Origin of the sequence: Shewanella sp. Shew256, from assembly GCF_002196695.1 — a bacterium.
Lineage (GTDB): Bacteria > Pseudomonadota > Gammaproteobacteria > Enterobacterales > Shewanellaceae > Shewanella > Shewanella mangrovisoli.
Genome location: NZ_NAJR01000021.1, coordinates 1 through 56,151 on the forward strand (window position 1 = coordinate 1; position 56,151 = coordinate 56,151).

A 56,151-nucleotide genomic window follows, 5' to 3' on the forward strand; every position below is an offset into this window, starting at 1 on the left:
GTAATAATTTTTTAAGGATCGCCTCTTTACGTTCTGGTGAATACCGAGCCATTTTGTTCTCTTTTGCCGCACCCTGTCTTTAAAAATAATGATTATTTAGGGGTGACAACAATCCTGACACAGGGGGGTAGCCTTAAGTTGCGTTAGTTCTTGTGAGTTTGCAGATGTGATAACTATTGCTTTTACCCGTGCGTTGCTGGGCACTAGCTGTGATTTATCGAACAGTGCTGATTTATAATAAACGTGCTTATTCCCCTGGTTTCTTTTCTCCAAAAATCCCACATTGACCAGCTTTGCACAAGCACGACGCACCAGCTGATCTATATCTTTTGGCGATACTGAAGAATTTGCCTCTATTATCAAGTTTTTTATCTGAGTAATAGTGAATTTTTCAAGCTCTACGGCAATGATAATACTAAACAAAATTTCATTTATACGGATTAATTTTATAGCCACGGTTTTTACCAATAGTTTTTAATTTCAATGCTTAACGAGCCACTCCATGACATTTTGTTACGCTTAAATCAACAGAGTCTTCATTGATAGGTAACTTGATATTACTTAGCTCAGATTAAATCTTGACAACAAGCCCTAAAAAGCTGTGGTAGAGGAATAAAGTCTCATACTAAGTAATAAAGATTCATACTGAGTATTAAAGTATCATACTAGAGTGGCGGCGCTCACATAGGTACGCTGCCATTTCTAAATCCCTTATGCCCCAAACCGATTTAACTATAAGCAACTTCATCTGCAAACAAGACTAGAGTTTGCAATACTTGAATTAATCTGAAAGGAAAACTGAACTGTTCTATGCCCTATAAAGTTGTGTGCTTCATAAAGCATAAAAACGTCATGCATAGGCTGGCGTTAGGATTTTATGGACGCACTCGCTTCGTATAAATGATAGCGGCGACATACTTAATTCTCGTGGTACTCATCTTGTTTTAGACGCTTGAGGATGCAACAGTCGCTAACATGGTGGTTATCGCAGGATACTAAGGATGAAAGTGAAGCCTCTAGCTTGGCCAGCTCCCGCTGAGTTTGGCGAATTCGTTCGAGTTGCTCCGCAATGATCTCATCGACTACTGCGCAAGAGTTGTGAAGATGCTGCTGGACTTCTACCAGACGACGAATGTCGCTCAGGGCAATATTCAACGCTCTGCAGCGGCGGATAAAAATGAGGGTATCCACATCCTGCGGGGCGTAGTACCGGTAACCATTGGCCATTCGCTTTGGGGGAGGCAACAATCCTTCATGCTCATAGAAACGGATCGTTTTTACAGGAACCTGTGAGGCGGATGCCAGTTCGCTGATTTTCATCTTGACCTTCCAGTAACTGTAAGCTTTAGCCTTGCATCATACCACTTACTAATTATTAAACGCTATAGGACATACCTATGCCTCACTTATCGCCCTTAGCCTTGCTGTTATTATCCTTGGTCGCCACTTCATCCTATGGCGCTCCGGTCAATGAAAAAGACAAACACGCCGCAGAGCTGGTCAGCCAGCATGAACATGAAGCCTCCCATGAACAAGATAGCCATGATGACAAACATACCGATGAACACGGTGACGATCATGACGAGGGAATGGAACGAATTTTGGTTCAGTCCACTCGTTTAGGACGGATAGTTGATGATCAGCCCATGAGGGTTGAAGTGGTCACTCACGAGGAAATCGAAGAAAAGGCGGCTATGCGGCCAGGAAACATTTCCATGATGTTAGCAGAAACGGGTGGGGTACGAGTGCAAACCACTTCACCCGCCCTCGGTAGCGCGAATGTGCGTTTGCAGGGAATGGATGGCCGCTACACTCAATTGCTGGCAGATGGTCTGCCGCTATACGGCAATCAAGCATCATCTCTCGGTTTACTGCAAATTCCGCCTACGGATCTGGGACAGGTAGAGGTTATAAAGGGCTCGGCTTCATCCCTCTATGGTGGCTCGGCTTTAGGCGGGGTTATTAATTTGGTCTCTAGACGACCGGGCGATGAATTTGCTGGCGAGGCACTCCTTAACCTGACCTCTAAAAATGGCCAAGATTTTACGGGTTACGCCGAATCTCCCCTCAGCGACAATCTCAAGGGATCTATTACAGCAGGTGCCCATTATCAAACTATCGAAGACATAGATGCCGATGGCTGGGCCGATCTGCCGGAATACGAACGTTACACCCTGAGACCAAGGCTATTTCATGAAGGTGACAATGGCGATAACCTCTATGTGACTGCTGGCTACATGACTGAAAATCGTCGTGGCGGAACGCTAAATGGGCACACAGTGGCCGATGGTAATCCCTTTGTCGAGACTCAGAACTCAGAGCGGATGGATGCTGGTCTTGTCTATCATAGACCCGTTGCTGATACCTTGACCTTTAGTACCCGCGCCTCCGCCATGGTGCAGGAACATTTCCACGGCTATGGGGTTGATAACGACAACGATAAGCACGGCAATTATTTGCTAGAGACCAGCCTGTCTGGCTATCGCGACAATCTAGATTGGGTGATTGGTGCGGCGTATCAATCAGATACGTTTGAATCGGACAACTATTCCGACTTTGACTATTCTTTCGATGTGCCGGGGCTTTTTGCAATGGTGGACTACAGCTTGATGGAGGATTTGATCGCCTCTGTCAGCGCCCGTATGGATCACCATAGTCAATATGGTACCGAGTTTAGCCCCCGATTCTCGCTCTTGTACCGTGCCGATGGTTTCACAGTACGCGGCTCCTATGGTCAAGGCTATTACGCACCAACCCCATTTGTGGAAGAAATCGAAGCCGCAGGCTTGTCGCGACTTGAGCCTCTTGGGGAGCTCAAGGCAGAAACGGCTCGAACGGCCTCAGTCGATTTTACCTACCGTTTCGATGATTTAGAAACTAGCCTTACCCTGTTTGGTTCGAATATCCGTAATGTGACCGAGCTTGAGGCTTTTTCCTTGGAAAACAATGATACCTTCGACAGAGTCCGTCTAGTCAATGCTGAGGGAGAAAGCCAGATCCGCGGTTCAGAAATGCTGCTACGCTACTACCTGGGCGATCTCAAGCTGACAGCAAGTTACCTTTATCTGGATGCAACCGAGCCGGCTCAAGGTCGAACGTCTCGCCGCGAGATTGCATTGACGCCCAAACACTCCGCAGGATTCGTGGCGATGTGGGAGCAACACGGTAACTTTCGCGCGGGGTTCGAAGCCTATTACACTGGCATTCAACGTTTAAATGACAACCCTTATCTGACCGAGTCTGAACCCTACTGGCATCTTGGCCTGATGGGTGAAATGACCTTTGGCCGCTACAGTTGGTTTATCAATCTGGAGAATCTGCTAGACATTAAACAAAGCGATACTCATCCGCTGCTGTTGCCCGAAAGAGCTCCCGCTGGGCAGTGGACAACTGATATCTGGTCGCGTAACGATGGATTTATTGCCAATGCAGGAGTCAGGATTAAATTCGGTTAAACTCTTATACCTAGATTTGCTCTCACGGATACCGAGCAAAATTAGGGATTAACTTTTAACTCGAAGCATGGGCTTTATTTCTAAAATATCTGTTATTGATTAATATTTTTTGCCATGGTGGCATGCAGTGAATCTGTTCCGACAGCGGCATTCGTGCCGCTAACGGTTAGAGTTGTAGCTACACCTATTTTATTAAAAAGTTTGTGCTCCATTGTTTGTATCGAGCTGACGCAGACGTGTTGGGTCCTGTTCCAATCGATTGACCAAATTTTAATAGTGTTTAATCAGAAATTGCGAATGATAGGTAAAAAATGAGCTCGTGAATCACTCTAGGGTAGAGTGATTTCTGGATCAATCTCACCCAGTCAGGTTCACGCATAAAATTCCGGCATTTTACGCTGGCTTCGGGCTAATACGCTATTGCCCCATTCTTCGTTAGCAAAATGACCTCTAGCTAACTCCAACATCAAAACATTGACCCAATTTTAGTAATACTACAGAGCTCTTGCCTTATCAGTTCTCCAACCGCAATTACGTTAACCAATAAGAAAATGTGGTGCGAGTATCAGTCTGAACGCTGTCAATCAAACTCAATAATGAGCTAGACGTGAGCGTAAAATAATGAGAAATATGAAACAATATTAAGTGATTAGCTTCAGCGGTATAAAAACCGCTACCGCAAAAAAGCAAATTCCTATAGCATCATTTATACCAATTGACATGGATGTGGCAATGGCCAAGTCCAACAAGCGATTTATGCCCTGCAAACAGCGCAGCGCATAAATACTAAGACGTTAGGCCTTTTGTATCCACATAGAATAAGGGAGGCATGTAATTGGGTAGTATTCAAAAAGCAATATCAAGAACAGCAACAGCACAAGTATTCAGAGAAATGGGTGGCAGCGAAAGTAAGCAGCTTGATGCAATCAATCAGTTTAAACAAATGTCTGATAGGCAGTTGGATATGGTTGGATTATATGCTGGTATTACAAAAGAACATTTACCTATCTATAGAAAAATGGTGAGAGGAGAAAAAAATGCATTTGTTGATGGGTTGAATGCATTTACTGATACCTTGCAACCCGGCGATATCATTCTTGTTCTAGGAACTGCGGGAACATCAAAGGCGTTATTAAAAGCTCAGAAGCGTGTGTATTCGAAAGCAAGGTCCAGTCATGTAATAGTATCTCAAATGGATTTTATTTGTGTTGATGCTGTGCCTAAAATTGGAGTTTCACCAAGAGTTATCCCAGATTTATTGAATGGTGTAGAGGCCGATTGGCAGGTTATTCGTTGTAAAGAAGTGACTGATAAACATCATCAAAATATAATGAAGACATGTGCATATTACCTCGAGCAACCTTACCTTATTTTTCCAAGTAAAAAACCAGCTAAAAAATATTCTTACTGCTCTGAGTTGGCCAGAAAAATCTACGTTGAATCAGGTGTGGAAAAATCCAGCATACCCCAAAATAGAATTATTAAGCCTTGCGATTTTGATCAACTCGCAGATGGCAGTCAGTGCTGGGAAGATGTTACCGCTAGTATTAAACCGTATATTGAATTTTGCGTTGCCCACGCTGATCTTTTAAGGTTTATAGCTAAAACGTATATCCAAGGTATCGATCTAAACCGTCAAAGGTTTAAAGAGCGCGCTGAGACGAAGAAGAATACTATTAAACGCATGAAAGCGGGAGAAATCTCGAAAGAAGAGGCTGATAGAATAATTAGTGCAATAAATACAACTGAGAGTTCGCTTAACTATAAGTTTTGGGATTATTCTCAAGCTAAGGCCTCACAAACAATTTAAGAGTGATTCCTCACGTTGAGTGTCGTGGTAGCGTGGCTCACACCTTAATTGGGCATTACCCATAGAAATTTTAATTCGAAACTTACTAATTCGAGCTAAAAGTTTAACTTAGAAATGTCCCAAAGTGAGCTTGTGAGTCAGTCTCTCACAGACAGATTCACGCATAAAGCCCAGAGATCTCGTGTTCGTTGTGTGCTGACATGCTTCTGAACGCCTAAGCTAGTTAGAAGTCAGATATGAGTCAAAATCTGACTATTTATGCAGTTCTGTATGCATAATCGAAGTCTATCGATAAAATCGAGCAATTCGCTTCGAAAACAGCTTAAATCTGCTCGAAAACACACGGTTTCTGCATGTTAAGATTTATTAACATGCAGAAATGGTCTTTTAGAGTGAAAACTAATTATGCTTGTTGTGTCAACGTTGTTTGTTGATCCCTTTAAGGTTCTGACTTAAAAGGTAAAATTTACTAAATAAAAATTAAGAAAGAAATCATAGATATAAGCAAATCATTTTTATTCAATCAGTTCGCCGAACAGTTCCCTGACTTTGGCTTTGGCATCGAACAGCGCAACGCGGCCTTGTTCGGTGATCTCATACACCCGCCGATCCCGTCGACCGGTGCGCTTATGCCGTGAAGTGAGATACCCCTTCTTTTCCAATCTGTGCAGCATGGGGTATAGCGTCCCGGCACTCAGCTCGTAACCGTGGTGGCGTAGCTCTTCGATGATGCCGAGGCCGAAGATGGGTTCTTCGGCTGCGTGATGCAGGATGTGCAAACGGATCAACCCGCCGTAAAGGTCTTTGTCTGTCACGCTAGGAACCTCACAGGGTCAAGCTCAACAACCAGCCCGCAATACCACTGCCAACCACGACCAGCCATGGCGGCAGCTTCCAGAACATCAGGGCAACAAGTGCCACAAGGGCCAAGCCGAAGTCTTGCGGCGCATGAATCGCGCTCGTCCATACTGGTTGATAGAGTGCGGCCAGCAGCAGGCCAACCACGGCCGCATTGATGCCCAACAACGCCGCTTGCGTACGGGTGTTGCGGCGCAGACGTTCCCAGAACGGCAACGCACCCACGACCAGCAGGAAGGACGGCGCAAAGATCGCCAGCATGCAGACCAACCCACCCAACCAGCCGGAGGGGGCCTGGTTCATCGAAGCACCGAGAAACGCCGCGAAGGTGAACAGAGGGCCTGGGACGGCCTGCGCGGCACCGTAGCCTGCCAGAAATGCGTCGTTGCTGACCCAGCCAGAAGGCACCACTTCGGCTTGCAACAGCGGTAGCACGACGTGCCCGCCACCAAAGACCAGTGATCCGGCCCGGTAAAAGGCATCCACCATCGACAACGTCTGATTCGGGAACATGGCTGTCAACAACGGCAACCCCGTCAGCAGCGCAAAGAACAGCGTCAGCCAGATCAAGCCAACACGACGCCGCATGGCAATCGGTAACGGATCGTGCGCTGCGCCCAGCTGAGGTTTGAACAGCAATAGGCCAATGACCGCTGCAACGGCGATAACTCCCACCTGACCCCAAGCGGACGGCACCAGAAGCACAAAGCAGGTTGCCGCCGCCATGACGGTGATGCGCGGTGCGTCAGGACAGAGATTGCGAGCCATCCCCCATACGGCTTGCGCGACCACCGCCGCGGCCACCACCTTCAATCCGTGCAGTACGCCTGACGGCATCGCATCCCCGTAGCTGGCAATGCCCAGCGCAAACAGGATCAGCGCAATCGCTGAAGGCAGCGTGAAACCCGCCCACGCAGCCAACGCCCCGGTATAGCCGGATCGGGACAGCCCAATTGCGATGCCTACCTGACTGCTGGCCGGCCCCGGCAGGAATTGGCAAAGGGCGACCAAATCCGCATAGCTGCGCTCGGTCAGCCACTGCCGCCGCGTCACAAACTCATCGCGAAAGTAGCCCAAATGGGCAATCGGGCCTCCGAAAGAGGTCAGGCCCAATCGGAGAAAGATCAGAAAAACAGCCCATGGGCTGTGGTCAGTCTTCGTGGTATCGGTCATGGTCGCATCTTGATTTCTGGTTTCGTTAGACGATAATAATCGAATTTCGATAACGAAACACGATAAAGAAAGGTACGCATCATGGAGCTCGTTCTGATCGGCCTTGCGGCCCTGCTGACATCTGGGCTGACCTTGTTCTCAGGCTTCGGCTTGGGAACAATCCTGATGCCAGTTTTCGCCCTGTTCTTCCCATTACCATTAGCCATAGCGGCGACTGCTGTGGTGCATTTCACCAACAATCTCTTCAAGTTCGGGCTGATGGCACGGCAAGCCGATTGGCCTGTCGTGGTGAAATTCAGCGTGCCTGCGGCTATCACGGCTATTCTTGGTGCGGCATCCCTGACGTTGTTCGACCGACTGCCAGCCTTGTGGCACTACAGCTTTGCTGACGCGGCTTTTGAGATCACTCCTGTGAAGGCGGTTATCGGCGGTTTGATCGTGCTATTTGCACTGCTGGAACTATCCCCGCGTTTTCAAGCACTGGCCTTTCCTCCACGCTGGCTTTCCGTTGGTGGGGCGCTCTCGGGCTTCTTCGGAGGACTCTCAGGTAATCAGGGGGCATTGCGCTCGGCGTTTCTGTTGAAAGCCGGTTTATCTAAGGATGCGTTCGTAGCTACGGGGGTTGTCTCGGCGGTGATCGTAGATGCCGTGCGCCTAGTAGTGTATGGCACAGCAATGTTGGCAATTCAAACATCACAAATTGATGCTTTAACACTCCCCGTTAGTGTAGCTACAATTTGCGCTTTTCTTGGGACATTGCTTGGGAAACGCTGCTTAAAAAAAGTTACTCTCCCTATCATTCGGTTAATCGTAGCTATAGCAATGTTGGGTATTGGCTTAGGATTAATTTTGGGGTTATTGTAAACAATTTCACTACACTGGCACATTTATTTAACCAATGTTGAATAATTGTTTCTTTGTCACAGTTTTGCTCTTATGAATTTAGTAAATTCATGATATGAATGAAATTGTCATCTTTAATATTTATCTATTCTATGGCTTGGTATTTTTTACTATTGGCTGCGCCATAGTTTTTCGGAATCTGAAATTTAGCCAACTAGCCATTGCATCAGCCCTTCCTGCGTTGGCTGCTTTTGGCTTTATTCATAGCTTCCATGAGTGGTCTGAGCTTTATTTTTTACTTCAAAAAAATCACCTATCTGACGAATGGTCGTTAAATATTCAATTATTTAGAATAATTAAGCTATTGGTTTCATTTCTTGCTCTGATGTGGTTTGCATGGAAGATGCTTGAGATATTAGCTATATCTCAACGCTACTGGTTACGATGGTTAGTTCCTATTTTACTGGCTTTTTATTCTGTAGCCATTTTTACTAACTGGATTGTATTATCAATAGATGAATTCATATATTTTTCTACTTTGATAACTCGATGGGTATTTGGTTTACTTGGCGGAAGTCTTGCTGGTACAGCTTTAATTATTTACGCCAAAGAACTGAAAATAGCAGGACATCAAGGAGCACACTTTTTTTCATATACTGGCTTCGCTTTGATATGCTACGCGCTAGCCGCAGGATTACTCAATACAAAATGGGGTATTTGGGTTCCCGTAGTAAGGACTTGTTGTGGTGCAGGTATACTTATTTACCTATTCAAATCTTTAAAAATATTTGATATCGAATACCTTGAGCAAGTAAATCAACAGCAGAGGAGGATTATGCTGGGTGAAAAAATGAGAGCAATTGGAGAATTAACATCAGGTATTGCTCATGAAATCAAAACACCATTAAGTTATGCCACTCTGGGTTGCGACTTACTAGAGCAACAAATAAATAATAATGAAAATAATAAAAAGCAATTAGAACGTATTCGTTTGGGAATTAACAGGGCAAATCATATCAGTCAAGAAATACTTAATTTCTCTAGGGAACAAGTGGAGGACAAAATTTTTGACATGAGAGGTTCTATTAAGTCAGCATTACAATTATTGAGCTATAGACTTAAAGGCTATCATTTGGAACTATTTTTACCTCAGCCATTAATTGTAAAAGGTGATTCAATAAAAATAGAAGAAGTGTTTGTTAACCTGATCAATAATTCAATTGATGCAGCAGAAGAGAAAAATACAGAAAAAAGAATCTGTATCACTATGGAAAATCATTATGGCACCTTTATTCTCATGATAGAGGATTGGTCTGGCGGTATCGATAGCCATGAAATTCACAAAGCAATGAGTCCATTTTTTACTACAAAGGAATCAGGGAAAGGAACTGGATTAGGCTTAGCAATATGTCAGCAAATTGTCCAGCAGCATAATGGTGAAATCGGTATTAAAAATAGTGTTAATGGTCTAATCGTAAAAATAACCATTCCTGGAGTTACAATATGAAAATATCAATTTTATTAGCTGAAGATGATGCCGAGTTAAATTCTGCTATTTCAGATGTTTTAAATGCAGCTAATTTTGATGTGGTTTCGACAAATACTGCTGAATTAGCATTAGATCTAGCAGAAAATCGTCATTTTGATTTGGCATTATTCGATTTGGTTATGCCAGGCATTACAGGAATTGAAGCTATTACCGCAATAAGAAGAATGCAACCTTGTATAGGCGTAGTTATAACTTCAGCTTTTGCGACTATTGATACAGCTGTAGAGGCAATGAAATGTGGTGCGGATGACTTTTTAACGAAACCATTCAATATGCATACACTTATAACGATGCTAAGGAGAGTACATGCGCAACATCAGCAAAACCAATCAATTGAAATTCCAGATAACGATAAATTATTTTTAGCTTTAGCCAATCCTATCCGTCGAACCGTTTTACAACAGTTGTATATACATAAAAGGCTGAAATTTATGGATTTGTGCCGATTAACTGGTGTGGAAAATCACACGCAGTTTAACTTTCACCTTCGGCAATTAAAACAATCAGGTCTAGTCGAACAAAGTGGGAGCAAGCTCTACTTTTTAACAACAAATGGTCAACATATTGCTCTTTTTGCTCGAAAACCTTTTTGAGTAAAATCATTAAAAAACATATGTTTAAATTGTTTTTGTTAAATTTTTTTATCATAGTAACGATTTCTGTTAAATCCGCTAGACTAGAGAATTGATAGGTGAGCTTGGATACTGATGTTGAGATACTCATAAATGAGTATCCGTCAATAAAATTTATCGGAGCATAATGATGAAAACCAAAACCTATACTTATCGTTCAAGAGCCCCATTTCAAATTTTCTCTATTGAGAGTTCAGGTTAAATTGAAAATCTGCCAAAACTTCTATCTCAATACGGATAAGTTCTAATCGGCAAGTTTATAAGCTTAACCATCTTAATACGCTGTAATCATATTCAATTAAAATCGATTACGCGTCACTTTCACTGTAATATAATTACTAGTGTAGGGAGAACGTTTATGTTTAAAGGTTTTTTACGATACATCGCATGTATTTTTTTTCTTACAATATCAATTTCAGCTGAAGCCGAAGAAAATAAATATATAGGCGATAATCAATGTAAAATGTGTCATAACTCTGTTGCAAATAATTTTACGAATAATATTCATATAAAAGCACATGATAGTGCCTCCAGCACTGGAACGTGTGAGTCTTGTCATGGCCCTGGCGGAAACCATAAAAAATCAAAATCTAAAGAAGATATTCTAAATCCTGCAAAATTAGATAATCAACTGGCGTCAAAACAGTGCTTAAATTGTCATGAAAAGGACGCTCGTCATTGGAATGGAAGTTCCCATGATGCTATGGATGTATCTTGTGTTTCTTGTCATAACATTCATAGCAATAGTAATAAAAATCTACTCATAAAATCATCAATAGATGAAACTTGCTTAAGTTGTCATACAGAGCAAAGAGCTTTTACCTTAAAACGTTCTTCTCATCCCCTCAACGATCTCTCTAGAGCTGATGGGCAGGGCAATATGACCTGCGCAAGTTGTCATAATGCTCATGGCACTCAATCTGAGAGTTTAATTTCTGCAAATTCAGTCAATGATAAATGTTATGAATGCCATGAGGAAATGAAAGCACCTGTTTTATGGGAGCATTCACCCGTAAAAGAAAATTGCTTAAATTGCCATAATCCACATGGTTCTAATCATGAGAATTTACTAGTAGCGAAAGAACCTCGCCTTTGTCAACAATGCCATGAGCAGGGACGGCATCAGACACTTGCTGGTGATACGGATAGCTTTTTCATGACGAATCGTGGTTGCTCAAATTGCCATACTCAAGTACATGGCACTAACCATCCATCTGGCGTTAAGTTAAAAAGATAGATATCACTGAATTTAAGGATAATGTCATGAAAAGTTTATATTTTAAAACAGCATGCACAGTTTCGGTGTGTTGCACAATATTGGGTATGCAAATTGTCTATGCAGAAGATCTATTAGTTTCAGGAAATATGACTCCTGCACTAAATTATTTACATGTTAACGGAGATAAATCTGGTGTAGAAAAATATCGAGATTTGGATGGGGATTTAACTTTCGAAAATTTCTCATTATCAGGTGACAAAAATAATTTTTATTTCAATGTCAGCGGTAAGGATATTGCTCAGAAAGATCAGCAATTTTTGGCTAAAATGGGAGAATACGGCAAGTTTGCATTTTTACTCGACTGGACAGAAATTCCTAGAAACTCTCCGCAGGGCACATATCTTGGCACATTGACTCCTGGTGGATATTGGGCAATTGCTGATGCAACACAAGCAACCTTAGAAAGTAGCTTTACGCCCCTTAATCAACAACCAACAGATGCAGAACAAGACATACTTAAAAATTTTTTAGCTTCGGCTAATAAAGTTGATCTCCAAGTTCAGCGTAAGGAAGGCCGTATAGGTTTTACTTATAGTCCATTAAAAGATCTTGATCTTTATGCTGGATTTAGCCAAAAAACAAAAGAAGGTATGAGAGTCTTTTCAACTGGGGGATATAGTCGTGCTAAAAAGGGAGCGACAAGTCTAGGTGGGCTTGGGGAAAACTTCAGAGCATATGGGCTGGAAGTGCCTGGTTTAGTTGATCAAAAAACTCAAACGGTAGACCTGGGGCTAAAATATACGAAAGACCAGTGGTTTGCTGATGTAAACTATCGTTTTGTTACGTTTGATAATAAATCAGAAACCGTCACTTGGGATAGTCCTTTGATTCTTAATAGTCAAAATTTACCTGGTGGCTCTCCAATCAATCGTTTAGCCCAAACCCCTGATTTTCAGAGTAACAATTTAAGTTTTACAGGTGGAGTTACTGGATTACCACTTCGTAGTCGTTTTACTGCTACTTTCTCACGGGATATGGTAACTCAGGATGAAGATTTCATTCCTTATACAATCAATACGGGCATACTGGATACAGAAGGAAATATAGCTGCAACACGAGTTATGCCAGCTAACAGTTTAGATGGTGAGGCTGTGACGACCTTTGTTAATTTGGTGCTAAACTCCAATCCATTACCTAAAACATCACTGAATTTTCGTTATAAATTATATGATTATGACAATAATAGTGAACGTATTAATTGGGATGGATGGGTAGGTATTGGAGAAACGGTTTGGAAAGACTTTGACTATGTAAATCGAGTTCCAGAGTATAAAAAAACACAGTTTGGAATTGATGGAACTTATAGATTTACCCCTTCAGTAAAGCTTAAGGCTGAGCTATATCAGGTAGCATATGATCGTAACGATCATCGCTCCGCTGATAACAAAGAGGATATTGCGGCGGCCACATTACAAATATCCGCTACTGATTGGTCATTATTGCGTTTTGGATATCGTTATCAAGATAGAAAAATTGACGGTGAATATAATTCAGAAATTGAATTATCGCATGCAAGAGAAGAAACCCATATGTTTGACATGTCTGATAGACAACGGCAATCATTTAATGCCTACTTGGGGTTAGACCCAAGATCAGATATTAATATCGGTTTATCTCTAGCTTATACAGATGATGACTATGAAAAAGAAGGTATTTATGGTCTACAAACTGCTAACGCTTTACTACTAGGGGTAGATATTGGGTACATAATTTCTGAGTCAACACAATTGTCAGCTTATTACAGCAAAGATATTAATGATTCTAATCAATTAAATCGCTCGAAATCTGATGCTGTAGGTGATGGCTCATTTGGTGTACCTGAAAATGATTGGGCTACTGACTTACAAGATGCTACGGATGGTATTGGATTTACACTCGACTCGGTGATTATTCGCGATAAATTGGATATGTCATTAGGGTTGAATTATTCATCAGGTCGAGGTTCTATAGATACTAGCAACCCTAATTATGTTGTTGGTGTCACAACAAGTGGAGCTACAGCACAAATTTTGCCTGAAGTAAAAACGGATATTCTTGAGTTTAAAGCTCAGTTTAATTACAAGTGGACGGAAAAGTTAACTACAGGGTTACGATATTACTATAGTAAATTTGATCTTAGTGATTTTGCTTTAGATAATATGTCAACATACTTAGGTAACCAAAGTGATATTCAAGGTAATTCTCTAAGTCACTTTATTTTTATGGACTCAGTAAATGATGATTATGAATCTCACTTTATAGGGGTAACTTTAGGTTATAACTTCTAAGTCTTGAATGTTCAGGCTAGCGCAGAAGTGTCCAGTCTTTCGAATGGACACTTTTATTTTTTGTCAAATAAAAGTGTTACATCTGTAAATTTACAGCTTATGCTTGATTCAGCGTTTATGTGATGGGCACACATATTTTCTAGTTTTTGAATCGCCACTATTTCACTAGACAACTTTTAGCCTCATTAAAATACTGACGTTCATACTCTAACCGTGATAAGCCATGATTGGAACTATGCTGCCGTTTAGGGTTATAAAACATTAAAAATATCACTTTTAGCCGCTTCTCTTGTCGGATAGATCTTCCGTTTAATCCGCTCACGTTTTAACTGCTGAAAGAAGCTCTCTGCCACAATATTATCATGGCAATTATCGCGTTGACTCATGCTACCTTCCAATCCATGTGCGGTCAGAAATTCACCCCAGTCATGGCTAGTATATTTGCTTCCCTGATCTAAATGGACTAACACTTTACCTGTAGGCTTACGACGCCACACAGCCATTAAAAGCGCGTCTAATGCCAATTCTTTGGTTATTCTGCTGCCCATCGACCACCAAATAATACGATGAGAAAATAAGTCCATCACTGATCTGATACTTTGCTAAACTGTACTAGCTCAGACTTTACCCGAAAGGTAGATTGGGATTCGAATCCCCACCCAACCATCATTTCTTGTGATTATCATTCCTGCGCCGACATCTACTTCACAATTTGCAGTACTAGAACCCAACTACGCGCCGCAAGCTTGCTCTGTCGAGCCAGTGAGTAAGGCGTTTAACCATAGAAATTCTTATGCGAAATACACCTGAAACAGCCGGCGTACTGACACGCTTTTGTCCCGAAGTGAGCTACAACGAGTATGATACTTTAATCCTCAGTTGTAGTTTGATTCGGACTTGGTGGGAGCAATTAGTATGAATCTTTATTTTGGGACATGTTTAGTCTTAAACGGTTCGAGCAGGGTTGCTTGACTGCATAGTATGAAACTTTATTCCTCTCCTACAAAAGCTAAGGATTCCTTAGTATACCTTAAGTCAAAAAACTAAGACAATCTGAGTTATCAAAGGACAAATTATGTTGAAGCTGTGGCCGATAAAATTATCAATCCATTACCTCTCAGGCTCAAACAAGCTCGCATTGCTAAGGGGATTAGTCAAAAACAGCTGGGTATCCAGCTAGGTATGGAAGTGGGCACTGCGAGTGCGCGTATGAATCAGTACGAAAAAGGCAAGCATACACCTGACTACCAGACTTTAAAGGCTATCGCTGATGAATTAGGTGTGCCAGTCGCTTACTTTTTTTGTGAGTCGGAAAGCACGGCTAAATTGCTATGTTTACTTGAAAAAATGACAGAAGAAGAAAAGTCCAATTTGATAGAGCAAATCACAAAATCATAAAATAGTTGTGGTGATTTTTAGCTAGATTTGAATCTGTCCGTTTCTGGAGATAGCTCATCGTACTTCCGTTATTAGTGGGAGGTTATCGAAGTTGCGTAGGGCTGCCGTAACCGTGCTTCTATGCTGTTAAGCTAATTCTGTTAAGTAGCAAGTCAAGTAGGAAAAGGAAAATACCATATCTCAGTCGAAAGTTCTTAGCTGAGCTGATGTAGCTTTAAGTTTTCCCAAATAGAAAGATAGTAAGTACTGCCAAGGTGGTTAATTGTGAAAAATAAAGTTAAAGGCATTTCATTTCAGGGTAACCGCATGAACGTTTTTCGCTCAATGCAAGAGTGTATTTAAAGCAGTAACGGTTCAATATTTAAGCGTGTCGAGATTCGTTTTTTCGTAGTTGAAGAACGAGTTGATCCAATTGCTCAAAAGTTGCACATACGTGCGGTCGCCCTGCATTTCATTTGCAGCAGTTAAAGCTGCGGCATTCAAGGACCCAGTTGTTCTCGAAGCTTACTTGCTTGAAAAAGCCTCAGAATCAAATCGGATTGATATTGAATTGTTCATGACTAAGCTCAAGGTGGTTTTAAGTGATCTTCCTCAGAAGGATATTGAGGTGTGTGATTTGGCCAATGAGTTAGGAATTGTTTTGGCCTCAGTATTGGGTAATGAAAAACATACCGAAAAAGAGTGTCTTAAGGGGATTAGACATGGCTTTTCACTGACTAGAACGACATAATTTTTAGTCTACATATATGCTCATCAATATTAGCTCATCACTGTTGCATGTTTGGATCTTTCTGGTTTGTGCTTCAGACACGGATATTTACATTGTTCTTGAGTTTTTATTAGTAGTTTCCGTTTCGCTAATCTACGGTTATAACTCATTCTATGTGGTGGTTATACGCCTATTTTCCTTCTTCTTAATGCAAAGTTCCTCTTGTGGAGGCCGCTGGTAAATTTGCAACACAAAATGATTACCGCGCTACTCTCTTCAAAATAGAATGTAGGCTAGATTCACTTGCTTGCAACATTTTATAGTGTTATCAATAAACTAACTCTAAAATTTCAGTGAAATCGCATTATGAATGAGTCTCGTCTACAAACACTGTTTACCGTATTGCCAGTCATTTCTGCGGCATTGTATTTTATGGGAATTACGTATCATCAGAGTTATCTCGCGGTGTTTGGCCTTGATGATTCACAGTTCCCACTCGCATCAGATAAATCTCTAGTGTCTGGATTCCTTGCTTTGATGATATTTAGTTTCAAGCCAATGCTGTACGCGATAATAGCTGTTTGCACATTGGTTTTTACGGTGATTGTTACAGCAGTACTCTCTTCTTATCCAAAGGTTAAACATTGGCAATCTATTATTCTTGCCCGATTAGCTTCGTTAAAACTAAAAAATAGCCCTTCAGAAGCTATGCACAATCTCGTAGATAAGAGCACAATCATTTATGGATACAGTGTTGGTATCTTTTTATTGGTGCTTTCTTTTGTGTTAGTTACTGTTCTATCTGGAAAAATTGGCAAAGAACAGGCCGTTAAAGAAATAGGCCTGTTCAACGATAAGGTTGGGGCGTATGCCATGCTTCATTCAAAGTTGCTCCCAACCCCCATACGTGTGAAGCAGATCATCTGTAGTCCAATTCATTGTGCCTTTTGGCTTGGTAATGAGACCTTGGTTATTCGGCATGATAGTGTTGAGCGTGCTCTAATGTATAACCCCGCAATACAGGGGATGCAAAAAGAGAATTAATGGTGCGCGTTTTAATCGCCTCATGAGCTAAATGCGTATTAAATGTTAAGCCATATAGGAGAATGCGTATGTCGAAGAAGCCTTCTGGTATTTTTAACGAAACAAACTTCGTTTTCGGCTCAAAAAGTGATTTCAAGGACGCATATCCTGAAATTCAGGAGATGTTTATTCATGTTACAGAGTTAGAGAGCCTAATCTGGATGAAGGAACAGGTGACACATCATCTCACACTAGAGCGCCCCGGCGGTGAATACATTGATTGCACCAATCCATCATGTGAAGGTGGAGGTTTTTCAATGGGTAATATTTTACGTGAAGCGATAAGCGGCAAGAAAGAAAAAATAGAGAAAAATATATCCTGTCATGGTGCTGAAACATCAGGAAGACGGTGTATGCATGCTTTTAAAGTCAGTGGTTCTGTCAAGTACAAAGCTTAATAAAGCGCAACTATTCGTAATTCTTTTGTCGTCGTAATTCTTCGGTGTTATAGCGAGTTAAGGATGAAGAAAGATTTAAAACACGTATTCGTGCATCAGTTTCGGTGAAAATCTATGGCGGCCCTTTACCTTCACGATTAGGACTGAAGCAAAAGAATTCAATCTAGGGAGAGGATACCGTGCCGTATTTTCGTGACAACGCAAGTCTGTTGAGCCTCGTTCAGCAGCGGCAAGAGCCCAACGCGGGTTTCAGAACAGGCCAGTTAGGTGCTCTGCATGCCGTCTTGGCGCATTTTTCCGTGCAGGACGATCCGGCGTTGATCTGCCTGCCCACTGGATATGGCAAGACTTCATTGATGATGGCGTTGCCTTATTTGCTACGGGCAGACCGTGTCCTAATCGTTGAGCCTTCCGATGCGCTGAGGAAGCAAGTATTCTCACACCTTTCTGAAATGTCGACGCTTCGGCGTATCGGCGCACTTCCTGCTGACAGCCCCTTGCCGACTGTTTACTTGCATGTTGGTCGAATAGGCTCAGTTGATGAATGGCGGTTGTTGGAGCGCTATGATGTCATCGTCTCGACGCCAGCAAGCTCATCTCCCACTCTCGAACCAGCTTTTCCTGCAGATATGTTCGACCTTGTGATCTTCGATGAAGCGCACCATGCGCCTGCTCACTCATGGATCGGGTACCTCCAACACCTAACGGCAGCCAAGTTCGTATTCTTAACCGCAACGCCTTTTAGACGGGATAACTTGATTATCCCTGGCAAGATTGTCTATCGCTACCCGGTTACGAGGGCCATTGATGAGGGAGCGTTCGATCCTGTGACTTTTCGAGTGGCGCCTGTTGGAGACGAGCTGAACGAGGAAGAGATCGATCGTGCGATCGCACGAGTCGCTGTTGAACAGTTCAATGAAGACAAAGCAACCGGGTTCGACCATCGGTTATTTGTTAGGGCTTCCAGCATCCTTGCGGCTAAAAGTCTTGTGCCACTGTACCAAGAACTGGGCCTAGCCGTAGAGGCGATCAACAGCCGGCTTACGAAAAGACGACAGGACCAGATCGAGGCTAAGCTCAGGTCGGGCGAGCTGGAAGGAATCATTTGCGTTGACATGTTCGGCGAAGGATACGATTTCCCGAAGCTCAAGATCGCGGCCCTTCACGCCCCTCATAAGTCTTTAGTACCTACCATCCAGTTCATCGGTCGCTTCGCGCGCATAGATGAGACGACAGGACGCCCCACCCTCATCGCGCCGCTCTCTAGGATTGAGGAGGCCACCTCGTCCTTGCTTAGAGAAGGGGTGAATCTTGGCCAGATGATTGATGACGTAGCACATGCTCAGATCCAGGCCAATCTCGACGATCAGGCCTTCATGGACAGGCTACCTGTTCGCCAGCAGGCTGAGTCAGACTATGATGCGGTGACGCCTTTGTCGCTCAAACTTTATGCCCACGTTCGAGGGTTTCATTGTGACGAGGCCCCAGAGTTCTTGCGACTTGACTCTAACATAGGCCGTAATCTCCGAATCGTGAAGAGATGGGCAACGGAAGCTGGTGATATTTCTTTGGTGCTTACTGCTGACGAAACTCCGCCGAAGTGGATGGACTCGGACGCGCTAATGGACATACGACATGACGCGTTTCTGTTGATGTATTTTCCAGACTCTCGGATGTGCTTCATCGGATCAACGCGTAGGACAGAGAAGCTTTATCTCTCCATTATGGATAAGGTTTGCACTGGTGACACCCGGCCACTGAGCTACGAGGAGACAAGTCGGGCGAGGGCGGGGCTCGATGATGTTCGGTTCTACAACTTAGGCCTAAAAAGTTATGCCCTCAACTCCCGTGGTGAGACTTATCGCACGCTGACAGGTCCTCAAGCTGAACGAGTGGTTGATGTCGGTGACAGCAGGGCATACTCCCAAGGACACTTCTTTGGCAGCGGCATGAGCGGCAACAACAGGGAAACCATAGGCGCTAGCAGCAGCTCACGTATTTGGAGCAACCAGACGCTGTCCATTCCGGACTTCGTCGAATGGGTTGAAACGCTAAACGGCCGCATATCCGGCAATGCGGCTATCACTCAGACCAACCTGGACCTTGTCAGGGTCGCGACTCGGCTCGAACGCTTGCCGGATCAAGTCATCGCCGCTAACTGGCCGCAGGAAGGATTCAAAACAAACCCCCGGCTGCGCTATCGGGGTGAGCCTCAATGCCAGCAGTGCTTTTCACGGCTGGTAGAGTGGGAACTGCAGGGATTCCATACTGACCCTGATGCTGGGTGTATGACATTTTCGGTAGCGCATCTCGATGGTATTGTCGATATGTGCTATCGCCTTGGAGCTAGGCGGATGATCACTGTCGAGCTTCCCCAGGTCATGCTGGACGTCGAGTCAGCACATGATCAGTGGATGCCCCTCGCTGACTGGCTTTCAGAGTACAGTCCAACGTTTTACGCAGCGGACAAATCCTCGTTTGAAGGCGTGAATAAAATGGCACCGCCATTAGTTCAGGCGCTATCGCTGGCTCCAGGTGATACGCGCTCGATCGATTGGACAGGGTGTGAAATTGAACTCGAGTTTCTGCCTAACGATAACAGCCAGCGAACCCGAGAGCGGCGCGCCGCTCTCAACGGTTTAGCTACTGTTCAGGAGCACTTAGAGCAGCACCTCCTGACATTGCCTGATGTTAAAGCAATTTTTTACGACCACAGGACTGGCGAGGCTGCTGATTACATCTGTATCACCCGTAACGACCGTGATGAAGTCAGCGTCGACTTCTATCACTGCAAGGGTGCGGGGGGGGCAGCTAATGAAGGCCGGGTAGGGGATGTGTACGAAGTCGCTGGCCAACTGGTCAAGTGCGCTTACTACTGCGAGGTCTCTACATTGATTGGCCACATGAGGGCCCGGATGAATCCCGTGAGGCATGCCTCGCCTTCGTATTTTGTCACCGGGACGCTAGCGGAGGTTGAGGCGCTTCTCACCGCTACCTTGCCGACGAAGCTGAGCTTCTGTGTTATTGGGGTTCAGCCCGGTATTCGTCGGACTATGGTGAATGAGCGCCTGAGTGATCTCATGGCGTTTTGTATTGGTTATGCGAGGGGGGGAGGTACAGCTAAAGCCTACTGGCTCGTCAGTGAGTAGTCGCCAGGGCTGGTGCGAATTGCGACGCAATCCTGCTGTAATAGATGTATGGCGACAGGCTGATTTCAAGCAATATACGTCTGCTCAATTGTACGATAGAGCTGACCAAAGTTATCTGTGAGGCCGCACCATACTATTTCGTGAAGGTGTACGCTATTACAAGATAGGCGTAGATTTGATTGGTGTAGCGAGCAAGAAACATCGCCAATTAGACTTATTCAATCCACCAACTGTAAAGCCAGCGTTAATGCTTACACTCGATCACATTAACTGACGCTATGGTAGTGATACCTTGTTTATCGTGGCTCAAGGCATAGAGCAAAATGGGCAATGTGGAGAGATTTGTTGACGCCTCAATATACGGCTTAGTGGCGAAGTGTGCCGTGCATAAAGTGCTAATGAGGTTATGCCCCAAAGTTAGAGAACAATCGACCAGTCATCTCTAGACACTTAGTTGATATACAATTGAGTGATCCGAGGAGAGCCAAACTAGAAGGGAAGTATTTTTCTTAACTATCTGATTTGTATTCATATCTTAATTATGCTACAGGAAGTTTTGAATTGAAGATACTAAGCTATATAATATTGTGTCTTTGGTTTTGGTGGGTTTTGCTATGTACTTGAATGACGCCGATATTAGGCCAAGTTTGATTGATTTCTTAAGTTCTAAATCAAAAAAGCCAAGATGTATTTTGCAAGAGCTACATGTGCATCGTGGCAATGCTATTGCGGATGTTGTCACTATTCATTCGGAAGCTCATTGTTACGAAATTAAAGGTGATAAAGATAAGATTGATCGCTTGACTAGGCAGGGGGATTACTACAACAAAGTATTTAGTAAAATTACCCTCGTCACGACAGAACGTAAACTAAAAGAAGCATTAGAAAAGATCCCTACATTCTGGGGGATTGTCGTTTCACATGAGGTTAGAGGTACAATTAAGTTTAAACATGTACGAAAAACTAGTACTAATCCTTTTTTTGACAAAGAACTCGCATTAGCAACTCTGTGGAAGAGTGAGCTAACAAACGTAAATGAAGAACTAAATCTGGACATACCTGAAAAAATAAACAAGCGAGATTTTGCTTTAGAGCTTTCGGAACGGATGAATAAGATTCAAACAAATCGATGGATTGCAGAATCACTTGTTTCTCGGTTGGCTTAAAGGGGCTAGGCGTGTTTTCATTTTATAGCAAAGGGGAAGAAATGCCCCTTTGCTATACGTTACGCAGGGTAATCATTAATCATATATGTCATATGAGCATTTATCAGATACTTTCCTATCGAATGAGGTAATGCGTCAGTTCCAACACTTCGAGATTTCTCTTCTAAATACTTATCACCAACAGAGTAATTTTTCTTGCGGAAGAAGGCGTAAGTGACAAGTTTTTTACACATGTCGTCATATTGCTTTGCCCCTCTAGGATGAGTTTCTATAGCGCCACCACGAAGAAAATGATATTTGTCATTGTAGGAATATATGATTTTAGGAGTCATCACTTTCCTCAAAGCACTTTTAGGTATGTTCACATCGGAATAATTTGGTGAAATAACAGTGTAGTCACCAAATCCCAATTCCAAAGAAATTTTTTGACCTACTAGATCAAACACTTTGCATTCGACTCTAGACAGGGTTTCTTCTGTGGAAACAGAAAGTATCTCTGCAATTGATGCGTGAATTGAAGAACCAGTTATTACAATCTTATCAAAGCTGTGATGCTGTGTTATCGACGTAATAAACATAATCAGCCTGTTAGATAGTTCAACAGGATCTGATTTTATACAGAGTCTACAATCTAGAATTAAATGAAGCTTATCGAAATTTCCTATCATATCAGATATCAAGTCTGAAATTTCATCTTCAATAAGAGTGTAACTCACGAAGTCATCTTGATTTAAGCGGATCGCTACAGTGTCACTGATAACTAATGAGCTGAGCACTGAGTTATTTCGAGTAACCGTACGATCAAGCCCGACAACCGGGATGAAATCGATCTTCTGGAAGGTATCGATTAGAAAATCATAAACGATAGACCCTTGTATCCGGATTGAATCGTCAATGTCGTAGTCATCTATATAAAAGCCATTAGCGTTTTTAAAATTAAGCTCGTACTTTCGTGCACCTTTTGTTATGGTATTTTCGAGGTCATCTGCAGTGATATCATTCTTTGTAGCTAAATCAAAGAATGGTGTTATAGAGCGGAGTTCTGAGTCTTTAAGTGCTTTCAATGCACCAATTTCAGCGACTTTAAACTTCAAGAACGGTGTATAATTATTCACTGAATAATATCTCCCTCGTATCGATACCATTAGTTAACGAGCTTAGTTTTCTATAGTCATTGATTTCATGCTGAATGCGTCCAGCAACAATCGCTGGATGTACGTTGTTTTTTTCAGCAAATCTGATAACAGATTCTGCCTTGAGATCTCGTCGAGCTGCACATGTTCTCCAAATGTTTCGTGGAATGAGAGAATCAAGAGCAAGTTTGTCTGCTTCTAACTCTGTTAATTCCTCACTTTTTGAATCTAAATCATCAATGATGTAACTATCTAGTTGATCGTAATGTAAAGCTATATGAGAGAGTTCATGCATTAGAGTGAACCAAAAGTTATCTAAGCGATTATGACGTAAGCTTATTGCGATAACCGGATTACCGCTATCTAACTTAAATACTGCACCATCTAACTTTAAACCTGCAACCGACGGTTCAACAATCAAAATAATTCCTTTTTCAGATAAATCTTTTTCTAAATTTCTAATATAGCTTGGATCAGCATTACCTCTGGCAATGCTTTTTAGATCAGCCTTAGATAACCCAGTGAAGTTAGGAAGTTTATTAAAATCACAATATAGATAAGCCAGATTTTTAACCTTACTTAACCAAAAGTTTACTAATGCATCTTTTGAAGAGTCTGATTTCCTAAAAAGTAAGTTATTACTTTTTTGAAAGTGAACTTCTTTAAACAGATTTAACTGTACTAAGTTTTTATCCTGCTTAAGCTTCTTTGGTAACTGCTCTAGTTGTGCTTGGCTTTCTAGGTATGATTCAAATATAGCCTTACTATCAGTTTTTGAATCAGCTTTTCCATTTATGATTAAGGAGTCAAAATTGCAGTCACTCATGCTGTCGCTCCTAGAAAATTAGCTTTTTTCAATTCAGGCATCTCAAAGTAACCTAAACCCGATTTATCGTACATTTCAAAACGCTTCATACCAATTTTTTGATAGTAACCTTCTGCCTTTGGTAAAGAATGTAACGAAAAGCCTTTTGTTATACCTAGCTCAGATTCTGCGTACGAAATTACGGTCTTCAAAAGTAGTGAACCAATACCTTTAAAGATTTGATTGCTTATGTGGTTCGGGCGATTCCAAGGGGCAACAGCTAGAAACTCAATGTAGAAAATTGTATCTGCTGTATCGACCGATATTTTAGGATGGTATACGAGACAAGCACCTTGAGGCTTACCATCTGCTATGAAAAAGAACCAGTTGTATTGTTCGCTATGATAATACTTATGCTTTGTAAGCCAATTCCAGTGAGCATCCTCAAGTTGAGAGCTATCAAGAAGTTTCTGTTGCAAGGAAGAGTCAGATTGTCGTATGAACTCGAGAAGCTCCATATTGAAGTTGCCCCACTCTTGATCACATTGCATAGCTAGTCCGATGTCCCAACCTTGAACGATCTCGTAAGTATGTGTACATCCATCATCAGAAGTAATGTTGCCTGAGCTGATATTGTTGAGTGGTTTGTAGCCAGTTTGGCCTGCTTCCAATAACTTTCTAAGATCTTCAACAGTCTTCATTTAAAACGCTCTGAATTACCAAGAGAATTACATACTAGCGTAATAAATTGCATCTACCTAGTCATACAAAGAGTAAGGAGTTTAAAGGTTAATTTAGCTCTCACTTTTCAACCCCCTTACTTAGTTAAATATTATTAGTTCAACTACACCTATAGTAGTCGTAGGGCAAAACAGGTCGAGTGTCATTTAAGACAAACACAACTGGGCCAAGTATAGCTAAAATTCGGTATGTATATTGTTTAAAAGTACAGGTATGTCTTTTATCTGAAATCCGAAACCAATGAGTTAGAGTAAAAGATCTATCAAGGTGTTGCCCCAAATCAAATGAACTAGGCCAGCTCGCATTCGCCCCAAAGTGATCTTAACTTAGAAGTATGCTGTAGGCACTATGGTAACAACAAAGAATCATTACTCACCATTTGCTATTTTTATGTAACTGTTTTATTTATACTGCTAAGGATTTCTTAGTTTTTGGTGAGTGATGGCATTTTTATTTTCCCCTAGAGCAAGAGCATTCATTGATGAGTCGCTTGAAAGTTATTTGCTTCGAATCGTTTCAGAGAACTTTTTTGATTCTTACCAGCAGCTCAGCTTGGCGATCAGAGAAGAGCTACATGAGCTCGATTTTGAGGCACATGGGGCTTTCCCTATCGAGCTAAAACGCCTCAATATTTATCATGCTAAGCACAATAGCCACTTTAGAATGAGGGCATTGGGTTTACTTGAATCCCTTCTTGGTTTACCCCCCCATGAACTCGAGAAAATAGCCCTATTTAGATCGAACAGAGTTTTTATTGGGTCTAGCGTTGCAGTGCATCGTAATGGTATCGATATGCCTTTAAGTTTTATCCGTTATGCAAATGAGGATGATGTTGAGAGTGTGCCCGTTTGCCCTGAGTGCTTAAAGGATGAGCCTTATATTCGGCAAGTTTGGCATTTAAAACCATATGCTGCCTGTACCAAGCATGAGTGTGCGTTGATCCATCATTGCCCCGAATGCAAAGCGCCGCTCAACTATATTGAGAATGAATCAATTGGCTATTGTTCCTGTGGATTTGAGCTTTCAAAAGCAGAAATTGTTCGCGCTAAACAGACAGATCTCATGTTAGCGAGGAGCCTTATTGGTGGTGATGTTACCTCTACAAATCAGCTTCTTCATGAAGTATCTGCGACTCATCGGCTTGCGGCTCTACTTTGGTATCAAAAGCGTTATTGCAAAAGTAAAGAAGCTTCTTTTAGCGATGCGGTGGAGTATTTTGATAACTGGCCAGAAAACCTTTATCAAGAACTGCATAAACTGACGCAAGGCGCTGAATTAAGGCTGATAAAGCTATTTAACCACACTGCATTTCGATTTATTTATGGTGAGTTAATTCTGCATTCTCGCTGTCTGTATCCAGAGGATAAAGACCCACATTTTATCTATGTTGCATTAATGCGTTATTTGCAAAGATTGGTTGAGCTACATCCAAAATCGAAAAAGCCTAATGTGGCCGATACGCTAGTGTCAGTTGCAGAAACATCGGTTTTACTGTCAACAACCCAAGAGCAAGTTTATCGGCTTCATCAAGATGGGATATTAACGTCGGCGTTTAGGCAAAAAATGAAGCAGAGGATTGACCCACATATTGGTATTTTTTATTTAAGGCAAGTGATCGAGTATAAAAGCAGCTTCGGCAGTGATAGACAGGGGATGTACTTATCGGCATGGTAAAGAATTTACATTTGCGAGAACTGCTAGATATTGAAGATGTTCAAGCACGTTCGGCAGCGTTGAGGCGTGCATTTGCTGCTTATACAGAACCGTTAGATGTGACTGGCGAGGAAAGCTCTGCCCTAATTATTTTGCTTAATCTTACCTATCCGAAAAAGTTGGTGGATGACTTACTCGATAAAAGGTTAGCTATAACAACTGTTAACAACCAAACCCATATTGATGTTTGCATTGACGAAGTACAATGGCTGCATACCCATAATCTCAAGTACCCAGATATTCGGGTCAGTAAACAAAGGCTCGTTGCCTCCAGTCCTCAAGTACATCCCAATATGTTGAGTAGCGCTAATTGCCAGCGTACTTTAGGGTGGTCTCATGACAGTGCTAAAGTCAATTTTGCCAAGCTGTTTGGCTGCCAGTTTATTTGGCAAGGTAAAGTAACTTGCCTTGCAACATTAATGTGTGAAGCACCAAAACACTGGAAAGAGGCTTTTCAAGAACTTGGCATGCCTGTTAAACAGTTTATGAATATTTGCGGCAGGGTGAAGCATTTTTTACCCGCGCAGTTAAGCCCAGATAAAGTCGATAAATACTCCGTACAGGTTCGAATGCCATTCCGTGATGGATATATAGCGATTACCCCCGTTGTAAGCCATGCACTTCAGTCTGAACTCCAGCAAGCAGCAATCAAAAAACAGGGCCGATATACCAGTCTTGAGTTTATTCGTCCTGCGGCAGTCAGTGAGCTAGTCGCATCTCTTGGCGGTAATGCTAAAGCCCTGAATTATCCGCCTCGTATTAATAAAAAAACTCACGGATTAGGCAACAATTTACTGGCTAGGGTTTTATCTGGTCAGGATGTATTGAATCAAAATGTATTGTCACAGCCTCGATTTGTGAGGGTATTGGATGAGCTGTTATCGAGTGAATCAGCATTGGCGTTAAAGCAACGCAGGCAACAAAAAGTCGCCAATCTTAGACAGATAAGAGCGATGTTATCTGAGTGGCTTGCGCCAATGTTGGAATGGCGATTAGAGGTTAAAGAGGGGCCGATTCTTCGTAGCGAGCTTGAGCCTATTAATGGCTTATTAGAGTATCAGTTTTTAACCTTTGAGAATGAGCTATTACCTGAATTGCTGGCGCCTCTGTTTGGCAGATTAAATTCGGTGATGTCGCATTCTACAATGATAAGTCAGTATGCATTTCACCAGAGACTGATGCCCCTTCTTCGAAATAGCTTGAAATGGTTGTTAACTCATTTGGCTTATAAAGAACCTTTGCTACAAAAAGATGCTGAGGATGAGCATTTCCAGCGATATTTACATTTGAAAGGTATTCGGGTGTTTGATGCCCAAGCTTTATCTAATCCCTATTGTGTTGGCATTCCTTCTCTCACAGCTGTTTGGGGAATGATGCATAACTACCAGCGGCGATTAAATGAAGGATTGGGTACTCAGCTTAGATTAACCTCATTTTCGTGGTTTATTCGTCAGTACTCATCTGTCTCGGGCAAAAAACTGCCTGAGTACGGCATGCAAGGAGCGAAAGAGAATCAATTTAGGCGAGCTGGAATAATTGATAATCGACATTGTGATTTAGTGTTTGATCTTGTCATTCACATTGATGGTTATGAAGACGATTTAGCGATCTTAGATAATCAAACTGAAATGTTGAAAGCAAGTTTTCCGGCGAACCTTGCCGGTGGAGTAATGCATCCTCCTGAGTTAGATGCTGTTGGTGCGTGGTGCCAGCTTTATCAATCCGAAGCTGAACTTTTCTCAACATTGAAAAGACTGCCTATGTCAGGAAAATGGATTATGCCGACTAGATATTCAATGGGTAATATTAGTGATCTTCTGTTTTTGTTGGATAAAAATTCATCGCTGTGTCCCACTATGGTTGGCTATTTACCATTAACTGAACCCGTTAGCCGAGTCGGTAGCCTAGAGCCTTTACATTGCTATGCTGAACCAGCGCTTGGCGTAGTTGAGTGTGCATCAGCAATTGAGATAAGGTTACAGGGGCAAATAAACTATTTTAAGAGAGCGTTTTGGATGTTAGAGGCAAAAGAGCATTCAATGCTGATGAAACGGATTTAAGGAAGGTTTATGGAGCTATGCAATGTTTTAAAGTATGACCGATCCCTCTACCCAAGTAAGGCGGTATTTTTCTATAAAACAGCCGATTCTGATTTTGTTCCTCTTGAAGCTGAAATCACTCGTATACGTGGTCAAAAAGCTGGATTCACAGAAGCATTTACTCCTCAATTTAAATCGAAAAACTTAGCACCCCAGGACCTTACACACTGTAATCCTCTAACGATTGAAGAATGTTATGTTCCGCCAAATGTAGATCACATTTATTGCCGCTTCTCGCTAAGAGTACAAGCTAACTCGCTCAAACCTTCTGGCTGCAGCGATCCTGAAGTTTCTACTTTGCTTGAAAAGTTGTCCGCTGCATTTAAGGAGTGCGACGGTTACCAAGAGCTGGCGACCCGTTTTTGTAAAAATCTGCTGTTAGGAACTTGGCTCTGGCGTAATCAAAACTCTGGTAACACTCAAATAGATATTAAAACCAGTGCGGGAAAGTATTATCAAATCAGTAATACGAGGCAGTTAGCTTGGAATATTTGGTCTGATGAAGCCCTGACTGTTCTTGATGAATTAAGTAAAGAGATGCACTTAGCTTTGACTGATCCGAATGTATTTTGGAACGCCGATATTACAGCAAAAATTGAGACTGTCTTTTGCCAAGAGATCTACCCAAGCCAAACCTTTAGTGAAAAGTCCGCAGAAGGTGAAACTTCAAAACAGTTTACTAAGGTTAAATGTGCTGATGGTCGTTATGCGGTGAGCTTTAATTCGGTCAAGATAGGTGCGGCGATTCAATCAATTGATAATTGGTGGGATCAGGACGATGTTAAACGATTACGAGTACATGAGTACGGTGCAGACAAAGAGCTGGGTATTGCACGGCGTTCACCTGAATCTGCACTGAGTTTTTATACCTTATTTGTAAATACAGAGCTGTATTTAGCTGAACTCAAGCAACAGGCCGCAGAGTCAGGGCATTCAATTCATCCTAATATTTTCTATCTTTTTGCTGTCCTGATAAAGGGTGGCATGTTCCAGAAGAAAGCCGAAACGAAGAAGGCATAATATGCAGCGCTACTATTTTATGGTGCGTTTCTTACCACAAGAAGCAAACTTGGCCTTGCTAATGGGGCGTTGTATCTCAGTAATGCATGGATACATCTGTAAACATGAAATTAAAGGTCTTGGGGTGACATTTCCTGCTTGGTCAAACGCTTCTATCGGTAATGTCATTGCTTTTGTTCATTCTGATGAAATTGTATTGAGTGAGCTGAAGCAGCAATCCTATTTTCAAGATATGAAAGAATGTGGCTTTTTTAGTCTTGGTAACGTTGACGTTGTACCTGATGATTGTGCTGAAGTGATGTTCAAACGTAATCAGGCAATTGCAAAGATTTTTGTTGGCGAGGCCCGCAGACGCTTAAAACGTTTGGAAAAACGAGCGTTAGCTCGAGGTGAGACGTTTAATCCTATAAAAAATACTCAGCCAAGAGAGTTTAACATTTTCCATCGTATAGCAATGAGCAGCGGTAGTAATAAGCAAGATTACCTTCTTCATATTCAGAAAATGGTAGCAAAGAAGCAAACTGAACCATTATTTAGTAGCTATGGATTTGCCAGCAATCAACAACAAAATGGAACAGTACCGGAGCTATCTCGTCTTGTAGATAAAATCTGACCTTTTGGTTTTGTTGTTGCAGTAACATTTTAATTTTAAAGCCAATTATCTGTTAGAGAAATTATATGGTTATTTTCTGAGTTTTGGCTCTAGTAATTGATTTTATATAGGTTTATTTTATAAGTGTATAGTGACCCGCCGAATAGGCAGTTGAAAATTATTACAAATAAAGTTATACAAAACCCTCGATGTGACCTGCCGAATAGGCAGCTGAAAATTAATGCTGTATGCATGGGCGATGTCAGCAAGTGTGACCTGCCGAATAGGCAGCTGAAAATTTAGTGAACAGTGTAAAATCCTTTATACCAAGGTGACCTGCCGAATAGGCAGCTGATAATAAAAACAATCGTTTCGACGTTTATGTTAATACAGCAAACTGCCGGATAGGCAGTAAAAGCCTCTTCTTACCCAATGTGGGAAGAGGCTTTTTATTGGCAATGCCCCAATTTTCGCTGGATAATTGTTTGAGTGGAAATGCGCCTTTTTAAGCTATTGATAGCCATTAAAAATCTAAAGTTTGATCAATTTTGAGGAAAATCACTACCAACACGACGGTAGACGTGAAAATAAATATTGATCAATTTCTAGCAAGCTTTGGGACAAAAGTGAGTTAGACTGTTAACTCAGATTAATTGGTTTCAGATTACAAAATGTATTGCTAAGAACGATATTTGATTTAATAAAAGTAAACCGCTTGCAGGGTTATTGCACTGTCTGTTGCCCATAACATAGACAGTGCAATCTTGGCGACTAGAACTTGTTCGTGTCTTTGACTTCTAAAAGCTCGCCGTTACTGGCTATTTTGAGAAAAACTTGTTTTTGAGTCGTTGGGTTAACGGCACTGACCACGTAGTAATTGCCTTCAAAGCTGACGATTGATAATTGTGCCTCAGGCAAGTCTTTCCATGTTCCCTCTAATTTACCCACCTCAAAACCAAAGTCTTTAAATGTCATTTGATTAAGCGATTTAGCTGCCACCTTTAAGGCACCTTGACCGCTGATCACTCCGTGATCCGCATGGGCCAATACATTGCCACTCATTAACGCTGTGCATAGGGTGAATACTGATAATAATTGTTTCATCGTTTTCTCCAATTTTGCCAATTATTGTTTTAAACCAATGACTTCATATTGTCCTTTTACCTGTAACTGAACGGCAATAGGCTTATCTGTCTTGTTTTTCCAATACCAACCATGCGACCCCGCGAAAGGTGCAGTAAAGCTCCCTTTCATTTCGTTTGATGTCGCTATGGTGTAACTCTCAAAATAGCCAGTGGTATCTCCCTCAGGTTCACCATGTAGGTCAAAATACAAAGCATCGCCATCGGTCATCCATTCGTAGGTCATTTTGGCATACTGTGGCATGGCAAATTTATATTCGACACCGCGACCCGCCGGAACCACCACTTCAATGGTTTGAAACTCCGTATTACTTGCTTGGGCTCCCGTCACCGCAACAGCACCATCCGCTTCAGCGGCCTGTGCAATTGAGGTTAATCCCAGTTTTTGACCTACGCCTGTAGGATCGATGTTGTACTCGGCTGGCAGAATAAAAGTGACCAGCGCAATGGCCGCCACTACCGTTGCCGATACGCTCGCTTTGACCAAGGTTTTTGTACTTACAGTGTGTTGCATAATCTTCTCTTATAATCGTTTAGTTGACGAAATAGCCTGTGAGCTGATAACCCATCAGCATCACCCCTACACTCATCAGAGCGGTGTTAGTCAGCGTTGAAAATCGTTGAAATGAAGGGAAATGACGCCAGGCATTTATCACAATCAAGATGATGGCCAGCGCAGCAAATTGTCCGATCTCCACCCCAATATTGAATGCTAATAAATTGGTAAATAGGCCTTCCTGTGACAACTGAAACTCCTGTAATTTGGTTGCCAGTCCAAAGCCATGGAACAAACCAAAGACCAACACTGCTATTTTGGTATTGGGTTGCCAATTAAAGCAGCGCTTAAATCCCCCCAAGTTATCAAAACCTTTATAGATCACTGATAAGCCAATAATCGCATCGATAAGATAGGCGTTAACTTGCAAATCGGTCATTACACCAAGCAATAATGTGGTGCTGTGACCTAGGGTAAACATGGTCACATACAACAGCACATCTTTGCTGCGGTACAAAAAGAAGATCACACCCACGAGAAACAATAAGTGGTCGTAGCCCGTGATCATGTGCTTCGCCCCAATGTACAAAAAGGGGATAAATTGCACGCCTTGGTTTTGTTCTAAAAAGGCGCGAGTATTGTCGTCCACCCCATGGGCCATGACATCAATACTCACCAAACCTAATAATCCAACCATCAGCAACAAGCTGATGTTTAATAGCTTATTTGGCATCCGCAATCTCCATTACTTCTACTTCAGTCAAAATCGACTCCTTTTCTTTATGTAAAATGCGATATAACGCTGGAATAACAAACAGCGTTAACAGGGTTGATGAAATAATTCCCCCAATCACAACCGTTGCCAGCGGACGTTGGACTTCTGAACCGATACCGGTATTGAGTGCCATTGGAATAAACCCGAGTGATGCCACTAAAGCCGTGGTTAACACTGGACGAAGCCTTGTTAGTGCCCCCTCAAAAATTGCCCTATCGAGTCCCATACCTTCTTTACGTAATTCGCGAATAAATGACACCATGACAAGACCATTTAAAATCGCGATACCAGAGAGGGCGATAAAGCCCACTGCGGCTGAGATAGAAAAGGGAATGTCCCGTAACAATAATGCGGCAATTCCGCCCGTCAGGGCTAAGGGGACGCCAGTAAAGATAATCATCGCATCCTTGAAGGAGCTAAGGGCGAGGATCAATAAACCGACAATCATCAACAGGGTCACAGGCACAACAATACTCAAGCGTTGCGATGCCGATTGTAATTTTTGATAGGTGCCTCCGTACTCCACCCAGTAACCTGCGGGAATATCCACTCTTTCCCCGATAACGTTTTGAATATCAGCGACAAAGCTACCTAAATCCCGTCCACGTACGTTGGCGGTGACCACCATGCGACGTTTCCCATTTTCACGGTTAATCTGGTTAGCACCAGAAACCAATTCCAAGGACGCTAATTCCTGAAGTGGGATGCTATGCCCGTCGGGTAAGGAAATCGGTAAATAACGTAAGCCGTCCAGATTTTGCCTACGTGATTCACCCAGACGTACAACAATGTCTGAGCGAATATCTCCTTCATAGAATTTACTCGCCACAGTGCCGCCCATTGCGGTTGCCACTTGAGACTGCAACTCGGACATACTTAAGCCATGTTGCATCAGCTGTTGACGTTTCGGAATGATATTCAGCATAGGCAAACCTGTTGTCTGCTCCACTTGCACATCGGCAATGCCATCGACCTGAGCGATAGCTGCCTCGATTTGTGCACCAAGCGAAGTGAGCGTATCGAAATCATCACCAAACACCTTAATTGCAAGCTCCGCCCGGACCCCTGCAAGCAGCTCATTAAAGCGCATTTGAATAGGCTGTAAGAACTCATAGCGGTTGCCAGGGATAGGTTCCACCATCGCCGCCAACTCTTCTACAATTTGCTCCTTCGATTTATTGGGATTTGGCCACTGCTCACGAGGTTTTAGGATAATAAAGTTATCAGCCACACTCGGAGGCACTGCATCGGTCGCCACATCCGCAGTACCAATTTTGGCAAATACCCTTTCAACTTCAGGCATTTGCTTAATTTTATCTTCTAGAGTTTCTTGCAGGGCAATCGCCTGACTCAGTGAGGTGCCAGGAATACGTAGGGCATGCATTGCAATATCCCCCTCATCCAAATTAGGGGCAAATTCACTGCCTAATTTCGTCGCTTGGTAACCAAAAACGGCGACCAACAACGTGGCAGCAATCACCACGACCCAGCGACCTTGAATTACCCAGTTTAACGCAGGGCGATACAAGGCGCCTGCACCACGGATAAGCGGGCTATGCTTCTCCTTCACTGGTTTCTTAAACAGCAAGGCAATGGTTGCTGGCACAAAAGTCACCGACAGCAACATGGCACTTAACAACGCAATCACTACCGTAATCGCCATCGGGTGGAACATTTTGCCTTCTACACCTTCTAGTGCAAAAATCGGCAAATACACGGCGGTAATGATAAATACACCAAATAGTGCGGGGCGAATGACCTCTCGGGTAGCTTCAAACACGAGCTCTAGACGTTCTTTTAACGGTAAAGGATCGTCTCCTGCCTGACTTAACCGTCTCAAGCAGTTTTCAACAATAATGATCGCGCCATCGACTAACAAACCAAAGTCCAGAGCGCCTAAACTCATCAGGTTCGCGCTAACGCGGGTTTGTACCATGCCGGTAATCGTCATTAACATAGCAAAGGGGATCACCAGTGCAGTTAAAAATGCAGCCCTAAAATTCCCAAGCAGTACAAACAACACCACAATGACCAGTAGTGCGCCTTCTAATAGATTGGTCTGCACCGTTTGTAGGGTTTTATCCACTAACTTAGTGCGATCATAAACCGCTGTGGCGACAATCCCTTCCGGCAGGGTCGCGTTGATTTCTTTGAGTTTCTCACCTACAGCATGGGCAACGGTGCGGCTATTCTCACCAATCAACATAAACACGGTACTCATGACCACTTCGCGGCCATTTTGAGTCGCAGCACCGTTGCGTAGCCCCTGACCATTTTCAATATCGGCCACATCTTTAATGGTCAGCGCACTGCCTTGCGTTGATTTGAGTGGGATATTGCCAATGGCCACAATGTCTTCGGCTTGGCCTGGCATTCTCAGTAACCACTGAGCACCGTTTTGCTCAATAAAACCTGCGCCTTGGTTCTGATTATTCTTGGCTATGGCATCGACAACATCGGCTTGGGTTAAACCAAAGGCGAGCAGTTTTTCCGGTTTGAAAGCGACCAAAATCTCACGCTCAAAGCCGCCGATAGGGTTAACTTCAACCACCCCTGGCACACGCATGAGCTGCGGCCTAATTGTCCAATCATGTACCGTGCGTAAATCCATTGGCGTGATAGGCGTTCCATCGGCATGGGTAGCATCTGGCAATGCATCCACGGTAAACATAAAGATTTCACCTAAGCCAGTCGCAATAGGGCCAAGCTGTGGTTCAAGCCCAAGCGGCAGCTCGGAACGTGCCGCCGATAAACGCTCATTGACTAACTGACGGGCAAAATAGACATCCGTCTCATCACTGAAAATGGCCACCACCTGTGATAAGCCATAGCGCGATACCGAGCGGGTGTAGGTTAACCCAGGCAAGCCTGCTAATGCGGTTTCCAAAGGGAAGGTCACACGCTGCTCGATTTCAAGTGGCGTGTATCCCGGCGCTTCGGTATTAATCATCACCTGCACATTGGTGATATCCGGTACGGCGTCGATGGGTAATTTAGTGAAGTTCCAAATTCCTAAACCGGCCACGGCCAATACCATCACCAATACGAGGAATTTGCGCTTTATCGAAAAGCGTAAAATCGATTCCAACATGACTCGGACTCCTAGTGATCGTGTGATGCGCCAGACTTTTCAATGTCGGCTTTTAAGATGTAGCTATTATCGGTCACGTATTCAGTACCAGGCTTTAAGCCACCAAGCACTTCGACCCACTCACCGTCTTGACGGCCAAGCTCCAGCATACGGACTTCGTACTGCTCTCCGACCTTAGCAAAGACGACGGTAAAATCACGAAACCCTTGTAATCCGACTCTTTTAACCGCCAATGGCACCTCAATGGTTGCGACTTCAATACTGGCATTTACAAAACTGCCCGCAGTCAAAACCCTGTTAGGATCGGCAAGTTTGACCCACGCAATACGGGCTTGATCGTCACGAACCTCTGGTTCAATAAAGCTAATGGAACCTTGATAGGTTTCCTCCACACCCTCGACGTTGATAGTGACAGGTGCACCTAAGATGACACTTTGATAATCAATGGGGTACACAGCAAGCTTAGCGATATAGTGACTGTTATCGGTCAGTGTCAACAACTGACGCCCTAGGGTTTGTTCTCCATTGTTGGCGAACAATGCTGACACCACGCCATCGGACGGCGCTTTAATTTGATAGGGTTTTAAGCTCTCATTACTTTCTACAGTCAAAAGGGTTTGCCCCTTTTTCACCCTGTCACCCAGTCCAACATGTAACTGGGTAATTTCGCCGTCAAAACGTGCCGCAATTGCACGTTGCGTCCCGACGGGTAGCGCCAATGTGCCATAGGCTGGGATGGTTTGATGCAATGTGGCAGGGCCTGCAAAACCAGTGTGAATCTCCATCGCACTGGCAACAGCCTGCTCGATAGTGGTACGGCCTTCAAAGTTGTCATACTGCCAACGGTATGTTTTACCTTGGTATTTCGCCTCAATGGTGACGATAAACGAATGGGGTTCATAGATCTCCATATCACCACGGAGAAAATCACCCTGCGCATTAAAGCGAATGTCATCCACCACATTGCCTAAACGGGTCAATTTCACACTCAAATCGACGGTCTTAGGATCGAGCGGTTTCCCCTCAAAGCTCGTCCAAACACGGAACTCAGGGGGAACGCCCGTTTCAAAAATGGCGAGCTCTAGTGCAAAATCGCCCTCACGCAGCATACGTCCACGATGCGGCCCTTTTTCGGGTTCAGCTTGCTCGGCAACGGGCGCTGAGGATGCCATTAAAGGTGTTGAAGCGACGGCATTAATACCCAGACTGAGCAGTATCGCCAAACTCAATGACGAAAAGGTGTTGTTATTCTTCATAGGTAATCTCACTGAGAAATGGATGTGCCTGTTAGGCGTTGAATTTCAATGTGTTGTAAATGCAAACTTTCAAAGGCATCCAGCAACTGATATTGAGCACTGAGTAATTCCCGATACACGTCATTGTATTGGTTGTAGCTGAGCAGACCTTTATCAAAGGCATTGCTTGCCTCAGACAGAGCTTTTTCAAGGGTTGGCACTATGTCACTGCGCACTGTATCGATAACATGTGCAGAATGTGCCATTTCCTGTAACAGCACATACAACTGGGCATCCTGAGCCTGCATTAATGCGTTTTGCTCATTGGCGAGTACATCTTGCTGTGCTTGTAAGGCGGCTATGGTTCCCGCATTACGGTCACTTGAACCCCAAGGGATAGAAATACCCGCGACTAAGCCAAAATCATCACTCGCCTCATAGCGCCTCACGCCAGCGGTCACTTGCCACTGCGGCTTAGCTTCTATTCGTGCGAGCTCCATTTGCGATTGAGCAATGCGTTGCGCAGTCGCAAACTGTTGAAAACGAGGATGCTTTTTTAACAAGTTAAGCTGACTGTCAACTGATGGCACAGCAGGCATATCAAGCAGATTGCCGTTGAAACGATAGGATGCCTTAGGCTTTCCCCACTGTGATGCCAATTGATATTGGCTGGCTTTGAGTTCATGCTCGATATCTTCGACGGCCAAGCCACGACGGATAAGCTCAGCCTTTGCCAACTGTGTTTCAACCGCAGAACTCTTTCCCGCTTGCACACGTTTAGCAACGGTTTTGACAACCTCTTTTGCCTGCTTTTCTGCTATCAGATTGAGCTTGAGGCGTTCTTGCTTCACTAACAAATCAATAAAATGTTTAGCCACCTGTGAAGACAAATCCAAGGCTTTGATTTGTTTTTCTATCTCTAATTGAGTGGCCTCTGTTTTAGCCGTGTTAACACGACTATCAATCAAATCTTGTTGCAGTAACCATGAAAAACTGAGCGTAGATTGCATACTTTTCAGAGCACTGTGTTCACCAGTACCCAGGGCATCCTCAATCATCAAACCTATTTCAGGCCGCTCACCGACACTTGCCTGCTGTATTCGCCCTTCCATCACGCGCTGCTGCGAGTTGAAAATCTGTAATTCTGGGTGTTGCTGAAGTGTCAAAGTCACAGCATCGGCTAAGGTGAGTGTTTGTGGCGCTTCATTCGATACCGCAACGGCAGGGAATACTAAACACATTCCTAGCACAATGGCGGAAAACCGATAGCTAATCGGTTTTTTAGTTCTGACGTTAAAAAGCAAGTCTCTCATTCCCAATCCTTAATTAATGGGTGAAGAAGGTTTCGATAATGTGGTGAAGGCTATCGACAGTTGAAGCGGTTAAAAGTGGGACGATGGCTAAGAATAACAACGTTAAACTGATCGCCAATCGGGAAGACGTTAACCTAGGTTGAATCAGTCGCTGTACTCGAACACTGGTTTGATCGTTACCGAAATAACTTGTCTGTAAACCATCACAACCAAGAGTTACGCTTCGCTGCATTCGAGCTACATTTATCAAGGCTTGAGCGACATCTAGATTGTCATGCTCAGTGGTCACAGCATGATCTGCAAGCTGTTCAGTCAACAGGGTAAAATGTCCGATTAAATTGCGTTTGGCCGCTTTCGGATAAAAACCAGCAAATGCAGCAAAGATGACTTTAAATAAAGGGTCTCGAGCCACGACATGCGCCATTTCATGTCGAACAATAATATCGAGTTGCTGTTCTGTAACCTTTTCTTGCAATCCTGTGGTCAGGTAAATCTTAGGGGACACTAGACCTGTGGTGAAGGCCGCAGGAATTGCTTGTGCTAACGAATAATAGCGCTGCTGAGTTATAGTCACCTGAGGTTGGAACTCTGATAATCCAATCAGAGATGCCATTGTTGATGATTGCTTTTTACGTACATAAATGGTCGAGATCATCGACCATATCAAATAACCGAAGGCCGACAACAAGGTAAAAGCATGCCAACTGCTGAAGCTAAAGATGTCGACGTGATGCCAATGAGCGAATTCATTTAACCAAGCAGTAGAAAACAACTCTTGCTGCCTTGGCCAGAAAAAGGCAGCACAGCTTATGGCTACCCACCAAGGTACAGTAACCAAAGCCCATAGGATAACTTTACGTAACCTAAAAGTAAGATGCTCGAATCTTGGCAAAGTTAATCGTAGGGCGATCGAGATGCACGCAACACTGATAGCAAATGCCAGCACTGCAACACTCAATAAATTTAGTGCTATCGCTAAATCGCCAACAAACATAACCCTAATTATCCTTTCCGAAGTTTACGTTGTTCTTCAATTAAATGTTCTAGCATATCGAGTTGGGCATCATTCAGATTAGCTGATGCGGAACTAAATGCCGCAATGAGACTATGCTCACCTTCTTCGACAAAGTCGCTAGTGATATTGGTAATAAGTGTAGCGATCAACGCTTCTCGGTCGACTTTTGCCCTGTAAAAATAGGCATGTCCTTGCTTGGTTCGACTCAGCAATCCTTTTTTAAATAAGCGTTCTAAAGTGCTCTGAATGGTATTAAGAGAGTTCCCTCTAGAGACACCAAGCACAGCATGTACTTGCTTTGCATCAGCTTCAGATTCTGTCCACAGATGCTGCAAAACCTGTTTTTCTAGTTCACCTAACTGCATAACACTTTTCTCTTTCCATAATGAACGATATAATGACAGAACAAAAACCGATAGGCAATCGGTTTTTGTCTATTCAAGGAGAGGACACTATGGGCTGGTTAATTACGAAGTATCTGATCACAGCTGCTATAGTCGTCGCCGCTTCTGAGCTTGCTAAGCGCAGCGATAAACTAGGAGCGCTCATCGTCGCGCTACCATTAGTCACTATTTTGGCAATGATTTGGCTCTATGTTGAAAAACAGCCAATGGAGAAAATAGCAAACCACGCGTGGTACACATTTTGGTATGTTGTACCGACTTTGCCTATGTTTTTGATCTTTCCCTCTTTATTGCAGCGCTTTGATTTTTGGCCATCCTTACTCATTGGTGTAGTGATAACCGTACTTTGCTTTGGGCTGTTTGCACTGCTCGTAAAATTATTTGGGATAAATTTAATCTGAAAGCACAGTATTCTTAATGAGAGGGGCACTCTTTCAGATTACTAAAATTTGGTCAATCAACGATTATTTATTATGACTTTTTGAAGGCGGCTAAATCGCTTTGGGGCAATTTCGATTTAGAAATGGCAGCGTAACTATGCGATCGCTGCCATTTTAGTATCAAACTTATTGCTCCCCCCACAGTTACAGCTGAACAATTCACAGATAGAGAGTCATTAAAGGCCGCTAAAAAATTTGCGCAAGATCTAGGGAAGGATTTAAGAAGATAGGTCGCTAGTAACGAATGCTGGATACTCAGCTAAGCAATTTTTCAATACCCATTTTGATTCACTGGTGGCTAGATTAGCAATACAACCAATACTATTTAGAGCAATTGTCAGTTTGCAAAGGCTTAATAGTCATTTGTAGTAAAGTTACATTTTTCACTTAAGTTATTTTGCGGCTGCTCCTATTTGTCAGACTATGGGTACATTTTATGTCGACGTATGGTTACATCATTTAGCTAAGTAATTGTTTCTGTATATGCTGCTATGTCATAGTTTGGTTTCAGCGACATCTAATGTTTCCATTTGCTTGGCACGGCGTAAGCGCAATACATAGGTTTTCACTGTGTCACTAGCACTATTGAAGTTGAACATCTCACGTAACATTGTTTAGTCCCGAGCAAAAGATTTCCAAATGTAATTCTGGGGAAGACATTAACACCAAATGATAATTCCCAATATAACCGATGCCAAAATAATTCAATTTAGACCATCATGCAAACTAGGGGGAAGGAATAAGCAAGAGCACGGAGTACACCTGATAATTCCGTTAAACTCTGACGCGCTTATTCTGGCGTTTCCTTGGATATAACTTGTTTAACTCGCTTCACCGTCGAGGTGCTATTGAGTGTTAATCTGGCGATTTTCTCTTGAGTGAGATTGCCTGCCTCCAACAGATCAATCACATATTGATACTGCTTGCGCCATTCCTCGCCACCGACTTTGATGGTTCCCTTGGGGCGCCCAAAACTGCTGCCGCTTTGAATCGTCTGGCGAATCCCTTTACGCACAGCATCTAATCGCTTGGGTTCGTAACGCCAACGCCCTGAGGCAATAAAGCGCTCGTCCTTATCGAAGGGGGCTAAGTCATTGGCTACGCGTGTGAATGCGGCCTTAAGCTGCTTCAATGCTGACGCATCGAGGCTCAGATATTCTTGATGCTTTCCTATCTCTCTCTTTGATAGCCGGTATCGATACAATACATACTGCTCGAGAAAACCGCCGTTAGGGATTAACCGCAATATTTTGGCGGAGATGTCCCGGTTAAAGTGGGCTTTCATCTCGGATTTAACTTCAGCTAATCTTACGTCTACCTCACGACGTGTCCGGCCAACCTTGTAAAAGACTTCACCATTGTTATGGGTTAACTCGAATAGATAGGTGGTAGCCATCATCAGCTGCTGTTGGCGCCATGCTTCGATTTCAAGGTAGGCGCGGTGAGCATCCTCGTTATCGACTAACCGAGTTTTCCACTTGATGCGGGATTTAAGTTCGTTACGAAACCATGTGGCGAATTTGGACAGCGAGAGTTGGCCGGTGATGATTAACGCGGCGTCTGTCAGTCGATACTTGCCCGTGTAACTGTCGGTATCAATGAGGTTGTGCTTTAACAGCTCACGCACATGCTTAGGTTCATACCAAAATACCTCCCCAGGATGTTTTTCCGCGTAATTCTGTAAGACATTAACAATGAAATCGGGCATCAAGAGATGAAAGTGATCCCAGCCTGGTATCTGCGGCAATCCTTGAAGCGATTGGTGGCAAGTCTCACCATCGTGGCGAAAGTGATGCACCTTAAAATTCCCTTTTGCGGCGATAAGCGGCACCTGACAGAAGGGGCAGGTTAAGTCAGATTTACCGCGTTTAACCGCATCGATACCGATTAACTCTCCGTCTGCGGCTTTACCTATGGTTAGAAAGGCATTGGAAGGCATACTTAATTGACCTAGTAGAATCCTATTTAAATATAGCTCAAATAAGTATGGTGTCCAATCCTTCTCAATTCAGTAAACAATATCATTTACAGCGGTCTAATTGCGCTGAAGATTAAAGAGGATTATTGTGAGGTATCAACATTCTTTGGAGAGAGCGCAAGATGGATGAACTAAAAGAGCAAGAAAGGGCTTGGGCGCTGTTTCAAAAGTATAATTCTTCATCGGAAGTCGCCAAAGAAATGGGATGCACAGTAAGTGACGTTTTTCGATTAATTCAACCTGCTCATAATAGAATGAGAAGAGAAGTGAATGAGATGGCTGCCGAATTAACGAAAGATAATCGCCACCTCCGAAATTGCATCAAGCAAGGATGCAATGGAAAACTCCACCCCCCAACAGCTGGCCAACAACACTTTGTCTGCGACCTGTGCCAGACACACTTTCGATTAGATATCACCCAGAATACCACACCCGATCCACTTCAATAACCGAATCAAATCTTCAGTCATGGAATAGGTTTATTTATATCTTTTTCAATAACTTATGCTTGATTTGGCAAATATTTCCAAGATCACGGCGCCCCTAGGCTTATCTAAAATATCTCTTTCATTTTCTTGAATATGGCCATCACCACTCGATATGCACGAGTAACTATCTATCCAGGTACTCAGAGGGTGGGGGTGTACACCTATCTTTGTTAGTCAACAACATTGCATGATGGACTAAAAGAGATTACAGTAAGACAACAACAGAAATACTTTAAGGTGATGGCTTTGTGTATCATATCGGATAGCTATGAAGTGATCCAATCCTCATTGCAGGAGCTCAATCACCTGCTTGATTCGAATACCCCTGTCCGTGCCAGCGTGACACCTGTACCACCCGTAATGAAATCGGCTGAGAAAGTTCGCGAGCCGGTGACGGTGATTTCGGTACGCGAAACACTGGGGCTTGCAGCAGTAACGAAAGCCAAACTCGCTTATGGTGATTTACACATTCATCCTGATTACTCGCAGCGCTCAGCTCGTAGGACGCCTGGGGTGCTTTGGTACTCCACATCGCCGTTAGTCACTAACAAAGTTATGGATGTCATTGCCCGGATTAACTTGGCAAAAGCGGCCATCGAGAAGGAAATCACCACCAAGTACAGCGCCCGTGCAGACAGATTTGAGAAACTACGAGAGGTTTGCCCTGGTGTCATGGCGTTACATCTCTATCGCCAAATCCGATGCTTTGACGAACCCATGACCTCGGCGCGGCTCAGCTGGTTATGCAAGGATGTGGTGTCGAAGGTCGATAAAGACAAATTGCTTGAGCAACTGAACGCGGATATTCAGCGCCTTGGCGATGAATGCCCAAGTCAGCTATTGCTGTTAAAGCAGAACATCTTGAACACCCCCGAAGCGATGATTCGGGCGCGTCGGGATATTCAGCCGCAGCCCGTGGCCAATCTCATGATTAACGGGAAGGTGAAAACGGTTACCGCTACGATGCCGCTTATCGTATTGCAAAGTGAGCCGTTGGAGATCAAGCCGCTCACTACGTTTGATGCTTCAGTTAAGCGCGGTACTCGTGCCGATAAGCAAGCAGCTACGCCACTGGGCTCCTTTAATGGCTCCAGCTATGAAGCAAGGAATTAAAGACCGCAAACGGAGCGTGAACTCCTCAATTTTTGCGTAATTTTCATGACGTAATACAGTGCCTAAAGCAATTTAATTTGAAAGGTTTAAAAAGATGAACAGTTACGAAGAGCAGCTTAAGACAGTGTTTCGCTCTGCTCAGATGCACCTCTATCTCACCTGCGCAGAATCAGGCCGATTTGTGCCAGTTCAGCGCCGCAATGAGATTTTGATTAAACGGTTAAAGCCATTTGTCGATGACAAGGCCTGCCGTGAAATTAAGAGTCATGTTAAGCGTGTCATCCTACTTGGGCGCCAAGGGCAGGACATGGAAGCCTGCATTAATCAAATGTTATCGGTTATCAACAGCTCCAGCGTCAAATACGACAGGATGATTGCGCTGGCTGAATGGTTGGTCACTGCGATTGATGCTATCAAAGAGCCAATCCAATTCAGCACCAGTGAACAACCTGTGACAGTGGATCACAATGCCTGCGAGATACGTTTTAACCGAGTGCAGATTGAGAATTGCTTCAATGAAGATGGCCAACAAATAGCTCCGATGATGATTAACTATCGCTACACTTCAGAGGACAATTTAATTGCACTTAAGAAGGTGTTTAACTCAGATTATCAATTGATTGAATGTGTGGTTTTAACTAACAACACTGCAGACATTTTTATCATCGATAGCGCTCATTGGATGGATGCTCAATAGTGCAAAAATAGCTGAAAGGTAATCTCGCTATGATTCAATTATCCTCTCTCACCTTACATGATGTTGTACGCAACTTATCCGGCTTAGGCTTCTTTTGGGCGTTGTGGATGATATTCCCTTATCGACATAATCACGCAATACCTTTACTCCGGTCAGGCGCCGCTATCGCTTTTATGGCGGCTGGGTTGTATATGCTAAGTAATAAAGGGCTTGTTGAGTTTCACACCCCTGCTTTTCTGGCGCTTGCCACATTACTGGTCACAACTAAAATGGATAATACCAATACATTTCCGGCTATGGTTATTCAGAACGTGTTTCTTGGTAGCACGTTAATTTCGTTATTTATTTATGGCATTGGAACCGTAGTTATCACCTGCACTTCGGCGGCGATTTTCTTGTATATCCTCAACAAAGCAATGCCGGAAGACATTCACAATTAATATAGCGCGTGATATCGTCTTTCCATGTACAGCATTGGACGTAACTCATTGAGTCCCTACCAGAACACCTTAAGTCGGAAGATTGGTATTTTGTTCGCAATTTAGACACGGGCCGTAGGCATTGGTTTACACCGCTTGGCTATAAGTTGACGTTACTTGAATAAATCATAGAGTCATCGATACCGATACTTGCCTTTAGGTGGAGTTTGAGCCGCAATCTCCGATTTTCTTTTCACACTTAGATGGTCATTACACTTGGGGCAGTAGTTGATTAACGCACTGCCTTCAAAGTCCAACTGACAAAAAACGCAGCGATATATAGCGACTACGTTCAACCTGTCCATTTGGGCAATCTGCTCTTTAATCCGATCACGGGTGGTCTTGGTTTGTTCCAGAACTTGTTGCTGTTGCTGCTCCTGAACAGCTGGAGCCTTAGCCTGTTGATGCTCAAACCACGCATTGCGCCAGGGATTGTAAATCCAATGCTTGCCCTTAATGGACGTTTCAAGCCATTCGCGCAGTAGTGTTTGAGCTGATTTTAGTTTGTAAAACTCATTAAATATCTTTGAGAAAGGAATCAAATCAAGCCCTAGTACCGCCGTGTGCTGATCTCTTGATAGGTTGTTATATATCGGCGCTGGGCGACCAGGATGGCTAATGTATAGGCATAGCTTGCGACCTGAGACCGTAAAGATTAAGTCAAACATAATATCCTGCTCATAACTATCAGGCGTTATGTCCATGGGCTCCACCGTGATTGGCAAACTTTTGGTAATGACGTGCGTTTGGCCGTGATGGTCAATCTCGAGAGGTGGCATCATTAACAAGCCTGTCCCCTGTAGCAGCTGCTTCAGCATGTAGCGTACTGAGACATAAAACGAGTATTTGCAAGCTTCTATATCTTCCTTACTCGCACCTTTGGAGTCATGGGCAAAGTGGGACGCATTAACGTCACCCTGCCGTGCGATTAAGGCAATACCGCATGATGGGCAAGTACAATCACAGGATTTACCCCGCGTTGCGTCCTCTGCATCTATATACACGCCATCACTACGAAGGCCGAAGGGGATTAGATTCATAAGGTAAGCTACTTACAAATAACTTCTTCCGACATACAGATATGAACTATGACACCAAGACCTTAGGACGCTGTCCTGTTAAACGTTATTTGAAAAATGCGTTTCTCGGTTTTTGGAGCGCTCCATCGAGCCTAACCTAACAGCATTGCAAACTGCGCATAATAGTCCCCACTCTTTATAAATATCTAACGGGTAAAACGGTTGTTAGCGCCTGAATGGTTAGGGATATCTACATTGCAGAATAAGTTCAACAACTAACACTCCATCCCTAGAAATCCGAGAGTTTCACTGAGAACATGAGGTTACTTTGTTGGTTCAATTGCCTCCGTCCCCATGCTTTTCTGTTGTTGTAACCAGCGTGTCGGCGTCAAACCAAACTGACGCTCAAAAGCACGAGAAAAAGCAACGCCACCGCTGTATCCCACTTCTAACGCAATGAATTTAACTGGCTGACCCGCCAACAATAGCTGCTGTGCAAGTAATAAACGTGACTCAGTCACGTAGCCTAGCGGTGGCTGACCTATCACTTGATGAAAGCGAGCGGCAAACTGCGCCCTCGACATTCCTGCGAGCTTGGCTAATTCTGCAATGGTCCACGGCGTATCTGGGCTAGCATGGATAGCCTCGATAGCTTTGGCGAGTTTGGGATCCGTCATGGCCGCAAGTAAGCCCGACTCACACAAATTGTGTTCGACCATATGACGCAAAAGTAGCAGCAAGAGTAAATCCAACAAACTGGCGACAACGGCATTATGGGCATAGCGCTGGGAAAAGGCTTCATCAAAAAGTAAGTTGATGGTTGGTGCCAGCCCTTCAAGCTTGGTTAAGGGAATGATTAAGGCGTCAGGTAACGCACGAAATAGTGGAGAATCTCGAAAAGTTAAGCGAGCACAGACCAAATCACAACCGCTGAAATGCAGAGGCTGAAGTCTATGATGGCGACCGCGAGGGTAAACGATGAGTGTGGGTTCACTGATAGTTTGTACTGCGCTGCCGGTTTGATGTAGCCCCAATTCACCCCGGCGTAATAAGTGGAGCTGCCCACCATTCGCGTGCTCCTCACTCTCTGCACTTTGGCAAAGATTGCCCGAGATAAATAGGCTGGCTTTCGGCGCCGCATGTTGAATTAAGCTTGATAGTGCATCCATAAGATAAGACGTATTGTGTGTATTTGTGGATATTTAGTGATAATTCGTATTTTCCATTGTGTCAATATGCACAGCGTAAATTCACTGAAACACATAAATCACAAACATAAAGGAGCTTATCATGAGCCGTATTACTCCAGTATCAAACCCACAAGGTGAAGCTGCAGCAACCCTTAATGCCATTAAACAAAAAATTGGCATGGTGCCGAATCTGTATGCGACTGTCGCGCATTCATCAACGGTACTGAATGCTTACCTAGCATTCAGCGAAGCGCTAAACCAAGGTCGTTTGTCTGCTAAACAACGTGAACTGATTGCTCTGGCGGTTGGTCAGGCTAACGAATGCCAATATTGCCTGTCTGCTCATACCATGATTAGCCGCGGCGCAGGTCTTTCTGATGAGCAAATCATTACTGCGCGTCAGGGAACGGCAGAAAATACACTAGACAATGCTTTGGTGAAGCTGGCCGTAATCCTAGTAAAACAACGTGGCGTGATCACCGATGAACAGCTGTCTGACGCACGTACACATGGCGTTGATGAAGGTTTAGTATTTGAAGTATTAGCACAAGTGAGTGCCAATACTTTCACTAACTACGCCAACCATGTGGCTGATACCGACATCGACTTCCCAAAAGTGAATGTGCAGCTCTAAGCTGAGTTGGTTTGAAAATTAGAGAGCACCCAAGTGGTGCTCTTTTTCATTGTATGTGACTGATAAAAACAGCTTTCAATTTTTGGTTACACCCCTTCAAAATCAGGAGTTAATCCATTTGGGAAATGTTTTAGGCACACCAGTTAAAGTGCTGCGCTTTATTAACCAGTCGTTACTCTCAACCCCATGAAACACCCAAAAATAAGGCCAAATATCACTATTTGGCCTTAAGTTTATTTGCACTTAAGTTCATTCACTTAAGTTGAGTACTCGCTCAGTTAGGATTCTTAAGCTTTCTCTTTTAAGCCTATGCTATTCATCCAGTAATCGAAATCGACCATATTACCGGGCAGCACCACACGGCTAGACTTTTGGCTTAAACCATCGAGCTGCTTAAAGTACTGCTCACCGAGCTGCATCCGCAGTGCGTTGTGGCCGCCTGGCGCCGCAATCACCGCAGCTAAACGCTCAATCGATTCCGCAGTGGCTCGCGACAGGGTTAAAATCTCCTCCGCTTTACCTTCGGCCTCATTGATACGGCGCTGCATTTCACCTTCAGAGCGGTTAACGGTTTCCGCTTTAATACCTTCGGAGCGATTGATCTTACTCTGCTTATCACCCTCACTCTTTGCCAGCAATGCACGGCGCTCGCGCTCGGCACTTGCATTTCCATGGCGTTTTTCACTGTCTCGGGCGGCGTGATGTTTTAAGTTTTAAGCCTTCTTGAAGGATCGGTCCGATATTAACGCGGGATACACCCATTTCATCCTGAACTTGTCGAAGAGTTTTATTTTCCTTTTTAGCTATTGCCTTTTGGTATTCCAATAAAGAACTATCCTCTTTCCAAATTGGCTCAATAGCATCATAACCCTTGCTTTGGGCAACACCGTTTACCGCATATTCTTTATCATTTGCGATAAAAAACACGGCCTGTTCGTAGCAGCCAAGTTCTCCGCTTTCGACAGTAAACGGCCAACTTTCCCCATAACTACTTTGATGAATTTCTTTAGCGTTTAAAGTTGGGCTCAATGCAAGTAGTGAGATAATAATCGCTTTCTTCACAGTTCACTTCCCTGTTTTAAATTGTTTAACTTACTAATATTAAGTCAATAATTGTCAGGTTCATATAGAAATGCAGGTAGAATCAGACTACCGTCTTTCTGCCAACATCTTGGCCATCGCACTTTCCTTTGCCTTAATGTCTTTGCCGTACCGCAATACCATCATTGGGCTTTTCCAACGGCCGTTCTCTTGGATTTGGGCTATCGAATAGCCTGCGGCAAGTAAGTCCTGTGCGGCGCCAATCCTGGCACTATGCCCAGACCAAGCAGAATGAAGGTCGATTGCTAAGCTCTCGAATGCCCACAGAAATACTCGGTCCACTGTACGGGTGTTCATCGGCTTGGCTTGAACCGAGACTTTATTGCTCCGGCCAATCGGCTGAAACAAGTAGTCTTCCTTAGTCAGCCCAGCACCTTGGATGTACCGCTGAATCAATTTGAAGCCTAGCGGCGTAATGTTCACAACCTCTTCTTCACCCGAGTCATTGGTTTTGGTGTAAGGCACTGACAACACATAATCGCCTTCAAAGGTGGACTTGAGATGGCCTACTTTGATCCGAAGCAGCTCGGATTCACGAAGCAACGATTCATAGGCGATGTTCAGCAACGCCAAATTGCGCTTGTCTAATAACCTCTCACTCTCGCCATACGATTCTATGAGCATCTGCAGGTGATGAAGTCTAAAAGGCGTTGCCTGCTCTTGCGCTAAACCGCCTGACTCGAGCTTTACTATTCTGATTTCATTCTGCTTGTCTTGCACGGTCTTACTGCTCACAGGGGACAACAAACCACACTCCACATGGAAACTGTTAATCGCCCAAGCATATTGAGATAAGGTGGTGTACGACGACGCCTGGTGGTACTCAATAAATGTGGCCACTACCTCGGGGGTCGCAGGCAACGGGGTTAGGTTATTTGTAAGACACCAACTTTCAAACTTAGCCCACCGGCTCATTAGTGCTCGCCATGTATTAGCCCTGCGGGTACGGTGGCCATTATCAAGAAAGTGCTTGAGTTTTGCCTGAGTAATCTCCCGAATGCGGAGCTTGTCTGCATCGGTTAACTGAGCCAGAGGCTTTGACAATAGCGCCTGTAGCTCGTCAGTAGAGCGCTGATAGCTGTCTTTTAACGAATCGTTAAGCGTTGACGGAGGTTCGCCGTAGGACAGTGCAACGCTGTGATTATTCGTGGTTAATAAGCTCACCTAATGCCTCCCTGTCTGCTGAAAAAGCGGGGTGTTCGTCCTTGTAAAAACTCAGTAATTCATCAATCGCAGCATCCACGGATTTGGCGCCAATCGTATCCTTGAAAAGAACTAGCTTGTCGTATTGGGTCTTGCTGATCACAGGTCGAGTCGTTTTTTGAAGCCGCTCGATTTGAGAGATGCGCCGACGTACCAGCTTCCAACCTGAATCCGAGAAAATGGAATTAAGACAGACATTCAATGAATGCAGCGCGGTTTCCTGTGGTAACGGCTTGGATTTGGTGGGTTCGGTTTCTCGCATTAACTGACGGAATGTCACAGTGAGGGTCGGAGTGCCATTTAAGAACTGCGAAGTAAACCACTGGGTCTTCTCAATCTGGTTGAGTGTGTTAGCGATCATGCGCGTGAGCAAGTCACGAACCTGTGGACTCGCCGCTTCATCTGCCGCTAACAGTCTTAATGTGCGTCCTTTGGGTCGCGAACTGGCATCAGAGGGGAGGGCGTGATACGTCCAAGCTGGGCCTAAAGAGTCGGATTTGAGTGGGGCGGTAGTGTCATTCATTTTAGTATGGTGTCCCTACACTAATGATATTGAATTTAGTATAGAGACACGCACTAAATAAATCAAACAAGTTTCATTAGATTTCTGAGCTGCCAACCCATTGAGGTAATACACCGTAAAGTAGATACGCATTCCATGCTTGACCACCTGCCAATGCATCACAGTCCAGCGCTTCAAGGCTGTCATGAGTCCATCCTCCTTGCGGCGCAGGTACTATAGTTATTTGTGTGCCATCTAAGTCCTGAATTTGGAGATCACATTCAACAAGTGCCCCTGTCAAAAAATCTGGTTCATTCGGGCTTGATGGGCGGGTGATGATGCCAGAGACGATTTTTGATAGCTGTAGGCTCACCACCTTCCAGACCAGTGGATTGCTTTGCAAGGCACTAACAATCTTATCCAGCATAGGGATGGCCCCTTGAAGAAGAGCTAATTCAACCGAGTTAATTGGTTCGAAGTCGCCAGACTTGATAGCCTCGATGTCCTCGACGTAGAAATTGGCACCATCCTCAATACCGTTACCTTGGCCAAGGTTAATGCCGTAGGTGAACACGATGGGGGCATGGTCGCTATCGGTCAGCACCTCGGCATTGACCATGACTGCGAGTTCCAGTTTAACCAGCGGGTTAGGCGTATCGACGTAAAAGCTGTATTCCTGATAGTAGCTATCCGCGTCGCCGTTGTCCTCTAGGAACGGCAGGGGAGCTAACAAACTGGTCGCTTGGTCAAGGTAAATACTAGGGCTAATTTGCATCTTATTTCTCTCAGTTATTAATGTAAGATCATCATTGCATAGGTTCAATTTCTGGCAAATTTTGAGTAAATTCTACAGGATTTTAATATTACAACCTTGCTTCAATCATGCCGTAACGGGCATTGCTTCACCGCTAAGGCCAAACCGTTTAATCCCCGCGCTAATGCTATACCTGCTCCATTGCTTGCCGTTTGTATCCCAGAAAGCGACGCAGCCGGAGGGTGAGCACTCTATAAACGCAATCTCGCATGGCTCGGCAAATGTGGCATCCTGACACGCACCAGCAAGCCTAGGGCGCACCCAATCCCCAACGCTAACGACATGATGCAGTTCTTGCATTGGGGGAGAATCGGTAAACGTCCTCACAACCGTTTGGAGCAATCTTGAGCGCTGCCTAGCTAAATCAATTTCATTTACGAGAAGCCTCTTTAACTGGCCACGCTGACTTAATATCCCGCCTGTAGCTGGGACGATTTGGCTAAATCTGCCAGCTGCTTGACCAGCTAACTCAGAAAAGGCCTTTTGATACCGTTTTGGTAGCATGAGGTATAGAGGGCATCGTAGTTCATGGATTGGATATGGCGCTGGGCTTTGCTAACTAGAACTTTGTTAGCGCCTAACATTGATACCCGTTCATCAGTCATAACCTGTTCGTAAGGCTCTATCAGTTCGGAAGCGTGGATCAATCCATACTTGGCACTTAGGAAAAATAGGTTGAACACCTGCGATAACTCTACCTGTGACCATTGCTTCACGATGCTCAGATACCCCGTGCCTTGGTACAAATCAAAAGCGAGGGCGCTGTGGGGCAGCTTCTTCTCACTACAGGGCAAAATTAGCGTCGGCTTCAACGAAACCAGCTCTTGCTGTAACGCATAGAATTGGCCTGCAACCGCTTGAGTAGTCCCCAATAATTCCATTAAAAATCACTCCCAAAATGATTCATACCAAAGTCATGGTCAATGTCGTGACCGCTATAGATGCCTGAATGAGTCAAGTCAGCTCCTAAAGGATTACCTGCCACATCCAAAGCGCCGTTCAGTGTAAGCAACCCTGTAGCTGGATTGATAAGATAATCATGGTAAGCGCCCGTTCTACGATTAAAACCAGCCGTATCATCATCAACATCATCACATCCATCTTGGTATTGAATAGCCACACATGGGATCGTACTTGGGATGATATTAAGCGGTGCTGCACGAGGAATTGCCGCTGGTAATGGGTTACCTTTGTTGAGCAAAACAATTAGGCCAGCGACGAACACAAACACACCTATAACCAAATATGCAGCAAACATTGTCACCTCTAACAACTGAATTTCTTATCTGAGTAAAGGATCTCACAAATGCAAAACGGCGCAAAAATTGAACTTTGCGCCGTCTGAATGGGAGGGATTAAGCAGCCATCAAAAGGTTTTGATAGTTATGCGTTAACGATAACGAATGGCCAAACATTTCAGTAACTTCCACGACATGAGATGCTGGAACCTCCATTTCAGCCGCCGCTTCTTCTGCGCTACGAACCCAGCCAAACAACTTACCAGCCACTACATTTAACTTGAGCGCCAACTTAGGGTTCATCTTAATATGCAGGTTACCGTTAAGGAACGCACGAACTGAGAACAGTACCTCGCTAGAGCCGTTAGATTGTATGTATCTAAAGTCGTGGGCTTTGTTGCTGGCCCATTTGAACTCATAAGCCTTTGGTGTGCCGCGTGTATCGAAACCAAGATTACCAGCGATGGTGACCAAATCAGTGATAAATTCGATTGCACGACAAGACAGACCGCATTGGTTGTAATAGCTGTTATAGTCGTAACCATTAACGATGCCGCCTACATTTTCCATTACACAGCGGTAGTCCAATTTGAAATGGGAGATGTGACCATTCTTGACCAGCTCACGATATCGCCATCCGTCGTATTTGAAGGTGCGTTGGTTCGAAACATAATTCACCACGTTTGCCGCTTGGCACATAGATAGGTAGAAATCCTTGAACTGATCATCTTGAAGAGCATCAGCATGTTTTATTGCCCATTGAGCTATCGCATAGGCGTTTTCGGCAGTGAAATCGACGCTTACATGACGCTCCAATAGCTCTAGTAACGCTTTGCGATTAGATGATGTCAGGCGAGAAGTCAGCGCATCAAATTTAGAGAATAATTCCTTCCAAAATAGACTCTTGAGGCTCTTGATTTTGAGCTTGAGACTTTCCAGAACCGAAGATTTAGATACTTCCAGTTCTCTCAGTAAATCAGGGTCAATTTCAGCGAGTGCGGAATAAGTACCCATTAGCTTGGCCATCTGGTGATCGTAAAGCGATTGCATAGCCTTAACCATGTCACCACCTGGCACCAATTCATTGAGCTTTTCCTTAGTGGAGTCAGACGGCCCTTGAAATTTTGCTGTGTAATCACTTTCAGCCAAATCTAGGTCAAAGTTAGCGTCAAAGAACGCTTTGAAGGGGTCTACCTTGCATTGACGATGGTTTTTATACCCTAAATTCACCCGAATAATGTCAACCGGCACTGAATGACGGGTTTCGCGATCACAATCATTTTGGAAATCGAATGTGCCAATGACCTCAGCTTCGGCTTCACGTACTTTAATCGCGTTTTCAATATCTCGACTGCCAGACCAACGCTGTGGCAATACCAGATAGCACACCTCGGCATTAGCCTCAGTGATGACGCGGGTTGCCCATTGCTCAAAGGCAGAATAAGGAGGGTTACAGAAAATGACGCCAACTGGCTTATCAACAAGGGTTTGTTGATTAAAGTCAGTGCCAATAACCAGCACTTTTTTATCGAGCTGGCTGCAATGGACTAGGCTCTTTTCAATGGCGTACAGGTTGTAAAATGGTGGGCTCATTTCGCCGCGACGATCTTCAAGTGGCATGTTAAGGGCGCTTAAAACTCGGCCATCTCCGGCGCCAATATCAAGCAAGGATGACTCTCTGTTGTAAGACTCTAAGAACTTAGACTCAACCAAGTCGCGTCGAACTACATCAATGATAAATGCTGCCGAAGGATACCACTCAAAATCCTGCTCTTCCGCCTTCAAGTGTCTTACACGTTGTGCGGTTGAAAAGTTTAACTCACCTTGTTCGGCTAACATGACGGAATGAGACATTTGGAACACCCTCTTAAGTTTCGATGTTCAAACTATCTCACGCTTTAAAAATCACGCAAATTTTGACATTAATATAGTGTCACCATACTAAATATTTATGGTTTAGTGTGTCCCACGCACTAATCAATCATGAAAAATCACGGTTAACGCCTGACAAACATACAAGGTCCGAGTCAAATGGGGTTATACTCGGCAAAACGAGCGCAAAATCATCCATCCCACCCAGTTTGATATAGTGACACCACACTAATGCATCATGGCACCAACGCCACACAAACCCTTCAGCATTGTTTAGTATAATGACATCACACTAATATGGTTTTCGGCTGGTGGGTGCTCGTGTCCGATAACTGTAATTATCGGACGCGAGTAAAAACAGACGGGCAGGGGCAAGCATTGACTCCGCGGGTGTACTGGAATCGATTGCTGAGCTTCAGATCCCACATCATGAAACAGAGAGCGCTTATTGTCTTTTAGCTGTATTGAAAAGACGAATCTAATAAAAAAGTAATAAATCAGTGACGGAACAGAAAAATGCTTAATTATAAGGAACATCGTCAAGAACTATTGACCGTAACTATTTATTTTGGCATCTTAGCACTGGGATTCAGCAACCATTTCCATGCCACGCGGACAAAAGCTGTAGTGTTAAATAACGTCTAATCATGCATACATGCATTGACTGACGTGAGTGGCGCGTCAGTTAAATCCAATTATTATGGAGTATGTATTCATGCATCAAAATATATTAAAAGTACGCAGAAAATTTCTTTCTCAAGCAATTAATTATACTGTCGGAGAAAAAATTGTTAGCGGCAGAGTTGCTGCTGATATTTACGCACAAATTCTTGGGTTTGATAATAATAACACCCTAAATTATTTGCTTGGTCAGAACGATTTTAGAGCTAGAATGCTGGTTGAAAATGATTGGAATTATAACAATCAAAGAGCATTCAAAGTTATATCACAGCATATTCCAAATTTAACTTCTAGCATGTTATACGCCATAGAACAAATGTCGAAGCCTTGGTATACAAATGATTTAGAATGGCGCCCTACGCTTATTTCACTATTGAAAGGCGTAGAACATGTTGAGTATTTACGCTTTCGAAATAAATATGACTTATGTGACGGTTTATCATATCTTTTCATTTATCTAGCAAGCGACCAAGCCTATAATAACAAAGCAAAAAATAGAATTTACATGATTTGCTGCCTACTTAGTGATCTTATTGAGTCTGGGAGAATATCAGCGATAAGATGGTCTGATATTGCTGCTCTATATAATGAAGAACATTTCGATTTAATGGTTGAGTGGGTATTACACTCACGCGAAAAACGTATTCGAGATATAGAGTTGTTAGAGCGATTTGAAAATTATGCGTTCAAAGATTTTTCGAATTTCAGCACAAATAGTATCGGAGTAGAACCGTTCCAAAATCTTTTCCGTGAATTAGGTGTTGATATTGATAATTTATGCTTACCACATTATTTAGAGATAGATTGGGTTTGAGTCGAAATTCGTATCACCTTGGCAAAGTATGACAGCAATGTATATTAATGGAGATGGGGATGATTTTGATGACCGATTTAAATTTCTAGTCCCAAATAAGGAGGATCTTGACTTTTCTGGACAACATTCATAGAGAATTGTAAACGTTTAGGGTTTGCATTTGTTTGAAGCGTCAATAGTGCAATTTAACCAACTGCAAAATTGGTTGAAAATTATCATACGAAGCTGAGTACGAGAAAAATTATGAAAAAATTTATAGAAGATACACTTTTGATGTTGCTAGGTGCTCTTATCACGATGCTGATCATAGGGCTAGGTGAGCTACCTACATTAAGTTCTGAAGAATCCCCTGATGATTTACAAATAAATCATCAAATTAGGGTGGAAGCGCATCTTGTTGCATGATCAAATGGTTTCTCCAAAAACTACACTTGGACAACAAGATGCGCGAAGCCAATATCCTACAACATTCTTTACACCAATACTGCCCAGAACTTCACCTAAAACGATTAAACAGCTTGATGCTGGCCTCTAAGGCACTGATT

50 protein-coding genes and 3 pseudogenes are annotated in these 56,151 nt (G+C 43.5%); 26 read left to right on the forward strand and 27 right to left on the reverse strand.

The genetic code is table 11. From position 1 onward, the window contains the following. Window positions 1–96: 96 nt before the first annotated feature. Together B5P39_RS22440 and B5P39_RS22445 are read right to left on the reverse strand one after the other, a co-directional pair. On the reverse strand, window positions 97–456 hold the full coding sequence (locus tag B5P39_RS22440) for a hypothetical protein (RefSeq protein WP_176400022.1): 360 nt from the start codon (window positions 454–456) through the stop codon (window positions 97–99). A 462-nt stretch (window positions 457–918) separates the two neighbouring features. Beyond that, the gene (locus B5P39_RS22445) at window positions 919–1,320 is read right to left on the reverse strand and encodes a MerR family transcriptional regulator (RefSeq protein ID WP_088212990.1); all 402 of its coding nucleotides are present in this window, start codon (window positions 1,318–1,320) and stop codon (window positions 919–921) included. Between the two features lie 77 nt (window positions 1,321–1,397). Between B5P39_RS22445 and B5P39_RS22450 the strand changes: the two genes are divergently transcribed. Together B5P39_RS22450 and B5P39_RS22460 are read left to right on the forward strand one after the other, a co-directional pair. Beyond that, window positions 1,398–3,455, forward strand: a complete 2,058-nt coding sequence (locus B5P39_RS22450; RefSeq protein WP_088212991.1) for a TonB-dependent receptor plug domain-containing protein — start codon at window positions 1,398–1,400, stop codon at window positions 3,453–3,455. An 835-nt stretch (window positions 3,456–4,290) separates the two neighbouring features. Further along, window positions 4,291–5,265 carry a YiiX/YebB-like N1pC/P60 family cysteine hydrolase gene (locus B5P39_RS22460; protein WP_088212992.1) on the forward strand — a complete coding sequence of 325 codons (975 nt, stop codon included), beginning with the start codon at window positions 4,291–4,293 and terminating at the stop codon, window positions 5,263–5,265. A gap of 515 nt (window positions 5,266–5,780) precedes the next feature. Here the strand turns inward: B5P39_RS22460 and B5P39_RS22465 are convergent. Both B5P39_RS22465 and chrA read right to left on the reverse strand, forming a co-directional pair. After that, window positions 5,781–6,080, reverse strand: coding sequence for a PadR family transcriptional regulator (locus B5P39_RS22465; protein WP_088212993.1), 300 nt, complete (start codon window positions 6,078–6,080; stop codon window positions 5,781–5,783). A 10-nt stretch (window positions 6,081–6,090) separates the two neighbouring features. Further along, complete coding sequence (gene chrA, locus B5P39_RS22470) at window positions 6,091–7,296, reverse strand: chromate efflux transporter (protein ID WP_088212994.1); 1,206 nt, start codon at window positions 7,294–7,296, stop codon at window positions 6,091–6,093. An 81-nt stretch (window positions 7,297–7,377) separates the two neighbouring features. Here chrA and B5P39_RS22475 point away from each other — a divergent pair, with 81 nt between their 5' ends. The 5 genes from B5P39_RS22475 (at window position 7,378) to B5P39_RS22495 (ending at window position 13,866) form a co-directional block, all read left to right on the forward strand. Next, window positions 7,378–8,160, forward strand: a complete 783-nt coding sequence (locus B5P39_RS22475) for a sulfite exporter TauE/SafE family protein (protein WP_088212995.1) — start codon at window positions 7,378–7,380, stop codon at window positions 8,158–8,160. Window positions 8,161–8,254: 94 nt separating this feature from the next. After that, window positions 8,255–9,646, forward strand: a complete 1,392-nt coding sequence (locus B5P39_RS22480) for a sensor histidine kinase (protein WP_088212996.1) — start codon at window positions 8,255–8,257, stop codon at window positions 9,644–9,646. Continuing rightward, window positions 9,643–10,281 carry a response regulator gene (locus B5P39_RS22485; RefSeq protein ID WP_088212997.1) on the forward strand — a complete coding sequence of 213 codons (639 nt, stop codon included), beginning with the start codon at window positions 9,643–9,645 and terminating at the stop codon, window positions 10,279–10,281. Before B5P39_RS22480 ends, B5P39_RS22485 begins: the two co-directional genes overlap by 4 nt. Window positions 10,282–10,678: 397 nt before the next feature. Beyond that, window positions 10,679–11,557, forward strand: a complete 879-nt coding sequence (locus B5P39_RS22490) for a DmsE family decaheme c-type cytochrome (RefSeq protein ID WP_088212998.1) — start codon at window positions 10,679–10,681, stop codon at window positions 11,555–11,557. A 26-nt stretch (window positions 11,558–11,583) separates the two neighbouring features. Then, window positions 11,584–13,866, forward strand: coding sequence for an MtrB/PioB family decaheme-associated outer membrane protein (locus tag B5P39_RS22495; RefSeq protein ID WP_088212999.1), 2,283 nt, complete (start codon window positions 11,584–11,586; stop codon window positions 13,864–13,866). Window positions 13,867–14,023: 157 nt separating this feature from the next. Here B5P39_RS22495 and B5P39_RS22500 read toward each other — a convergent pair. Next, a pseudogene (locus B5P39_RS22500) lies at window positions 14,024–14,453 on the reverse strand (DDE-type integrase/transposase/recombinase); the annotation flags it as partial. Window positions 14,454–14,952: 499 nt separating this feature from the next. Between B5P39_RS22500 and B5P39_RS22505 the strand changes: the two are divergent. The 7 genes and pseudogenes from B5P39_RS22505 to B5P39_RS22535 all read left to right on the forward strand — a co-directional run bounded on the left by B5P39_RS22505 (window position 14,953) and on the right by B5P39_RS22535 (window position 21,769). Beyond that, window positions 14,953–15,264, forward strand: coding sequence for a helix-turn-helix domain-containing protein (locus B5P39_RS22505; RefSeq protein ID WP_088213000.1), 312 nt, complete (start codon window positions 14,953–14,955; stop codon window positions 15,262–15,264). A 403-nt stretch (window positions 15,265–15,667) separates the two neighbouring features. After that, the gene (locus tag B5P39_RS22510; RefSeq protein WP_254915845.1) at window positions 15,668–15,994 is read left to right on the forward strand and encodes a hypothetical protein; all 327 of its coding nucleotides are present in this window, start codon (window positions 15,668–15,670) and stop codon (window positions 15,992–15,994) included. A 345-nt stretch (window positions 15,995–16,339) separates the two neighbouring features. Continuing rightward, entirely contained in the window at window positions 16,340–17,017 is a 678-nt protein-coding gene (locus B5P39_RS22515; protein WP_088213001.1) for a hypothetical protein, read from the forward strand. A gap of 68 nt (window positions 17,018–17,085) precedes the next feature. Further along, window positions 17,086–17,454, forward strand: coding sequence for a hypothetical protein (locus tag B5P39_RS22520; RefSeq protein WP_088213002.1), 369 nt, complete (start codon window positions 17,086–17,088; stop codon window positions 17,452–17,454). Window positions 17,455–17,633: 179 nt separating this feature from the next. Next, a complete protein-coding gene (locus tag B5P39_RS22525; RefSeq protein ID WP_088213003.1) occupies window positions 17,634–20,603 on the forward strand; it encodes a DEAD/DEAH box helicase in 2,970 nt (989 codons plus the stop codon). 86 nt (window positions 20,604–20,689) lie between these two features. After that, window positions 20,690–20,972: pseudogene (locus tag B5P39_RS25075) on the forward strand (DUF4113 domain-containing protein); the annotation flags it as partial. A gap of 245 nt (window positions 20,973–21,217) precedes the next feature. Continuing rightward, window positions 21,218–21,769 (forward strand): sce7726 family protein, encoded by a 552-nt coding sequence (locus B5P39_RS22535; RefSeq protein ID WP_140418348.1) that lies wholly within the window; start codon window positions 21,218–21,220, stop codon window positions 21,767–21,769. Between the two features lie 59 nt (window positions 21,770–21,828). Here the strand turns inward: B5P39_RS22535 and B5P39_RS22540 are convergent, their stop codons facing one another. From B5P39_RS22540 to B5P39_RS22550, 3 genes are read right to left on the reverse strand one after another with little or no spacing between them, the layout of a single operon-like run. After that, complete coding sequence (locus B5P39_RS22540) at window positions 21,829–22,884, reverse strand: beta family protein (protein ID WP_088213004.1); 1,056 nt, start codon at window positions 22,882–22,884, stop codon at window positions 21,829–21,831. Further along, complete coding sequence (locus B5P39_RS22545) at window positions 22,877–23,728, reverse strand: ImmA/IrrE family metallo-endopeptidase (RefSeq protein ID WP_088213005.1); 852 nt, start codon at window positions 23,726–23,728, stop codon at window positions 22,877–22,879. Before B5P39_RS22545 ends, B5P39_RS22540 begins: the two co-directional genes overlap by 8 nt. Beyond that, a complete protein-coding gene (locus tag B5P39_RS22550) occupies window positions 23,725–24,408 on the reverse strand; it encodes a GNAT family N-acetyltransferase (RefSeq protein ID WP_088213006.1) in 684 nt (227 codons plus the stop codon). The genes B5P39_RS22545 and B5P39_RS22550 overlap by 4 nt, the downstream gene beginning before the upstream one ends. Before the next feature lie 481 nt (window positions 24,409–24,889). On the opposite strand from B5P39_RS22550, the gene B5P39_RS22555 reads away from it, so the two are divergent. From B5P39_RS22555 to cas6f, 4 genes are read left to right on the forward strand one after another with little or no spacing between them, the layout of a single operon-like run. After that, a complete protein-coding gene (locus B5P39_RS22555) occupies window positions 24,890–26,122 on the forward strand; it encodes a TniQ family protein (protein ID WP_088213007.1) in 1,233 nt (410 codons plus the stop codon). After that, complete coding sequence (locus tag B5P39_RS22560; RefSeq protein ID WP_088213008.1) at window positions 26,116–28,221, forward strand: type I-F CRISPR-associated protein Csy2; 2,106 nt, start codon at window positions 26,116–26,118, stop codon at window positions 28,219–28,221. Before B5P39_RS22555 ends, B5P39_RS22560 begins: the two co-directional genes overlap by 7 nt. A 9-nt stretch (window positions 28,222–28,230) precedes the next feature. Further along, window positions 28,231–29,280 carry a type I-F CRISPR-associated protein Csy3 gene (csy3, locus tag B5P39_RS22565; protein WP_088213009.1) on the forward strand — a complete coding sequence of 350 codons (1,050 nt, stop codon included), beginning with the start codon at window positions 28,231–28,233 and terminating at the stop codon, window positions 29,278–29,280. 1 nt (window position 29,281) lies between these two features. Further along, window positions 29,282–29,893, forward strand: coding sequence for a type I-F CRISPR-associated endoribonuclease Cas6/Csy4 (gene cas6f, locus B5P39_RS22570; protein WP_088213010.1), 612 nt, complete (start codon window positions 29,282–29,284; stop codon window positions 29,891–29,893). Between the two features lie 750 nt (window positions 29,894–30,643). Here the strand turns inward: cas6f and B5P39_RS22575 are convergent. From B5P39_RS22575 to B5P39_RS22610, 8 genes are read right to left on the reverse strand one after another with little or no spacing between them, the layout of a single operon-like run. Next, window positions 30,644–30,976, reverse strand: coding sequence for a DUF6488 family protein (locus B5P39_RS22575; protein WP_039978051.1), 333 nt, complete (start codon window positions 30,974–30,976; stop codon window positions 30,644–30,646). A gap of 21 nt (window positions 30,977–30,997) precedes the next feature. Continuing rightward, entirely contained in the window at window positions 30,998–31,528 is a 531-nt protein-coding gene (locus B5P39_RS22580) for a hypothetical protein (RefSeq protein ID WP_023266962.1), read from the reverse strand. Between the two features lie 19 nt (window positions 31,529–31,547). Beyond that, a complete protein-coding gene (locus B5P39_RS22585; RefSeq protein WP_023266963.1) occupies window positions 31,548–32,243 on the reverse strand; it encodes a HupE/UreJ family protein in 696 nt (231 codons plus the stop codon). After that, window positions 32,233–35,376 carry an efflux RND transporter permease subunit gene (locus tag B5P39_RS22590; RefSeq protein ID WP_023266964.1) on the reverse strand — a complete coding sequence of 1,048 codons (3,144 nt, stop codon included), beginning with the start codon at window positions 35,374–35,376 and terminating at the stop codon, window positions 32,233–32,235. Before B5P39_RS22590 ends, B5P39_RS22585 begins: the two co-directional genes overlap by 11 nt. Before the next feature lie 11 nt (window positions 35,377–35,387). Next, window positions 35,388–36,632, reverse strand: a complete 1,245-nt coding sequence (locus tag B5P39_RS22595) for an efflux RND transporter periplasmic adaptor subunit (RefSeq protein WP_023266965.1) — start codon at window positions 36,630–36,632, stop codon at window positions 35,388–35,390. Between the two features lie 8 nt (window positions 36,633–36,640). Then, complete coding sequence (locus tag B5P39_RS22600; protein WP_023266966.1) at window positions 36,641–37,924, reverse strand: TolC family protein; 1,284 nt, start codon at window positions 37,922–37,924, stop codon at window positions 36,641–36,643. A 13-nt stretch (window positions 37,925–37,937) separates the two neighbouring features. Further along, window positions 37,938–38,918, reverse strand: a complete 981-nt coding sequence (locus B5P39_RS22605) for a M56 family metallopeptidase (RefSeq protein WP_023266967.1) — start codon at window positions 38,916–38,918, stop codon at window positions 37,938–37,940. Between the two features lie 8 nt (window positions 38,919–38,926). Then, window positions 38,927–39,304 carry a BlaI/MecI/CopY family transcriptional regulator gene (locus tag B5P39_RS22610; RefSeq protein WP_011711700.1) on the reverse strand — a complete coding sequence of 126 codons (378 nt, stop codon included), beginning with the start codon at window positions 39,302–39,304 and terminating at the stop codon, window positions 38,927–38,929. 89 nt (window positions 39,305–39,393) lie between these two features. Between B5P39_RS22610 and B5P39_RS22615 the strand changes: the two genes are divergently transcribed. Further along, entirely contained in the window at window positions 39,394–39,744 is a 351-nt protein-coding gene (locus B5P39_RS22615; protein WP_037426010.1) for a DUF3147 family protein, read from the forward strand. 829 nt (window positions 39,745–40,573) lie between these two features. Here B5P39_RS22615 and B5P39_RS22620 read toward each other — a convergent pair. Then, window positions 40,574–41,722, reverse strand: a complete 1,149-nt coding sequence (locus B5P39_RS22620) for a GIY-YIG nuclease family protein (RefSeq protein ID WP_088213011.1) — start codon at window positions 41,720–41,722, stop codon at window positions 40,574–40,576. A 161-nt stretch (window positions 41,723–41,883) separates the two neighbouring features. Between B5P39_RS22620 and B5P39_RS22625 the strand changes: the two genes are divergently transcribed. The 4 genes from B5P39_RS22625 to B5P39_RS22640 all read left to right on the forward strand — a co-directional run bounded on the left by B5P39_RS22625 (window position 41,884) and on the right by B5P39_RS22640 (window position 44,499). After that, window positions 41,884–42,210, forward strand: a complete 327-nt coding sequence (locus B5P39_RS22625; RefSeq protein WP_037426021.1) for a hypothetical protein — start codon at window positions 41,884–41,886, stop codon at window positions 42,208–42,210. 279 nt (window positions 42,211–42,489) lie between these two features. Then, complete coding sequence (locus B5P39_RS22630) at window positions 42,490–43,362, forward strand: DNA replication terminus site-binding protein (RefSeq protein ID WP_088213012.1); 873 nt, start codon at window positions 42,490–42,492, stop codon at window positions 43,360–43,362. Between the two features lie 94 nt (window positions 43,363–43,456). Then, window positions 43,457–44,059, forward strand: coding sequence for a DUF2913 family protein (locus B5P39_RS22635; RefSeq protein ID WP_088213013.1), 603 nt, complete (start codon window positions 43,457–43,459; stop codon window positions 44,057–44,059). Between the two features lie 29 nt (window positions 44,060–44,088). Continuing rightward, window positions 44,089–44,499 carry a hypothetical protein gene (locus B5P39_RS22640; RefSeq protein WP_088213014.1) on the forward strand — a complete coding sequence of 137 codons (411 nt, stop codon included), beginning with the start codon at window positions 44,089–44,091 and terminating at the stop codon, window positions 44,497–44,499. 173 nt (window positions 44,500–44,672) lie between these two features. Here B5P39_RS22640 and B5P39_RS22645 read toward each other — a convergent pair whose 3' ends face one another. Together B5P39_RS22645 and B5P39_RS22650 are read right to left on the reverse strand one after the other, a co-directional pair. Next, on the reverse strand, window positions 44,673–45,578 hold the full coding sequence (locus tag B5P39_RS22645; protein ID WP_088213015.1) for a DUF7828 domain-containing protein: 906 nt from the start codon (window positions 45,576–45,578) through the stop codon (window positions 44,673–44,675). A 302-nt stretch (window positions 45,579–45,880) separates the two neighbouring features. Further along, window positions 45,881–46,726: an AraC family transcriptional regulator gene (locus tag B5P39_RS22650; RefSeq protein WP_088213016.1), complete on the reverse strand. Its 846-nt coding sequence runs from the start codon at window positions 46,724–46,726 to the stop codon at window positions 45,881–45,883. A gap of 121 nt (window positions 46,727–46,847) precedes the next feature. On the opposite strand from B5P39_RS22650, the gene B5P39_RS22655 reads away from it, so the two are divergent. After that, complete coding sequence (locus B5P39_RS22655; RefSeq protein WP_061517360.1) at window positions 46,848–47,381, forward strand: carboxymuconolactone decarboxylase family protein; 534 nt, start codon at window positions 46,848–46,850, stop codon at window positions 47,379–47,381. Window positions 47,382–47,668: 287 nt separating this feature from the next. Here B5P39_RS22655 and B5P39_RS22660 read toward each other — a convergent pair. The 8 genes and pseudogenes from B5P39_RS22660 to B5P39_RS22700 all read right to left on the reverse strand — a co-directional run. Next, window positions 47,669–48,087, reverse strand: a pseudogene (locus B5P39_RS22660) (SPFH domain-containing protein); the annotation flags it as partial. Continuing rightward, window positions 48,063–48,443: a DUF2511 domain-containing protein gene (locus tag B5P39_RS22665; RefSeq protein ID WP_088213017.1), complete on the reverse strand. Its 381-nt coding sequence runs from the start codon at window positions 48,441–48,443 to the stop codon at window positions 48,063–48,065. The gene B5P39_RS22665 and the pseudogene B5P39_RS22660, both read right to left, overlap by 25 nt. Window positions 48,444–48,530: 87 nt before the next feature. Next, window positions 48,531–49,646: a tyrosine-type recombinase/integrase gene (locus B5P39_RS22670; protein ID WP_254915847.1), complete on the reverse strand. Its 1,116-nt coding sequence runs from the start codon at window positions 49,644–49,646 to the stop codon at window positions 48,531–48,533. Next, the gene (locus tag B5P39_RS22675) at window positions 49,624–50,208 is read right to left on the reverse strand and encodes a hypothetical protein (RefSeq protein ID WP_088213018.1); all 585 of its coding nucleotides are present in this window, start codon (window positions 50,206–50,208) and stop codon (window positions 49,624–49,626) included. Before B5P39_RS22675 ends, B5P39_RS22670 begins: the two co-directional genes overlap by 23 nt. A gap of 76 nt (window positions 50,209–50,284) precedes the next feature. Next, window positions 50,285–50,962, reverse strand: a complete 678-nt coding sequence (locus tag B5P39_RS22680; RefSeq protein ID WP_088213019.1) for a hypothetical protein — start codon at window positions 50,960–50,962, stop codon at window positions 50,285–50,287. Window positions 50,963–51,465: 503 nt separating this feature from the next. Then, window positions 51,466–51,882: a DUF6884 domain-containing protein gene (locus B5P39_RS24795; RefSeq protein ID WP_011918399.1), complete on the reverse strand. Its 417-nt coding sequence runs from the start codon at window positions 51,880–51,882 to the stop codon at window positions 51,466–51,468. Beyond that, on the reverse strand, window positions 51,882–52,259 hold the full coding sequence (locus B5P39_RS22695) for a hypothetical protein (protein ID WP_231137070.1): 378 nt from the start codon (window positions 52,257–52,259) through the stop codon (window positions 51,882–51,884). Before B5P39_RS22695 ends, B5P39_RS24795 begins: the two co-directional genes overlap by 1 nt. A gap of 97 nt (window positions 52,260–52,356) precedes the next feature. After that, window positions 52,357–54,078, reverse strand: a complete 1,722-nt coding sequence (locus tag B5P39_RS22700) for a DUF4942 domain-containing protein (protein ID WP_254915848.1) — start codon at window positions 54,076–54,078, stop codon at window positions 52,357–52,359. A 748-nt stretch (window positions 54,079–54,826) separates the two neighbouring features. Here B5P39_RS22700 and B5P39_RS22705 point away from each other — a divergent pair. Together B5P39_RS22705 and B5P39_RS24800 are read left to right on the forward strand one after the other, a co-directional pair. Continuing rightward, complete coding sequence (locus tag B5P39_RS22705) at window positions 54,827–55,606, forward strand: hypothetical protein (protein WP_088213021.1); 780 nt, start codon at window positions 54,827–54,829, stop codon at window positions 55,604–55,606. A gap of 243 nt (window positions 55,607–55,849) precedes the next feature. Further along, window positions 55,850–56,011: a hypothetical protein gene (locus B5P39_RS24800; RefSeq protein ID WP_176400023.1), complete on the forward strand. Its 162-nt coding sequence runs from the start codon at window positions 55,850–55,852 to the stop codon at window positions 56,009–56,011. Window positions 56,012–56,151: the final 140 nt, after the last annotated feature.

What these genes read in the sequence shown, in the direction of transcription:
- B5P39_RS22445 (WP_088212990.1), bottom strand. Translation starts at nt 1,320, where the DNA reads ATGAAAATCAGCGAACTGGCATCCGCCTCACAGGTTCCTGTAAAAACG.
- B5P39_RS22450 (WP_088212991.1), top strand. Translation starts at nt 1,398, where the DNA reads ATGCCTCACTTATCGCCCTTAGCCTTGCTGTTATTATCCTTGGTCGCC.
- chrA (WP_088212994.1), bottom strand. Translation starts at nt 7,296, where the DNA reads ATGACCGATACCACGAAGACTGACCACAGCCCATGGGCTGTTTTTCTG.
- B5P39_RS22475 (WP_088212995.1), top strand. Translation starts at nt 7,378, where the DNA reads ATGGAGCTCGTTCTGATCGGCCTTGCGGCCCTGCTGACATCTGGGCTG.
- B5P39_RS22480 (WP_088212996.1), top strand. Translation starts at nt 8,255, where the DNA reads ATGAATGAAATTGTCATCTTTAATATTTATCTATTCTATGGCTTGGTA.
- B5P39_RS22485 (WP_088212997.1), top strand. Translation starts at nt 9,643, where the DNA reads ATGAAAATATCAATTTTATTAGCTGAAGATGATGCCGAGTTAAATTCT.
- B5P39_RS22490 (WP_088212998.1), top strand. Translation starts at nt 10,679, where the DNA reads ATGTTTAAAGGTTTTTTACGATACATCGCATGTATTTTTTTTCTTACA.
- B5P39_RS22495 (WP_088212999.1), top strand. Translation starts at nt 11,584, where the DNA reads ATGAAAAGTTTATATTTTAAAACAGCATGCACAGTTTCGGTGTGTTGC.
- B5P39_RS22515 (WP_088213001.1), top strand. Translation starts at nt 16,340, where the DNA reads ATGAATGAGTCTCGTCTACAAACACTGTTTACCGTATTGCCAGTCATT.
- B5P39_RS22520 (WP_088213002.1), top strand. Translation starts at nt 17,086, where the DNA reads ATGTCGAAGAAGCCTTCTGGTATTTTTAACGAAACAAACTTCGTTTTC.
- B5P39_RS22535 (WP_140418348.1), top strand. Translation starts at nt 21,218, where the DNA reads ATGTACTTGAATGACGCCGATATTAGGCCAAGTTTGATTGATTTCTTA.
- B5P39_RS22545 (WP_088213005.1), bottom strand. Translation starts at nt 23,728, where the DNA reads ATGAGTGACTGCAATTTTGACTCCTTAATCATAAATGGAAAAGCTGAT.
- B5P39_RS22550 (WP_088213006.1), bottom strand. Translation starts at nt 24,408, where the DNA reads ATGAAGACTGTTGAAGATCTTAGAAAGTTATTGGAAGCAGGCCAAACT.
- B5P39_RS22555 (WP_088213007.1), top strand. Translation starts at nt 24,890, where the DNA reads ATGGCATTTTTATTTTCCCCTAGAGCAAGAGCATTCATTGATGAGTCG.
- B5P39_RS22560 (WP_088213008.1), top strand. Translation starts at nt 26,116, where the DNA reads ATGGTAAAGAATTTACATTTGCGAGAACTGCTAGATATTGAAGATGTT.
- csy3 (WP_088213009.1), top strand. Translation starts at nt 28,231, where the DNA reads ATGGAGCTATGCAATGTTTTAAAGTATGACCGATCCCTCTACCCAAGT.
- cas6f (WP_088213010.1), top strand. Translation starts at nt 29,282, where the DNA reads ATGCAGCGCTACTATTTTATGGTGCGTTTCTTACCACAAGAAGCAAAC.
- B5P39_RS22575 (WP_039978051.1), bottom strand. Translation starts at nt 30,976, where the DNA reads ATGAAACAATTATTATCAGTATTCACCCTATGCACAGCGTTAATGAGT.
- B5P39_RS22580 (WP_023266962.1), bottom strand. Translation starts at nt 31,528, where the DNA reads ATGCAACACACTGTAAGTACAAAAACCTTGGTCAAAGCGAGCGTATCG.
- B5P39_RS22585 (WP_023266963.1), bottom strand. Translation starts at nt 32,243, where the DNA reads ATGCCAAATAAGCTATTAAACATCAGCTTGTTGCTGATGGTTGGATTA.
- B5P39_RS22590 (WP_023266964.1), bottom strand. Translation starts at nt 35,376, where the DNA reads ATGTTGGAATCGATTTTACGCTTTTCGATAAAGCGCAAATTCCTCGTA.
- B5P39_RS22595 (WP_023266965.1), bottom strand. Translation starts at nt 36,632, where the DNA reads ATGAAGAATAACAACACCTTTTCGTCATTGAGTTTGGCGATACTGCTC.
- B5P39_RS22600 (WP_023266966.1), bottom strand. Translation starts at nt 37,924, where the DNA reads ATGAGAGACTTGCTTTTTAACGTCAGAACTAAAAAACCGATTAGCTAT.
- B5P39_RS22605 (WP_023266967.1), bottom strand. Translation starts at nt 38,918, where the DNA reads ATGTTTGTTGGCGATTTAGCGATAGCACTAAATTTATTGAGTGTTGCA.
- B5P39_RS22610 (WP_011711700.1), bottom strand. Translation starts at nt 39,304, where the DNA reads ATGCAGTTAGGTGAACTAGAAAAACAGGTTTTGCAGCATCTGTGGACA.
- B5P39_RS22615 (WP_037426010.1), top strand. Translation starts at nt 39,394, where the DNA reads ATGGGCTGGTTAATTACGAAGTATCTGATCACAGCTGCTATAGTCGTC.
- B5P39_RS22620 (WP_088213011.1), bottom strand. Translation starts at nt 41,722, where the DNA reads ATGCCTTCCAATGCCTTTCTAACCATAGGTAAAGCCGCAGACGGAGAG.
- B5P39_RS22625 (WP_037426021.1), top strand. Translation starts at nt 41,884, where the DNA reads ATGGATGAACTAAAAGAGCAAGAAAGGGCTTGGGCGCTGTTTCAAAAG.
- B5P39_RS22630 (WP_088213012.1), top strand. Translation starts at nt 42,490, where the DNA reads ATGGCTTTGTGTATCATATCGGATAGCTATGAAGTGATCCAATCCTCA.
- B5P39_RS22635 (WP_088213013.1), top strand. Translation starts at nt 43,457, where the DNA reads ATGAACAGTTACGAAGAGCAGCTTAAGACAGTGTTTCGCTCTGCTCAG.
- B5P39_RS22640 (WP_088213014.1), top strand. Translation starts at nt 44,089, where the DNA reads ATGATTCAATTATCCTCTCTCACCTTACATGATGTTGTACGCAACTTA.
- B5P39_RS22645 (WP_088213015.1), bottom strand. Translation starts at nt 45,578, where the DNA reads ATGAATCTAATCCCCTTCGGCCTTCGTAGTGATGGCGTGTATATAGAT.
- B5P39_RS22650 (WP_088213016.1), bottom strand. Translation starts at nt 46,726, where the DNA reads ATGGATGCACTATCAAGCTTAATTCAACATGCGGCGCCGAAAGCCAGC.
- B5P39_RS22655 (WP_061517360.1), top strand. Translation starts at nt 46,848, where the DNA reads ATGAGCCGTATTACTCCAGTATCAAACCCACAAGGTGAAGCTGCAGCA.
- B5P39_RS22675 (WP_088213018.1), bottom strand. Translation starts at nt 50,208, where the DNA reads ATGAATGACACTACCGCCCCACTCAAATCCGACTCTTTAGGCCCAGCT.
- B5P39_RS22680 (WP_088213019.1), bottom strand. Translation starts at nt 50,962, where the DNA reads ATGCAAATTAGCCCTAGTATTTACCTTGACCAAGCGACCAGTTTGTTA.
- B5P39_RS24795 (WP_011918399.1), bottom strand. Translation starts at nt 51,882, where the DNA reads ATGGAATTATTGGGGACTACTCAAGCGGTTGCAGGCCAATTCTATGCG.
- B5P39_RS22695 (WP_231137070.1), bottom strand. Translation starts at nt 52,259, where the DNA reads ATGTTTGCTGCATATTTGGTTATAGGTGTGTTTGTGTTCGTCGCTGGC.
- B5P39_RS22700 (WP_254915848.1), bottom strand. Translation starts at nt 54,078, where the DNA reads ATGTTAGCCGAACAAGGTGAGTTAAACTTTTCAACCGCACAACGTGTA.
- B5P39_RS22705 (WP_088213021.1), top strand. Translation starts at nt 54,827, where the DNA reads ATGCATCAAAATATATTAAAAGTACGCAGAAAATTTCTTTCTCAAGCA.
- B5P39_RS24800 (WP_176400023.1), top strand. Translation starts at nt 55,850, where the DNA reads ATGAAAAAATTTATAGAAGATACACTTTTGATGTTGCTAGGTGCTCTT.